General features: G+C 39.8%; 53 protein-coding genes and 2 other annotated features (2 of these 55 running past the window's edge). Of the genes, 5 read left to right on the top strand and 48 right to left on the bottom strand.

Translation table 11 applies throughout. From position 1 onward, the window contains the following. The 11 genes from ACIQAA_RS03625 to zapA form a co-directional block, all read right to left on the bottom strand. Positions 1 to 1,206, bottom strand: the 5' portion of a protein-coding gene (locus tag ACIQAA_RS03625; protein ID WP_402615085.1) for an IucA/IucC family protein. It extends 573 nt beyond the left edge of the window; 1,206 of the gene's 1,779 nt are visible here — the first part of the coding sequence; the start codon lies at positions 1,204 to 1,206; the stop codon falls past the left edge of the window. Between the two features lie 13 nt (positions 1,207 to 1,219). Further along, positions 1,220 to 2,479: a lysine N(6)-hydroxylase/L-ornithine N(5)-oxygenase family protein gene (locus ACIQAA_RS03630; protein ID WP_402615608.1), complete on the bottom strand. Its 1,260-nt coding sequence runs from the start codon at positions 2,477 to 2,479 to the stop codon at positions 1,220 to 1,222. Between the two features lie 37 nt (positions 2,480 to 2,516). After that, positions 2,517 to 3,068 (bottom strand): GNAT family N-acetyltransferase, encoded by a 552-nt coding sequence (locus ACIQAA_RS03635; RefSeq protein ID WP_402615087.1) that lies wholly within the window; start codon positions 3,066 to 3,068, stop codon positions 2,517 to 2,519. Then, positions 3,065 to 4,846, bottom strand: coding sequence for an IucA/IucC family protein (locus tag ACIQAA_RS03640; RefSeq protein WP_402615090.1), 1,782 nt, complete (start codon positions 4,844 to 4,846; stop codon positions 3,065 to 3,067). The genes ACIQAA_RS03635 and ACIQAA_RS03640 overlap by 4 nt, the downstream gene beginning before the upstream one ends. Then, the gene (locus ACIQAA_RS03645; protein WP_402615093.1) at positions 4,827 to 6,347 is read right to left on the bottom strand and encodes a pyridoxal phosphate-dependent decarboxylase family protein; all 1,521 of its coding nucleotides are present in this window, start codon (positions 6,345 to 6,347) and stop codon (positions 4,827 to 4,829) included. The genes ACIQAA_RS03640 and ACIQAA_RS03645 overlap by 20 nt, the downstream gene beginning before the upstream one ends. 12 nt (positions 6,348 to 6,359) lie before the next feature. Beyond that, a complete protein-coding gene (locus tag ACIQAA_RS03650; RefSeq protein WP_402615096.1) occupies positions 6,360 to 7,712 on the bottom strand; it encodes an aspartate aminotransferase family protein in 1,353 nt (450 codons plus the stop codon). A 527-nt stretch (positions 7,713 to 8,239) separates the two neighbouring features. After that, positions 8,240 to 8,647, bottom strand: coding sequence for a DUF350 domain-containing protein (locus ACIQAA_RS03655; RefSeq protein WP_402615098.1), 408 nt, complete (start codon positions 8,645 to 8,647; stop codon positions 8,240 to 8,242). 19 nt (positions 8,648 to 8,666) lie between these two features. After that, positions 8,667 to 11,024 carry an endonuclease MutS2 gene (locus tag ACIQAA_RS03660; RefSeq protein WP_402615100.1) on the bottom strand — a complete coding sequence of 786 codons (2,358 nt, stop codon included), beginning with the start codon at positions 11,022 to 11,024 and terminating at the stop codon, positions 8,667 to 8,669. 13 nt (positions 11,025 to 11,037) lie between these two features. Further along, positions 11,038 to 12,759, bottom strand: a complete 1,722-nt coding sequence (polX, locus tag ACIQAA_RS03665; RefSeq protein ID WP_402615102.1) for a DNA polymerase/3'-5' exonuclease PolX — start codon at positions 12,757 to 12,759, stop codon at positions 11,038 to 11,040. Positions 12,760 to 12,839: 80 nt separating this feature from the next. Beyond that, entirely contained in the window at positions 12,840 to 13,394 is a 555-nt protein-coding gene (locus ACIQAA_RS03670; protein WP_402615103.1) for a CvpA family protein, read from the bottom strand. Between the two features lie 7 nt (positions 13,395 to 13,401). Then, positions 13,402 to 13,662 carry a cell division protein ZapA gene (gene zapA, locus ACIQAA_RS03675; RefSeq protein ID WP_402615105.1) on the bottom strand — a complete coding sequence of 87 codons (261 nt, stop codon included), beginning with the start codon at positions 13,660 to 13,662 and terminating at the stop codon, positions 13,402 to 13,404. A gap of 134 nt (positions 13,663 to 13,796) precedes the next feature. On the opposite strand from zapA, the gene rnhC reads away from it, so the two are divergent. Further along, entirely contained in the window at positions 13,797 to 14,729 is a 933-nt protein-coding gene (gene rnhC, locus ACIQAA_RS03680; protein WP_402615107.1) for a ribonuclease HIII, read from the top strand. A gap of 139 nt (positions 14,730 to 14,868) precedes the next feature. Here rnhC and pheT read toward each other — a convergent pair whose 3' ends face one another. From pheT to ACIQAA_RS03695, 3 genes are all read right to left on the bottom strand, one after another. Further along, positions 14,869 to 17,283 (bottom strand): phenylalanine--tRNA ligase subunit beta, encoded by a 2,415-nt coding sequence (gene pheT / locus ACIQAA_RS03685; protein ID WP_402615110.1) that lies wholly within the window; start codon positions 17,281 to 17,283, stop codon positions 14,869 to 14,871. A gap of 14 nt (positions 17,284 to 17,297) precedes the next feature. Then, entirely contained in the window at positions 17,298 to 18,335 is a 1,038-nt protein-coding gene (gene pheS / locus ACIQAA_RS03690) for a phenylalanine--tRNA ligase subunit alpha (RefSeq protein ID WP_402615112.1), read from the bottom strand. A 73-nt stretch (positions 18,336 to 18,408) separates the two neighbouring features. Beyond that, positions 18,409 to 18,651: a binding site (T-box leader), on the bottom strand. 62 nt (positions 18,652 to 18,713) lie between these two features. Then, entirely contained in the window at positions 18,714 to 19,463 is a 750-nt protein-coding gene (locus ACIQAA_RS03695; RefSeq protein ID WP_402615114.1) for a TrmH family RNA methyltransferase, read from the bottom strand. A gap of 111 nt (positions 19,464 to 19,574) precedes the next feature. Between ACIQAA_RS03695 and sspI the strand changes: the two genes are divergently transcribed. Beyond that, a complete protein-coding gene (gene sspI, locus ACIQAA_RS03700; protein ID WP_402615117.1) occupies positions 19,575 to 19,781 on the top strand; it encodes a small acid-soluble spore protein SspI in 207 nt (68 codons plus the stop codon). Positions 19,782 to 19,938: 157 nt separating this feature from the next. On the opposite strand, the gene ACIQAA_RS03705 is transcribed toward sspI, so the two are convergent. Together ACIQAA_RS03705 and ACIQAA_RS03710 are read right to left on the bottom strand one after the other, a co-directional pair. Continuing rightward, positions 19,939 to 21,024 (bottom strand): M42 family metallopeptidase, encoded by a 1,086-nt coding sequence (locus ACIQAA_RS03705; protein WP_402615120.1) that lies wholly within the window; start codon positions 21,022 to 21,024, stop codon positions 19,939 to 19,941. Positions 21,025 to 21,086: 62 nt separating this feature from the next. After that, positions 21,087 to 21,578, bottom strand: a complete 492-nt coding sequence (locus tag ACIQAA_RS03710) for a dUTP diphosphatase (RefSeq protein WP_402615122.1) — start codon at positions 21,576 to 21,578, stop codon at positions 21,087 to 21,089. A gap of 98 nt (positions 21,579 to 21,676) precedes the next feature. On the opposite strand from ACIQAA_RS03710, the gene ACIQAA_RS03715 reads away from it, so the two are divergent. Beyond that, positions 21,677 to 22,057 carry a sigma-w pathway protein ysdB gene (locus ACIQAA_RS03715; protein WP_402615125.1) on the top strand — a complete coding sequence of 127 codons (381 nt, stop codon included), beginning with the start codon at positions 21,677 to 21,679 and terminating at the stop codon, positions 22,055 to 22,057. 4 nt (positions 22,058 to 22,061) lie between these two features. Here ACIQAA_RS03715 and ACIQAA_RS03720 read toward each other — a convergent pair whose 3' ends face one another. From ACIQAA_RS03720 to ACIQAA_RS03780, 13 genes are all read right to left on the bottom strand, one after another. Then, the gene (locus ACIQAA_RS03720) at positions 22,062 to 22,649 is read right to left on the bottom strand and encodes a TVP38/TMEM64 family protein (RefSeq protein WP_402615128.1); all 588 of its coding nucleotides are present in this window, start codon (positions 22,647 to 22,649) and stop codon (positions 22,062 to 22,064) included. A 68-nt stretch (positions 22,650 to 22,717) separates the two neighbouring features. Then, entirely contained in the window at positions 22,718 to 22,981 is a 264-nt protein-coding gene (locus ACIQAA_RS03725) for a DUF1294 domain-containing protein (RefSeq protein ID WP_402615130.1), read from the bottom strand. Positions 22,982 to 23,040: 59 nt separating this feature from the next. After that, entirely contained in the window at positions 23,041 to 23,400 is a 360-nt protein-coding gene (gene rplT / locus ACIQAA_RS03730; protein WP_283861752.1) for a 50S ribosomal protein L20, read from the bottom strand. A gap of 33 nt (positions 23,401 to 23,433) precedes the next feature. Further along, positions 23,434 to 23,634, bottom strand: a complete 201-nt coding sequence (gene rpmI, locus ACIQAA_RS03735; RefSeq protein ID WP_034676880.1) for a 50S ribosomal protein L35 — start codon at positions 23,632 to 23,634, stop codon at positions 23,434 to 23,436. A gap of 17 nt (positions 23,635 to 23,651) precedes the next feature. Beyond that, the gene (infC, locus tag ACIQAA_RS03740) at positions 23,652 to 24,155 is read right to left on the bottom strand and encodes a translation initiation factor IF-3 (RefSeq protein WP_034676878.1); all 504 of its coding nucleotides are present in this window, start codon (positions 24,153 to 24,155) and stop codon (positions 23,652 to 23,654) included. 118 nt (positions 24,156 to 24,273) lie between these two features. Next, positions 24,274 to 24,406: a sequence feature (ribosomal protein L20 leader region), on the bottom strand. Between the two features lie 168 nt (positions 24,407 to 24,574). After that, entirely contained in the window at positions 24,575 to 26,512 is a 1,938-nt protein-coding gene (thrS, locus tag ACIQAA_RS03745) for a threonine--tRNA ligase (protein WP_402615135.1), read from the bottom strand. A 412-nt stretch (positions 26,513 to 26,924) separates the two neighbouring features. Further along, positions 26,925 to 27,797: a putative sporulation protein YtxC gene (gene ytxC / locus ACIQAA_RS03750; RefSeq protein ID WP_402615136.1), complete on the bottom strand. Its 873-nt coding sequence runs from the start codon at positions 27,795 to 27,797 to the stop codon at positions 26,925 to 26,927. Between the two features lie 148 nt (positions 27,798 to 27,945). Continuing rightward, the gene (gene dnaI, locus ACIQAA_RS03755; RefSeq protein WP_402615139.1) at positions 27,946 to 28,875 is read right to left on the bottom strand and encodes a primosomal protein DnaI; all 930 of its coding nucleotides are present in this window, start codon (positions 28,873 to 28,875) and stop codon (positions 27,946 to 27,948) included. A gap of 13 nt (positions 28,876 to 28,888) precedes the next feature. Beyond that, complete coding sequence (locus ACIQAA_RS03760) at positions 28,889 to 30,277, bottom strand: replication initiation and membrane attachment family protein (protein WP_402615142.1); 1,389 nt, start codon at positions 30,275 to 30,277, stop codon at positions 28,889 to 28,891. 52 nt (positions 30,278 to 30,329) lie between these two features. Then, positions 30,330 to 30,791, bottom strand: coding sequence for a transcriptional regulator NrdR (gene nrdR, locus ACIQAA_RS03765; protein WP_179601879.1), 462 nt, complete (start codon positions 30,789 to 30,791; stop codon positions 30,330 to 30,332). Positions 30,792 to 30,875: 84 nt separating this feature from the next. After that, positions 30,876 to 31,274, bottom strand: a complete 399-nt coding sequence (locus tag ACIQAA_RS03770) for a hypothetical protein (RefSeq protein WP_402615145.1) — start codon at positions 31,272 to 31,274, stop codon at positions 30,876 to 30,878. Between the two features lie 105 nt (positions 31,275 to 31,379). Beyond that, on the bottom strand, positions 31,380 to 31,754 hold the full coding sequence (gene speD, locus ACIQAA_RS03775) for an adenosylmethionine decarboxylase (RefSeq protein WP_402615148.1): 375 nt from the start codon (positions 31,752 to 31,754) through the stop codon (positions 31,380 to 31,382). 324 nt (positions 31,755 to 32,078) lie between these two features. Beyond that, positions 32,079 to 33,110, bottom strand: a complete 1,032-nt coding sequence (locus ACIQAA_RS03780) for a glyceraldehyde-3-phosphate dehydrogenase (RefSeq protein ID WP_402615151.1) — start codon at positions 33,108 to 33,110, stop codon at positions 32,079 to 32,081. Between the two features lie 251 nt (positions 33,111 to 33,361). Here ACIQAA_RS03780 and ACIQAA_RS03785 point away from each other — a divergent pair, with 251 nt between their 5' ends. Then, complete coding sequence (locus tag ACIQAA_RS03785) at positions 33,362 to 34,258, top strand: nuclease-related domain-containing protein (RefSeq protein WP_402615154.1); 897 nt, start codon at positions 33,362 to 33,364, stop codon at positions 34,256 to 34,258. Between the two features lie 856 nt (positions 34,259 to 35,114). Here the strand turns inward: ACIQAA_RS03785 and coaE are convergent. From coaE to ACIQAA_RS03840, 11 genes are all read right to left on the bottom strand, one after another. Continuing rightward, positions 35,115 to 35,717 carry a dephospho-CoA kinase gene (gene coaE / locus ACIQAA_RS03790; protein WP_402615156.1) on the bottom strand — a complete coding sequence of 201 codons (603 nt, stop codon included), beginning with the start codon at positions 35,715 to 35,717 and terminating at the stop codon, positions 35,115 to 35,117. 25 nt (positions 35,718 to 35,742) lie between these two features. Next, positions 35,743 to 36,384, bottom strand: coding sequence for a sporulation membrane protein YtaF (gene ytaF / locus ACIQAA_RS03795; RefSeq protein WP_402615159.1), 642 nt, complete (start codon positions 36,382 to 36,384; stop codon positions 35,743 to 35,745). Positions 36,385 to 36,473: 89 nt separating this feature from the next. After that, positions 36,474 to 37,301 (bottom strand): DNA-formamidopyrimidine glycosylase, encoded by an 828-nt coding sequence (mutM, locus tag ACIQAA_RS03800; RefSeq protein ID WP_402615161.1) that lies wholly within the window; start codon positions 37,299 to 37,301, stop codon positions 36,474 to 36,476. A gap of 15 nt (positions 37,302 to 37,316) precedes the next feature. Further along, positions 37,317 to 39,950 (bottom strand): DNA polymerase I, encoded by a 2,634-nt coding sequence (polA, locus tag ACIQAA_RS03805; protein WP_402615164.1) that lies wholly within the window; start codon positions 39,948 to 39,950, stop codon positions 37,317 to 37,319. 18 nt (positions 39,951 to 39,968) lie between these two features. Beyond that, positions 39,969 to 41,732, bottom strand: coding sequence for a two-component system histidine kinase PnpS (gene pnpS, locus ACIQAA_RS03810; RefSeq protein WP_402615166.1), 1,764 nt, complete (start codon positions 41,730 to 41,732; stop codon positions 39,969 to 39,971). Then, the gene (locus ACIQAA_RS03815) at positions 41,729 to 42,445 is read right to left on the bottom strand and encodes a winged helix-turn-helix domain-containing protein (RefSeq protein WP_402615169.1); all 717 of its coding nucleotides are present in this window, start codon (positions 42,443 to 42,445) and stop codon (positions 41,729 to 41,731) included. The genes pnpS and ACIQAA_RS03815 overlap by 4 nt, the downstream gene beginning before the upstream one ends. Positions 42,446 to 42,568: 123 nt before the next feature. Next, positions 42,569 to 43,045: a MaoC/PaaZ C-terminal domain-containing protein gene (locus ACIQAA_RS03820; RefSeq protein WP_402615172.1), complete on the bottom strand. Its 477-nt coding sequence runs from the start codon at positions 43,043 to 43,045 to the stop codon at positions 42,569 to 42,571. A gap of 76 nt (positions 43,046 to 43,121) precedes the next feature. Beyond that, positions 43,122 to 44,060: a malate dehydrogenase gene (gene mdh, locus ACIQAA_RS03825; protein WP_402615174.1), complete on the bottom strand. Its 939-nt coding sequence runs from the start codon at positions 44,058 to 44,060 to the stop codon at positions 43,122 to 43,124. Between the two features lie 112 nt (positions 44,061 to 44,172). Next, the gene (gene icd / locus ACIQAA_RS03830) at positions 44,173 to 45,441 is read right to left on the bottom strand and encodes an NADP-dependent isocitrate dehydrogenase (protein ID WP_402615177.1); all 1,269 of its coding nucleotides are present in this window, start codon (positions 45,439 to 45,441) and stop codon (positions 44,173 to 44,175) included. Positions 45,442 to 45,589: 148 nt separating this feature from the next. Next, entirely contained in the window at positions 45,590 to 46,708 is a 1,119-nt protein-coding gene (gene citZ, locus ACIQAA_RS03835; protein ID WP_402615180.1) for a citrate synthase, read from the bottom strand. Positions 46,709 to 47,063: 355 nt separating this feature from the next. Then, positions 47,064 to 47,525, bottom strand: a complete 462-nt coding sequence (locus ACIQAA_RS03840) for a DUF441 domain-containing protein (RefSeq protein ID WP_402615183.1) — start codon at positions 47,523 to 47,525, stop codon at positions 47,064 to 47,066. A 104-nt stretch (positions 47,526 to 47,629) separates the two neighbouring features. Between ACIQAA_RS03840 and ytvI the strand changes: the two genes are divergently transcribed. Continuing rightward, the gene (gene ytvI, locus ACIQAA_RS03845; protein WP_402615186.1) at positions 47,630 to 48,745 is read left to right on the top strand and encodes a sporulation integral membrane protein YtvI; all 1,116 of its coding nucleotides are present in this window, start codon (positions 47,630 to 47,632) and stop codon (positions 48,743 to 48,745) included. A gap of 85 nt (positions 48,746 to 48,830) precedes the next feature. Here the strand turns inward: ytvI and ACIQAA_RS03850 are convergent, their stop codons facing one another. From ACIQAA_RS03850 to dnaE, 8 genes are all read right to left on the bottom strand, one after another. Continuing rightward, positions 48,831 to 49,217, bottom strand: a complete 387-nt coding sequence (locus ACIQAA_RS03850; RefSeq protein WP_402615189.1) for an FxsA family protein — start codon at positions 49,215 to 49,217, stop codon at positions 48,831 to 48,833. Between the two features lie 83 nt (positions 49,218 to 49,300). Further along, on the bottom strand, positions 49,301 to 51,061 hold the full coding sequence (gene pyk, locus ACIQAA_RS03855; protein WP_402615612.1) for a pyruvate kinase: 1,761 nt from the start codon (positions 51,059 to 51,061) through the stop codon (positions 49,301 to 49,303). Between the two features lie 37 nt (positions 51,062 to 51,098). Then, a complete protein-coding gene (gene pfkA, locus ACIQAA_RS03860; protein WP_402615192.1) occupies positions 51,099 to 52,058 on the bottom strand; it encodes a 6-phosphofructokinase in 960 nt (319 codons plus the stop codon). 299 nt (positions 52,059 to 52,357) lie between these two features. Continuing rightward, positions 52,358 to 53,332 (bottom strand): acetyl-CoA carboxylase carboxyl transferase subunit alpha, encoded by a 975-nt coding sequence (gene accA / locus ACIQAA_RS03865; protein ID WP_402615195.1) that lies wholly within the window; start codon positions 53,330 to 53,332, stop codon positions 52,358 to 52,360. Continuing rightward, positions 53,326 to 54,201 carry an acetyl-CoA carboxylase, carboxyltransferase subunit beta gene (accD, locus tag ACIQAA_RS03870; RefSeq protein ID WP_402615198.1) on the bottom strand — a complete coding sequence of 292 codons (876 nt, stop codon included), beginning with the start codon at positions 54,199 to 54,201 and terminating at the stop codon, positions 53,326 to 53,328. Before accD ends, accA begins: the two co-directional genes overlap by 7 nt. A 203-nt stretch (positions 54,202 to 54,404) precedes the next feature. Next, a complete protein-coding gene (locus ACIQAA_RS03875) occupies positions 54,405 to 55,028 on the bottom strand; it encodes a FadR/GntR family transcriptional regulator (RefSeq protein ID WP_402615201.1) in 624 nt (207 codons plus the stop codon). 7 nt (positions 55,029 to 55,035) lie between these two features. Continuing rightward, entirely contained in the window at positions 55,036 to 56,274 is a 1,239-nt protein-coding gene (ystJ, locus tag ACIQAA_RS03880) for an NADP-dependent malic enzyme (protein WP_402615204.1), read from the bottom strand. Between the two features lie 129 nt (positions 56,275 to 56,403). Beyond that, positions 56,404 to 57,671: the final stretch of a DNA polymerase III subunit alpha gene (gene dnaE, locus ACIQAA_RS03885; RefSeq protein ID WP_402615206.1), read on the bottom strand. 2,095 nt of this gene lie beyond the right edge of the window; the window shows 1,268 of its 3,363 coding nt (coding positions 2,096-3,363); the start codon falls outside the window, past its right edge; it ends in the stop codon at positions 56,404 to 56,406.

The raw sequence follows: 57,671 nt of genomic DNA on the forward strand, positions 1-57,671 counted from the left end.
GAGGCCAGCCTTTTTGGCAAGTTCAAGCGCATAGGATTTTCCGTCCTCCCCAACATATAAAAGCGCAGCCAGGGTTATCGCCTGCTCTCCTTCATCCAGGAACGAATAAATACTTTCTCTCCAGATGACACCGAGCATTTCAAGGAATTGATAAGGAGCCCCTTGCAGCTTTGTATAATCTGGATGAGCGTAGTTCATGCTTGCTATTTCTCCAGGGAGCACAACTCTGCATGTATCACGCAAAAATGAGTCACGATCCCTGATTCCCTGAATATGCTGCGTGATTTCCGGTGCAAGCACCACCCGCTCAGACGGCAGGCCGCGATAAACGAGTGTATTCAAAATGCTCATCGGAAGCTTCACATGATATTTCATCTTATCTTGCATGTTCACGAACGTTCTGATGGATTGCTGTGGCAGGTACACATCTTCTCCTTTTCCAAGATAAACGATGCGCTTTTCAAACAGCTCTTCTGAAAATAGTGGTACCAATACATGATTCCACTGCCATTCATGAACGGGCATGAAGAAATAGTCCTCAGGCTGAATACCTTCCTCATGCAGAACCTTCTGAAACGTTACCCAAAGGGAATCACCCAGCTCGCTTTTCAGTAAATCTTCATAATCTACTTCTTCAATTGAATGAAAGCTCCCCTTCTCTTTTGAAACAGCTATCCAGTCAAGCTTTACCCCCTTCTTCTGTTCCGGCGCATACTGTAGATAATCCGTATAGGAAAATCCGATTCTTCCTTTGTTATATGTAATCCATGGATGACCGGTCATTTCCCCTTCAAGCTCGGCATAATCGAGTTCAAGGAGGGACTCAGTCCGCTGATTTTCCTGGCTGGCCATAATATGGGCATCTGCGAGCAGCGTCCGTTTATATTCTTCAATCAGATAAGCGGCAGTAAATGGTTTGATGCCTATTTCCTTTTGCAGCTCAAGCAGAAAAGCAACTGCGCTTTTAGCATTTGCCCATTCACCGCCTGTTTTTATCTGAATAGTGTCAGGGTCTATCCAGTAGCTGTCCATAAGCCGTTCTTCCGCCTGGAATCTGTACATCGTCCCTCCGTTTAATAAAAGGTGATAAAGACCATCTGTTTTCTCTGCTGAAATCATGTCTTCATATAAAAACTCTGCAATCATTTTGGCAAGCAGCCGTTTGTTTGCTGTTTCCCAGTGCCTTTTTTTCACGTTCGCTTCCATTTCATTCACTCTCCTATACGGTTTGTTTCTTTCGGGCAAGATGCTGAATCCCAAAGTGCTGAAAGACATTTTTTTCCGGAATCTCAAAAATCGTTTTACCCGCAATCGAATTAATAATAACGGCATTCCGATAAGCGCCAAGCCCCAGATCAGGCGCTCCTACCCCATGGGTATGAAGCTCGCCGTTTTGAATAAATACCTTGTGCTCATCTCTTGTCTCATGCATTTCGGCCTGATAGTTTCTCGAAATAACTGGGCGTCCAGCTTCGTCCCATTTCATCGAATGAGCCAGGCTGCTGAATGCTTTGGGCCAGAGGGTTTTGTATCCTGTTGCAGCGATAACGGTATCTGTTTCAACCGTAAACGATTCACCCTCCTCCCTGTGATAACAGTCGAGCTCCAGACCGCCGCCATATTCAGAGATATCTTTCACCGCCGTTTTGGCAAGGAGCTGTACGTCCGGCTTTTGCCCGGCTATCGTTCTTTCATATAAAAGATCGTAAATGTCAGCAATCGTATCTGCGCTTATTCCCTTATAAAGAGAATCCTGCTTTGGAACAACTTCATCTTTCAGGCTTTGAGGCAAGCGGTAAAAATAATCCGTGTAATCAGGTGAAAAATGTTCAAGTCCGAGCTTGGAATATTCCATCGGAAAGAAACCGTCTGTTCGTGTCAGCCAATTTAGCTTATAGCCCGCGGTTACCTGTTCTTTTAAAAGCTCAAGGAAAACCTCTGCTGCACTTTGCCCTGAGCCGATTACTGTGACTGTCTCTCCCAGTGCTTCATTCCTTCTATGCAAAAACTCAGAAGAGTGATAGAGATTCCGGCTGCCTGCCGCCGTCCATTCCGGCAGATTCGGGGCACTTCCCATTCCCAGAACCACATGCTTCGCGTAATAAGTCTCCACATGTCCTGTCAAAACATCTTCTACACTCACTTCATAGCCATCCGCATGCTCAGCTGCATCAATGACTCTTTTGCTGAACCGGCATGATGACAGCTGCTTTGAGACCCATTGAAGATAATGGTTATATTCTCTGCGGGGTATATGGAACGATTCTAGAAAATAGAAGTGGTACAGCCTATTCTGGTGATGCAAATAATTCAAAAAGCTGTATTTACTCGCAGGATTCACCATTGTAACGGCATCAGCCATAAAAGGAACCTGAAGAGTCGTTCCTTCGATTAATAATCCTTCATGCCAGGCAAATTCCGGTTTTTGATCAAAAAACAAAGCGTCCATTCCGCCAATTTCATCTATAAGGGCAGCCATACCCAGATTAAACGGGCCAAGCCCTACACCAATCACGTCATAAACCACTTGTAAGCCTCCTTTCAAAATCTTCTCTTTTGCTGATCAAAAACAATGCTTGTTTATCAGGAAGGCTAAGCTCCTTTTGCGGAACAAACCCGCACTTTTTAAACACGTGAATCATTTTAGCGTTGCGGATGTCAGGTTCCGCAACAATCCTCGCTGTCCTGCTGTCAGAAAACATCTGCTTCATAATGCTCTGAAGCATAGGCTCTGCCAAACCTTTTCCTAAATAAGAGGGGTCTCCAATGAGCAAATGAACTCCCTGATCGAATGGTTTTGCATCATAATAGCGGCCTATGATATCGTCTTTTGCCCAATATGTTTCCCAGTAGCTCATCTCTTGCCCGTTCAACATGCCGATCCATAAGGTTTGATGCCTGTCGGAAAGTAAACCCTTTAAGTGTTTTGAATACTGGCTGAACGGAAAGTTCTGGTGCCAAAAAGGAATGACGTGCGGCTCATGGTGCCACTGATGAAGCAAGACCGCATCCTTCTCAAAATCAACCTTGCGGAACGTAATCACTGCGTTTGTTTCTTGTTGAATCATAATGAAGCGACTACCTCCTCTTTTAACAGCGGATTTGGAACATCCACATACACAGACTGAGTTTCAAGGGGACCTACAAGCTCATCTAAGTCGTGGAATCGTGTCATGAGATTGGCCTTGCAAGGCAGTTTCTCACGTTCTAGGAAACTTTTTATAAGTTGAGAAGGATGTCCAACTGGAACAGAATAGGCTTCCATTTCTTCCCGGATGATCTTAAGAAGCATGCGTTCATCTGCCAGTCCTGCCGTCCCGAACGCATTCACAATACCGAACAAATGATTGAAAAAGAAATAGTAGCGCAGTCGCTCATCTGCTACTGCATCTGAACAGAAGGTTTCGCTTTTCTGTCCAGCTTCAGGAAGAAATGACTCAAGTAAGCTCTTCTTTGATTCACAGAAGTAAAACCCTTGATTATCACGGTAAAAGAATCGCTCAGGATATCCGTCATTCAACTGAACAATGCTGTTTTGCTGATGAGCCTCAAGTGCAATCCCCTTCTCATAATAAAGCCAGAGAATCGGTTTTAGAGAAATCTCCAAGTAACGCTTTAGCCAGTCCGAACTGATTTCGCTTGTGGAACGGTTTTCTTTATCTGCTATGCCGCGGATTATGCTTGAAAGTCTTGATGTTCCTCTTTTCAGTCCATCTTGGCATAATGAGACGATGGTCGTTGTTTGATCTGCATTTTCTTGATAAAACGGGTTATCGCGAAGGATGACTTCAAACCCGGATTCTTTCCTGCCCTCCAGTTTCAAGGTGAGAAATGCAGGATCGTGAACAAACCTGAAGTGCGGAAACTCATCTGAAATTTCCTTCCCGAGACCGGCCTCCATCAGTTCTTTTACCTCTGCGCCGCGTTCAAGTTCCTTCAGTAAATTAGCCCGCACTGAATTCGTAATTTTTATGTTCAATGAAAACTTCAGCATAAACGGCACATCAGGATGAAATACTGTTCTCAGTGAGGAGGTGGCAAAGAAAGAACGCCCATGCTGTCCAAGGTCCTCAATAGCTCCCGCTTCTGCAAGACTCTTAATCTCATGATCTTGAAGGACATATTTTGCCTGCCAGGGATGCAGCGGAAGCAGCGCGTGACCGTCCTCTTTTGCATACTTGTTTTTGAAGTCATTTGTTATTTCCGGATCATCAAGGACCATTTGCTTGATTTGCTGAATGGCTGAAACCGGAAGCAGGGACTTAGAATAAACAAGGTCAGCAGGAGCTCTGAAATAATGCAGCGGAAAAGAGCCTTTTAATTCAGGTGAATAGGATCTGATTTCCTCTTCATTCATCCCTTCCCTGCTTTTTGGTGCAGGATGAAGCAGGTGTCCGAATAAAAGCGACTGCTCTGCTGCAAGGAAATCAAAGTCTGTGCCATACAGCTCGTCTTCATCACCAGAACGGTTTTCAATAAATGCTGCCATCAGCGTGCAGCTCTGGGAAATGCGGTTAAGCAGCTCATTCTTTTTTACTTCCGGCTGGCCCGCATTCAAGTCTATTAACGTCACATCAATGCAGTCCATGAAATTCAGTTTTTTAGAACCCATATACACTACTGGTCCAACTAAGTGACGTCCTGTTTCTGAATAATAAGCTAAAGGTATATATAATTCAGGTTTATTATTAAGCGAAAGCTGCATCCATTTGCCTGAATGGGTATGTTTAAGCTCTGGTGGAACCTCCTCCGTTATAGAGCCTTTTCCTGTCTCACGGATATAACAATTTAAATAGCTTTGCAGTGTAGCATGCTCTGCACGTTTTTTAGCTTCTTCCCTGTTCATTCTGAAGCCTCCTCCATTCTTTTTGTCCGATTTCTTTTATTCTCTGGATCAGTTTTGACAGATCCTCTGCTTCTGCGAGAGGATTTAATAATGTAAATTTCAGGCAAGCATGTCCTTTTACCTTTGTACGTGCAATGACCGCTTCTCCATTTGCAAGCAACCTGTCACGAATCCGGTAGTTTAGAAGATTGACTGACTCCTCTGGAAGCATGCCGTCCCCTGTATACCTGAAAACAACCGTGCTCAGCTCAGGTTTATGCATAACCGTAAATGAACTGTCATGTTCAAGCATTTTATAGGCATCCTTTGCGAGGGAAAGGGTGCGGCGGATGATTTCTGACCAGTCGCTCCTGCTTATCAGCTGAAAGGATAGAAAGGGTTTTAACGCATCAAATCTTCTTGTTGTCTGCAGGGATTTTCCTACAAGATTCGGTACCTCTTCTTCATCATCTTCCTCTGGGTTGAGGTAATCTGCGTGCCGCTTCATATAGGAAAACGAGCTGCAGTCATTTACCAGAAACGCCCCACAGCTAATTGGCTGGTAAAACATTTTGTGAAAATCAACGGTGATGGAGTCCGCCTTATCAATGCCTTTCAGTTTGTATTTGTGCTGATCTGACATCATGAGGCCACCTCCATACGCCGCATCCACATGGAACCAAAGATCGTATTGCTTAGCGGCCTGACTCATTTTTTCGAGTGGATCTATGGCTCCAAAATCAGTTGTACCTGCTGTGGCAATTAGAGCAAAAGGAATTTTTCCTTCTTTTTTAAGCTGCTTCAGCTTTTCTTCTAAATCGTTCATGCACATCCTGTGGGCAGCATCTGTTTTTACAGGAATGACGGCTTCTTCTCCAAGCCCTAAAACAGAGGCTGCCTGCTGTACGGAAAAATGGGCTGCATCCGAGCAGAGAATTTTCAAAAGGTTGTGTTCTACAGGGAGACCCTGCTTCTTAATATCCCAGTTCCAAAGCTTTAAAGCTGCACGCTCTCTTGCAAGAAGAAGCCCCATCAAGTTGGATTGTGTTCCTCCACTCGTCATGACCCCGTCGCCTTCATTAAGACCGAAAAGTGTGCAAAGCCCATCCATCACCATCTGCTCCACCATGGTTGCAGCGCCGCTTTGGTCCCAAGAGTCCATTGAAAGATTCAATCCTGAAATCAGCACTTCAGCTGCTAAACCAGGCAGCATCGGCGGACAGTGTAGATGTGCCGCACACAACGGATGATGGACAAAGACGGCATGGTCAGCAACCGCAGATGAAAGCTTGTGAAAAACCTCTCGGGGACTGCCGGCAGCTTCAGGGAGGAACTCAGGAAATTGAGCTTCAAGTCTCTCCTTAACAAGCTGAGGAGAAGCACCGCTGAATGGAGCATTTGCAAGAACGGCTGATGTCAGTGTTTCCATCGCCTGGTTCATTAAATGTTGATAGCTTTCCATGCTGCCTTGTGAATTTGTGAGAAAAAAGGCATCGATTTTTGTTTTTACACTGGTTGTCATTTTCTTCACCTCCTACACGAAACTTGGTATCAGCGCTTTTTCCGCTGCCATAGCCGCTTCGAAGAACAGATCGCACACCTTTTCAAGCTGCTCTTTTGTGATAATCAGCGGAGGCAGGAATCTGACGGTACTTCCATAGCGGCCCCCTAGCTCCAGGATCAGTCCTCGTTTAAAGCATTCCTGCTGAATCTTCTTAGCCAGCTGCGGATTTGCAGGGTAACTTCCGAGTGCATCTGCAGGAGCGGTTTTGTCGACGATTTCGGCTCCAACCATTAGACCTAAACCGCGGACATCACCAATGGATTGGACATCTTGTTTCATTTCCTTTAAGCGCTGCATGAGGAAGTCTCCAAGCAGAGCTGCCTGTTCGTCAAGTTTTTCCCGCTTAATAAACTTCATTGTTGCCGTACCTGCTGCAATGGCCAGTTGATTGCCGCGGAAGGTTCCTGCATGAGCGCCAGGATCCCACTGGTCTAAATCCTTGTGATAGACAACGACCGCAAGAGGAAGAGTTCCGCCAATTGCTTTTGATAAAACAACCGCATCAGGAGTAATGCCGGCATGCTCAAATGCAAACATTTTTCCCGTGCGCCCGAATCCTGTCTGCACTTCATCCACAATAAGTGGAATCTGCTGTTCAGAAGTAATCCGGCGGACTTGCTTCACCCATTCATCAGGTGCAGGTATGGCGCCTCCCTCACCCTGAACAACTTCCATTACCATTCCCGCAGGCTTTACAATCCCTGATTCCGGATCATTCAAGGTCCGTTCAATGAATGTCGAACCGACTGCTGCTCCTTCTTTTCCCCCAATGCCAAACGGACAGCGGTATGCATATGGATATGGAAGAAAGTGAACATCAGACATCAGATTCGGAATTTTCGTCTTCGGACCAAGATTGCCCATGAGGCTAAGGGATCCATTAGTCATTCCGTGGTATCCGCCTTGAAACGAGAGCATTCCACCCCTTCCAGTTGCGGTTTTCACAAGCTTCATTGCTGCTTCAATTGCATCTGAACCAGATGGGCCGCAAAATTGAATCTTCGCATTTTCTGCAAATGAGGCAGGCAGTGAATCAAACAATTCTTCCACAAACTCCTCTTTCATTGGCGTCGTAAGATCAAGCGTGTGAAGCGGGCGTTTCCCTCTGATTACATTTTCCATTGCTTCAATCACAACAGGATGGTTATGGCCAAGTGCAAGTGTGCCTGCGCCTGCCAGACAGTCTATGTACGTTTTGTTCTCCACATCTTTTACATAAATCCCTTCTGCTTCACTGATGGCAATTGGAATTCTGCGAGGATAGGATCTTGCATTCGATTCCCGTTTGTTTTGACTGTTTAGGTAGAATTCATTTGTCAGCATATATAATCACCTTTCTTTTTGATAATAATTCTCATTCTCAATTAAAAATAAAAAACGTTCTCTCAGCATCGTTTTTAAAGTTACGGCCAGTTCCATCATTTTTTCACTGATGCGTCCAAGCAAGTCTGATATTCCTTGTCTTGCAAAATTGCTTCTAAATCTTCTTCTCTCTTTATTTCAATCAGCTCCTGTCTGTCAGAACATCGATTACATGAAAATACTAATTGAAAATGATTATCATTGTCAATAAAATTTCAGAAAATTAGTTCATCCTGCCCAGTCACGGTTTTCGAGTATGATCTTTGGTAGAACATTATCCCTATTCTTATCAATAAAAAAAAGGAAACAGCAACAACGCTGTTTCCTTTCTCTCTAAAAAAGTAATATCATTGGTGAATTTTTTAAAATTCACACATCAGCAATGATTTTCGTGTTAAAAAAACAACATGTACCCCAAACCAATTAGTAAGAATAAGGCGCATAAACCAAAAAGTACTTTGGCTAAAGTCTCCACTTTTTTTCTCCCCTTACGATATTCCTGCACCTATCACATAAGATAAGCCGATTGACAAAATCATTGCAATGAATCCAACCGCACGATTATCATTTTGAATTTCTTGATCTATGTTAAATTTAGGTGTTAAGAATTCAAAGATAAAATATCCTACCAGTAATAGCACAAAGCCAAATACTCCCCAGCTGATCATTGTAACCAATGAATCATTTTGTTCAATCGAGTAGCGAAAAATATTAGCAATTCCGAAGATTTTCCCTCCGGTTGCCATTGCCACAGCGATATTGCCCTTTTGGATTTCTTCCCAATTTTTATATCTCGTTACCAACTCAAAAATAGCTAAAAAGACAATGACACATAAGATAACCACACTATAATTGGCAGCACTTTGAACATACACGTTATCCCAAAACTGGTTCATTCCCTATTCTCCCCAGATATTATTTAAATTCGACTACGGTGACACCAGAACCGCCCTCACCAGCTTCTCCAAAACGAATTTTCTTGACTGAACGGTGATTTCGTAAATATTCCTGGACTCCCTGTCTTAATGCTCCCGTGCCTTTTCCGTGAATAATTGAAACACGAGGATAGTTTGATAATAACGCATCATCTATATATTTTTCCACTCTCATGAGTGCAGCCTCATATCTTTCTCCGCGTAAATCCAACTCTAACTTTACATCAGCGTCTCTGCCTTGGACAATCGCCATTGGTCTCGTTTCTACCGGTTTTGGCGTGCTGATATACTCTAAATCCTTTTCTTTTACCTTCATTTTCAGGATGCCGATTTGTACCTGCCATTCGGTATCTGTGACTTTTTCAAGAAGTGTACCCTTTTGACCAAATGTTAGAACTTTCACTTCATCTCCAGGCGTAAAGGTATGCTTCTTCGTTTTCTTATTCGTTTGAGCGGCAGATTTCTTTATTTCAGGAGTTGCATTTTCGAGACGGCGCTTTGCATCAATTAATTCGTGTTCCTTAATATCGGCATGCTTTTCGATTCTCATTTTACGAAGGTCACGAATAACCTTTTCAGCCTCACTCTTTGCTTCTTCTAGAATTTCGCCAGCTTGTTCAGCCGCTTTTTCAAGCATCGAGTCCTTGTTCTCATAAAACTCAATCATTTGCTTTTGCATATCCTGATGGAGCTTTTCTGCCTGTCTTAAATAATCACGTGCTTCCTCATGTTCAATTTCAGCTTGACGTTTACTTGCCTCAAGGGACGCAATCATTTTATCGATTTGATTTGTATCTTCACTAACATGGGATCTTGCTGCCTCAATAACGCGTTCATTTAACCCTAATCGTTTTGAAATTTCAAACGCATTGCTTCGTCCTGGCACGCCAAGGAGAAGCTTGTAGGTTGGGCTTAATGTTTCAACATCAAATTCAACACTGGCATTGAGAACACCTTCGCGATTATATCCATAGGCCTTTAATTCTGGATAATGAGTAGTGGCAATCACTCGTGCCCCTCGATTATGAACCTCATCTAAAATGGAAATGGCAAGGGCAGCACCTTCCTGAGGGTCAGTTCCTGCACCAAGCTCATCAAACAGGACAAGGGAATTAAAATCCACCTTTTTCAAAATGTCCACGATATTTACCATATGGGAAGAAAAGGTACTTAAGCTCTGTTCAATGGATTGCTCATCGCCAATATCCGCATAAATGGCATCGAAAACAGCAAGTTCTGAGCCATCATAGGCAGGAACCTGTAAGCCTGACTGCGCCATTAATGAACATAAACCGAGCGTTTTTAAGGTTACCGTTTTACCGCCCGTGTTTGGTCCGGTAATCACAATCGTCGTATAGTCCTTCCCAAGCAAAATATCATTCGCTACCACTTCGTCAATCGGAATTAACGGGTGTCTAGCTTTGTATAAGGCAATTCGTCCTTCATTATTCATGCGGGGCATACTTGCTTTCATCTTCCGGCCATATCTTGCCTTTGCAAAAATAAAATCAAGATTACCGAGAACCTCAACAATCACCTGCAGCTCCGACTCAAATTCAGCGGTCTTTGCCGAAAGCTCCGTCAATATTCTTTCAATTTCAAGCTGTTCTTTTACTCTAATATCCTGTAATTGATTATTTAATTGAACAATCACTTGTGGTTCAATAAATAGAGTTTGCCCTGATGAGCTCTGGTCATGGATAATACCGCCATAATGTCCTCGATACTCCTGTTTAACCGGAATAACAAAGCGGTCATTTCGGATGGTGATAATCGAATCTGACAGCATTTTGGCTGCATTGGATGAGCGAATCATACTCTCTAATTTTTCACGAACCCGCGCTTCATTCGCACGCAGCTGGTGCCTTAACGTGCGAAGCAGGTCACTCGCACTATCAAGAACTTCACCGCTCTCATCAATGGCATGTCTGATTGATTCCTCCAAATTGGCAAGAGGAATAATACGGTCGACCTGTTCCATTAATAGTGGGATTTCGGTTCTATCTTCTGCAATATCTTCAATAAATCGTTTCATTTGCCGGCTGGCATGGATGGTACTCGCAACCTGAATCAACTCGTGCGAGCTAAGTACTCCCCCAATTACCGAGCGTTTAATATGTGCTCGAATATCATGAATACCTGATAACGGCACATTTCCTTTAATTCGTAGCACGGTCGTTGCCTCATCTGTTTCTGCCTGCAGTTTAACGACCTCTTCATAATCTGTTGATGGTACTAATCTTTTTAACTTATCTATTCCAAGAGACGAAGTTGCATGTTCAATGAGCTGGTCTCTTACTTTGGTAAATTCCAATACCTTTAACGTTCTTTCTTGCATGGAGATGAACCCCCTATTTTCGATTATGCAAAAATTCTAGTAAGTCATTCGGTTCCAGTGCGTTAATCACCGATGATTTTTTTATCCAGCCTTTTTTCGCTGTTGAAACCCCTACACCCATATGTGACAGCGTTTCTTTCTTATGTGCATCAGTATTAATAAATAATTTAACGCCCGCGTCCTGTGCTTTTCGTAAGTATTCAGCTTTAAGATCCAATCGATTAGGATTGGCATTCAACTCTAAAGCGGTATTCGTTTCTTTGGCTAACTCGATCAGCATATTGATATCGACATCATAACCTTCACGTCGGCCAATTTTCCGGCCAGTCGGATGCGCGATTAAATCAACATGTGCGTTTTCTAACGATGTACGTAACCGCTCCATGATTTTCTCTCTAGGCTGTGAAAAAGCAGAGTGAATCGATGCGATGACGAAATCCATTTCAGCAAGCAAATCGTCCTCATAGTCCAACGTGCCATCTGGCAGGATATCCATCTCAACTCCCGATAAAATTAGTATATCATCGTATTTTTCATTTAATTTTTTTATTTCTTCTTTTTGCTGTAATAACCGTTCGCGCGTCAGCCCATTTGCCACTTTTAAGTATTGCGAGTGGTCCGTAATGGCCATGTACTTATAGCCCTTTGCACGGCAAGCTTCCACCATTTCCTCGATGGAATGTGCTCCATCGCTCCAGGTTGAGTGCATGTGAAGATCGCCCTTGATATCACTCAGTTCTATTAATTCACCTTCGTAAGCTGGAAAATCCTCTACTTCTTTACCATCTTCTCTTACTTCTGGCGGAATAAACGGCAGGTCAAAATGCTTGAAAAACTCTTCCTCTGATGAAAAAGTAAGAATTTCGCCAGTCTCCACATTTTCAACACCATACTCACTTATTTTTTCTCCACGTTCTTTAGCCAGCTGTCTCATCCGGACATTATGATCTTTTGAACCCGTAAAATGGTGAAGAGTCGTGATAAATTCTTCTGGTTTAACCAGACGAAAATCTACCGATACATCATAATCAAATCCAAACACAAGTGATACTTTTGTATCTCCTGCGCCAATAACTTCTTTTATATTAGGCAGCTCCAGTAGAAATTGTTTTACTTTTTCTCGTTGTTCACTTGAAATGATAAAATCAAGGTCTTTAACGGTTTCCCGTACCCTTCGCAAGCTTCCCGCACGAGAATATCGATGAATCTCAGGAAGTTCAGCAAGTTTTGCCTCAATAAGGTCGGCTATTGGAAGCATATAGGCAAGCGGAAGACGATCAGGCCTCGAGCCCACATTGGCAATAGCACTTAAAATTTTCTCTTCAGTCTTTTTTCCGAATCCTGCTAATGCTTGGACTTTTCCTGCTTTACAAGCTTCTTCTAAGGTTGTGACATCTTCGATACCTAGTTCTTTATGGAGCTTTGCAATCTTTTTCCCCCCAAGGCCAGGCAATTGTAATAGCGGGATTAACCCTTTCGGAACCTCTTCCTTTAGCTCTTTTAATGCCGTGGAAATGCCTTCATTTATGTATTCTTCAATAACAGCGGCGGTCCCTTTGCCGATTCCTGATATTGACGTAAAATCTTCAATATCAGATAAGCTGCGATCATCAAATTCAAGTGCAGACGCCGCTTTGCGGAAGGCAGATACCTTGAAGGGATTTTCCCCTTTTAACTCCATGTAAACCGCGATGGTTTCTAATAGTCGAATTAAATCTTTTTTATTTACCTCCATTATTTCCACCCACCTTACCAATATTTTAACCTTTTAATAGAAAAACTTCTCTCTTAGAGAGAAGTAAGGGCATTCTCTCCTTAGAGAGAAGTCAATGCAGCTGTATATTCTATCCACATATTCTTAATTTGTTCTGATAGAAATGGCGTATGATTAACAAGAAGATTCGCCATTATGGAATCATCCAATGGTTTTTGTAAAAATTCCATTGGAATTAATGCAGCAATATATAATAAAATAAAGAGAATTAAGTAGACTTCCGCGAAACCAAGCAATCCGCCTGCCCATACATTTAATTGCTTAAGAATAGGCAAATGAGCAATAAAATCAAGCATTGATCCAATGATTTGCAGTAGAATTTTTACCGCAAAAAATATGATAATAAACGCAATGGCGCGGTAAAAAGCCTCCTCCATATTGCCGTTCTCACTTAATAGTTTTAGAGGAGAAGTCGTACCTAAATTCGGATACGGAACCCATAACGTTAATCTGGGTGCCAAATCGCCATAGTATAAATTTGCCACTATGTATGCAATAATAAAACCTGTTAAATGCACCAACTGCAATATGAATCCTCTTTTTAACCCTATAAAAAAACCAAAAATTAATAATACAATAATTGCTAAATCCAGCATGACTTATTCAGTCCTTTTCCTTTTGTAGTTCAGATTGCAGCCGCTCTAATTGTTCCTTCATTTTCATATAATCATTGACCGCATTTACTGCTGTAAGTACAGCGAGCTTATTTACATCTAGCAGCGGATTCCTGGAACCAATTTCGCGCATTTTTTTGTCAACTAAGGAAGCGACATGTCGAACATGACTTTGGGTTTCAGTCCCTAAAATAACGTATTGCTGTCCGTATATATCAACGGTTGTTCTGGTTTTTTCTATATTTGACAAAATACTGCCTCCATTCGATTCGAAGAAATCCCTAATTTATAATATAACACGAACGGATGTGTGTCGAAAAGTAGAACAGTTTGATTTGGTGTTTTTTTACTTTTTTAAGAATAATGTCGAGGAGTGTTTTTGGATTGGGAAATGTCGTGCTAAATCTAAGTATGTCTGAAATTAATAAAATGAAAAGCTACTATGAAGGAAAATTGCTAGATAAAGCACCTCCAGGAAGTGTGTTTGCTGCCAAGACTTCTGGCTCGATGATTACTGCCTATAAGTCTGGGAAAGTTTTATTTCAAGGGAGCGGCTGTGAAGCAGAGGCCAGCAGGTGGGGTGAGGCAGCTGCAAAAGCTCCTGTGAAATCTAGTGGTCCTAAAGGGAGTCTGCCACAAGGTTTTAGCAGCTGGTCCGTTATTGGCTCCGATGAAGTCGGTACCGGCGATTTTTTTGGTCCCATCACAGTTGTCGCTGCTTATGTTAGGAAAGAAGATATCCCTTTATTAAAAGAATTAGGGGTCAGAGATTCGAAGGATTTAAATGATGATAAAATCATTGCCATCGCAAAGGTTATTAAAGATGTGGTCCCGTTTAGTTTAATGACACTCAAAAATGAAAAATACAACCAGCTCCAAAAGGCAGGGATGTCACAGGGGAAAATGAAGGCCATTCTCCATAACCAAGCCATCCTAAATGTACTGGAGAAAATCTCACCGGTTAAACCGGAGGCCATCCTGATTGACCAATTCGTTCAAGAGAGTACCTATTTTCAGCATGTAAAAAATCAAAAGGCTGTCGCGAAGGAAAATGTTTATTTTAGTACAAAGGCGGAGGGGATCCATCTTGCCGTAGCAGCAGCGTCGATTCTCGCACGTTATGCTTTTGTTCAGTATTTTGATAAGCTAAGTGAATCTGCAGGCTTTAAAATCCCAAAAGGAGCAGGATCTCAGGTTGATGAAGCAGCAGCAAAGCTGATTATGAAAAAAGGACGAGAGGTATTGCCTCAATTTGTAAAGCTTCATTTTGCTAATACGGAAAAAGCAATGAAGCTTGTGAATAAAAAGAGAGGCTGATGAATTTCAATAGTCTTGTTGTCTATGGACCTGGCATGAGGTTACTTTTTTCAAAATCTAATTGAGGTTGGGCTTCATAAACCAAAACATAAAAAATGACCTAGTTGATTGCTTCACTAGGTCATTTTTCTATCTATAATTAGCCTCTCAAAACGGCTCCAGCCTTTTCTTTTAAGGCGTCAAGTACTTGAGTATGAACCTTTGTTACTTCTTCGTCAGTCAATGTACGTTCTGGATCCATGTATTTTAGTGAGTAGGCAATTGATTTCTTGCCTTCTTCCATCCGTTCACCTTCATATAGATCAAAAACGCTGACTTCTTTAAGAAGCTTTCCTCCAGCTGTTTCAATGATATCCTTTAACACGCCTGATACCGTTTCTTTATCAACGACAAGAGCGATATCTCTTGTGATGGATGGGAAACGAGGAATCGCTTCGTATCTAAGTGGTGCTGTCGCTTCTTCAAGCACTGCCTTCAATGAAAGCTCGAACACATAAGTATCTTTCAAATCAAGCTCTTTTTGCATGGTTGGGTGTACTTGGCCAACAAAGCCAATCCGCGCACCATTTAAGTGAATTTCGGCCGTTCTTCCTGGGTGCATGTTATCCACTTTTGCCTGCACATATGTCACACTTTCAGTAAGACCAAGTTTAGCAAACAATCCTTCTAAAATGCCTTTTAACACATAGAAGTCACCAGCCTTTTTCTCACCCTGCCAAGAATGGCTGTGCCATAGGCCAGTAATCGCGCCTGCTAAATGTTCTTGTTCTTCAGGTAAGACTTCGTTTCCGTTTGCTAAGAATACTGCGCCTGTCTCATATACAGCAAGGCTGTCGTTTTGGCGCGCACTGTTGTATTTTACTACTTCAAGCAGCTGCGGCATAATGCTTAAGCGCAGGATACTGCGGTCCTCACTCATCGGCATCGCTAAACGGATGAAATCACGTTTCTCTAGGGCGAATTGTGCAGCCTTCTCTTCACTTGTTAAAGAGTAGGTTACCGCTTGGTACAAGCCTGCACCTTCTAAATATTGACGGACAATTCGGCGCTTTTCCTGGTAATCTGATAATTTACCTGGTGTAGCGGAACCGATTGGCAATGTTTTTGGAATGTTATCATAGCCATATAGACGTGCTACTTCTTCAATTAAGTCTTCCTCAATTTTAATGTCACCACGGCGTGTAGGAGCGGTAACCGTAATTACATCTTCCTCTACATTAACCGCAAATTGAAGACGTTCGAAAATTGCTTCAACATCCTGAACAGTCAAGTTTGTGCCGATAACACTATTTATTTTTTCTAAAGTAACCGAAACGACCGCAGGTTCAAGGGTTAGTGTATCAACTTCAGAAGCTCCTTCTAATACTTCGCCGCCAGCGTATTTTGCGATTAAGTAAGCAGCACGCTCACCGGCAGCTCGTACGCGGTTTGGATCGACACCCTTTTCGAAACGAGCGCTAGCTTCACTGCGTAATCCATGGTCTTTTGAAGCTTTTCTTACAGTACCTCCTGTAAAATAAGCTGCCTCCAGCAATACGGTAGTTGTATCAGATGTTACTTCTGAATTTGCACCGCCCATTACCCCAGCTAATGCAACAGGTTCTGTTCCGTTTGTAATCACTAAATGATCAGAAGTTAATGTACGTTCAACGTCATCGAGTGTTACAAATTTTTCACCATCGTGCGCACGACGGACTAGAATTTCTTTTGAACCTAAACGATCATAGTCAAATGCATGCAGCGGCTGACCGTATTCTAATAAAATGTAGTTAGTAATATCGACTACGTTGTTATGTGGACGGATTCCTGCGGACATAAGTCTTGTTTGCATCCATAGTGGTGCAGGACCGATTTTTACATTCTTAATGACTTTAGCAGCATATAAAGGATTATCTTCATTCGCTTCTACTTTTACAGTAATATAATCAGTTGCTTTTTCAGTTACTGGCTGAACATCGATTTCTGGTAGCTTTACTTCTCTGCCTAGAATCGCTGCCACTTCATAAGCCACACCAAGCATGCTCAAGCAATCTGCGCGGTTTGGTGTTAAGCCAAGCTCAAGAACTTCATCATCACGGTTTAATAATGCAATTGCGTCCGTACCGACCTCTGCATCCTGAGGAAAAACAAAGATGCCTTCTGAATATTCCTTTGGTACAACCTTTGCTTCCACACCAAGTTCTGTTAATGAGCAGATCATTCCATTTGATTCTTCACCGCGAAGCTTCGCGCGTTTGATTTTAAAGTTACCAGGTAATACTGCACCCACCGTTGCAACAGCTACCTTTTGTCCTTGTGCGACATTAGGTGCTCCGCAAATAATTTGAACAGGTTCACCTTGACCAATGTCCACCTGGCATTTGCTTAATTTATCAGCGTTAGGATGCTGCACACGTTCAACGACGTGACCCACGACTACACCAGTAATTCCTTCGTTAAGGACGTCTACTCCCTCAACCTCAATCCCGCTTTTTGTGATTTTTTCAGCTAATTCAACAGCTGACACCCCGGATAAATCTACATAATCCTGGAGCCATTTATATGAAACGAACATTTTATGCTCCTCCTCTATTCGTGTTTAGAAAATTGTTTTAAGAACCGTACATCATTTGTATAGAAATGACGTATATCATCGACGCCGTATTTCAACATGGCAATTCGCTCTGGTCCCATACCGAAGGCAAAGCCAGTGTATTTTTTAGAATCATAGCCAGCCATTTCAAGGACGTTTGGATGGACCATACCGGCTCCAAGGATTTCAATCCAGCCTGTTTTCTTACAAACATTACAACCCTGTCCGCCGCAAATCATACAAGAAATGTCCATCTCAACGGAAGGCTCTGTGAATGGGAAGAAACTTGGGCGCAATCTGATTTCACGGTCATCACCGAACATTTTCTTAGCAAAAACTTCTAAAGTACCTTTTAAATCGCTCATTCGAATATTCTCGCCGACAACGAGTCCTTCAATCTGCATGAACTGGTGAGAGTGTGTCGCATCATCATTATCACGGCGATACACTTTACCCGGGCAGATAATTTTGATTGGGCCTTTCCCTTGGTTCTTTTCCAAGGTCCGTGCTTGAACCGGTGATGTATGTGTACGCAGTAAAATCTCATCGGTAATATAGAAAGAATCCTGCATATCACGTGCAGGGTGACCCTTCGGTAAATTTAAAGCTTCGAAATTATAATAATCCTGCTCTACTTCAGGACCTTCTGCCACCTGATAACCCATTCCAATAAACAAATCTTCAATTTCTTCAATGATTCTTGTTAATGGATGGTGGTTACCAACCTTAACAGGTCTTCCAGGTAATGTTACATCGATTGATTCAGAAGCAAGCTTTTCTAAAACTGAAGCTTCTTCTAACTCTTTTTGTTTCGCTTCTAAAACAGTAGCAATAGCTTCACGAACCTCATTTGCGAGTGCTCCCATAATTGGACGCTCTTCTGCTGAAAGTTTACCCATTCCACGAAGCACTTCCGTAATTGGACCTTTTTTTCCTAAATAGGCAACGCGAATGTCATTCAATTCTTTTAAGCCTGAAGACTGTTCAATTTTTTGAATAGCTTCCTGCTGCAATTCCTTTAATCGTTCTTGCATCTTATTTCCTCCTTTTTAATCTTGAATATTCGAGCGGTTCCTTTCACGAAAAAACAAAAAAACCCCATCCCTGGAAAGGGACGAGGTTTATAGTCGCGGTACCACCCTTGTAAACACGGTATGTATAAAACACATGTGTTCGCTTCATTGAGATAACGGCATAGGCCGGTGCACCTTTACATTTCTAATTGAAATGGTCCCGGTGCCAACTCAGGAGGTGAACTTCTCTTAAGCTTCCCATAAAAGTGCTTTCAGTCACGGCACTTTCTCCCTAAATGGTCTGTGATAAGATACTTTTCTCCGTCATCGTTTTTGTGATTTTTTCAATAATGTAGATTATTATATAATACTTTACGGTATGATTCAAACTAGTATCGTCTATTTTTTCAAAAAATATAACAGGATACCTGTTGCCACTGCAACATTTAATGATTCACTTTTTCCGTAAATCGGGATGTAAAGGTTCGCGGTCGTTTTCGCTAGCAGTTCTTTACTAACACCATTCCCCTCATTTCCGACTAATAATGCATAGGATTCGCCTGTTGAAATATCAGTATATGCTGAAGCTCCTTCAAGTGCTGTACCGTAAACAGAAATATTTTTCTCATGCAGCTTATCAACCCAATCATGAAGATCCCCTCTAATTATAGGAAGATGAAAATGACTTCCCTGTGCGGACCTAAGTACCTTAGAGTTGTAGACATCCACGCTTCCCTTACCTACCACAACTGCATCAATGCCTGCTGCGTCGGCTGTACGAATCATCGTTCCTAAATTACCTGGATCCTGTACTGCATCGATTAGCAGATACGTTTTTGCCTCTGGTACTTCTATTTGAACCTGCCGGCAAACTGCATAAATTCCTTGCGGTGCCTCCGTGTCAGATAATGAATTGGAAATCTCCTCGGTAACGATTGTGACTGGTATTTCCCCGGAATCCCAGCGCGGCGGAAGACCTGTCTTATCTGAAACGATAATCTCCATTACACTATCGCTTTGTTTTAATGCTTCTTCTACTAAATGAAAGCCTTCCACTAAAAATGTCCCGGATTTATCCCGTTCCTTTTTCGTTAACAGCTTTTTCCATTGTTTTACCTTTGGATTTTGAATCGATTCAATATGCTTCAAGTTTGTACTCCTTCAGTGTTTTTTCTCATTATATCCCAAAAAAAATACATAATAAAACTAAAATTAGAAAACATATTAGAGTAATACAGGATAAAAAAGGAGTGAATTCATATGAACTTAAATTTACGAAATGCCATTATTCACAATGTTTCTGGTAACTCACAAGAAGAATTAGAAGATACAATCGTTGACGCTATCCAAAATGGAGAAGAAAAAATGCTCCCGGGATTAGGGGTATTATTTGAAGTCATTTGGAAAAATTCTTCTGAGGAAGAAAAGAAAGAAATGCTTGCAACCCTTGAAAGTGGATTAAAGTAATTTAGATGAAGCTGCCGATATGAATCGGCAGCTATTTTTTTTGCTTATCCGCCAGCATTTATCCGCCAGTATTTCTTGCCATCCGCCGGTATTTCCCGCTATCTGCCAGTATTGTAATAAAAAAAATCCCCGACATAATATCGAGGACATCAAATGCTTATTCATACGTAATTTTATCAACGGTTTCACGGTCTAAACGCTTGATTACTTCAACCAGGAGTTTAACTGCATTTTCGTAGTCATCACGGTGCAACATGGCAGCGTGAGTATGAATATAACGTGTTGCGATAGTAATAGCTATTGAAGGAACACCATTATGCGTAGTATGAATAGGTCCTGCGTCTGTTCCACCCCCAGGAATAACATCGAATTGATAAGGGATATTTAACTCATCCGCAACATTGATAATTAAATCACGCAAGCCTTTATGCGCTACAAGGGTGGCGTCGTAAAGGATGATTTGCGGTCCTTTCCCCATTTTGCTCATGGCTTCTTTTTCCGAAATCCCAGGAGTATCGCCAGCAATGCCAACATCTACAGCAAAACCGATATCAGGGTTAATTTTAGCAGCAGAGGTTCTTGCACCGCGTGCACCGATTTCTTCCTGGGTTGTTCCAAGACCGTAAACCTCATTTGGATGTTCCGTATCTTTTAATTGCTTTAAAACATCAATCGCAATGGCACAGCCAATTCGGTTATCCCATGCTTTTGCTAAAAGCAATTTTTCATTATTCATGACGGTGAATTCAAAATATGGTACGACCATATCACCAGGCAGGACGCCCCATTCCATTGCTTCTTCACGGCTTGAGGCACCGATATCAATAAACATATCTTTTATTTCTACTGGTTTCTTTCGAGCTTCCGCCGGTAAAATGTGCGGCGGTTTGGATCCGATGACACCAATGATATCACCTTTATTGGTAACCACGGTGACGCGCTGTGCGAGCATAACTTGTGACCACCAGCCTCCTACTGTTTGGAAACGCAGGAAACCCTTATCATCAATTTGCGTAACCATGAAGCCAACTTCGTCTAAGTGGCCTGCTACGATAATTCGCGGACCACCCTCTTTTCCAACCTTCTTGGCAATTAAACTGCCAAGTCCATCAGTTGTGACTTCATCTGCGTATGGTGCTATGTACCTTCTCATTACTTCGCGAACTTCCCGCTCGTTGCCGGGAATGCCATTTGCATCTGTTAGATCCTTAAACATGGTCAAGGTTTCATCCATTTTAGCCATTGCTTCGCTCCCTTTTATGTATGTTCGAAATTCATTATACAGAAAATCATGTATATCTACAGCTAATAGTTATTCTGCTGTCTTTGATAATTTACTTCATTTTTTGTAAAATATGCTTTTTCCATTTCCTCATAGGTTATTCCGAGCAGTGCACCAAGGTGTAAATAAGACGTCAGCAAAGTTTTGAAATCAGAATCGCTCTTGCTGTCCCTAAATTTATTTACTAGTTGATAAATCAAAAGAAATTGCTCTGTAGTGCTCAGTGTGGATGGTTCCAATTCAAGTTTGTAATCGAGGTTCTGAAATCCACATTCAATTCCTAGCGATAATATAAAATGTATACCATCAACATACTCCTCTAAAATAACATCCTTTTCTGATGAAGGCTTGATACTCCAAAACTTGAAACAGCGTGTTTCATTTGCCAATTCTCCGAGTTCCACCAGCAAGGCAAGAACCTTTCTATCGAATAAATCTTCGTTTTGTAATCCATGCTTTTCTTCAATATGCTGGTCCAATCCACGCTGCATTCTAAATAATTTTTCTAGTTGCATTTTATCACTCCCTCTGCAAATTATATCAAACTGTGGGCAGAATGAAACTTTTCTCATTCCAATTCGTATAGTAGGAAAAAGGTCTAGGAGGCAAAACCATGGTTTGGCTGCTGCGCTTACTGTTAGTAATCTTGTTCATCTTCTTGATGTTTGGCACGATTAAATTCCTCCTCAAACCAACCCGTAAATTAGAAGCCGCCCGAAAACACAAACGCTTTTTACTGCTAGATAATGAGGAGGTAATTAAGAATTTTCAACTTACCTACAATGGTGCTGTGTTTACGGGAGAAAAATACTTAGGGGCCGCGAAAAACAGTATAGATGTTGTTTCTATTTCACTTTCACCGGATCATTCCACTTCCATTCAAGGGATGGCTAAGGAAGACTTTTATTTTATCGAAAAAAAGATACATGAAAAATATCCGGCTGCTCAGATCAATTGGAAAAGCCCAATACATGAATTTTTGCATCAAAAATAGCCGCTTAACCAGCGGCTTTTTCTGTTTTTCTTTTAAAAAAATCCTTCCACTTAATGACGTTTTGTTTCTCTCGCAACAGATAAACAAGACAAGTTAAACCGATAAGAATCATTAAAATAACAGAAGGGGTAAAAGTGCTGATATACTCTCCAAAGATTGTGAAGAAAAAAGCGATGGGAATATTCGTTAGTAAAGAAGCCTTCATATACTCTTTAAATTTAGGTTTTCTTTGTTTTAAACAAAAGCTTAATAGATGGTAATGTACAAATGGAATAAGTCTTAAAATAGCAATTTGACCAACGGTAAGATTCCGATATTCTCCGAACCAACGATTTTTTATTTTTAACATACGCTCCTGTGTTTTCGGCATTCTATCAATGAATGCAAAGAAGAAAATGCTTACCCCCATTAAACCGATAACCGAATAAATGGTTCCCCACAAAGTTCCAAACAGAACACCACCAGCAATGATGACAACTGATACAGGAATAAATAAGAACGATCTGAGCAGATGAAATACAACGAAAGTAAGTGGAGCAAAAATGCCGCCAGCTTCCACCATGATTAACAGCAAAGACAAGTCCTCATTCATTTACATGCCCCCTGGGTGTTAATCTCTCTTGATAGTTTTAGCATATAGAATGGGCCATGCTGTTATGTCTATAAACTATAAAAATAGACTAAAAGAATGATTTCTGCTAAGGCTAGGATTGGAAAACCAAATTTAAAGGATAAATGCTTCGTCTTATGGCGATAAAGCTGCATTCCTGCTGTAGTACCTACTGCTCCGCCAAATACAGCAATTAGCCATAACGTTTTTTCACTGATCCGGTATTGATGTTTTTTTGCCCGGTCTTTATCTATTTTCATCACAATCAAACCAATAAGGTTCATAATGATATAGGCACTTAGAATAGTACTCATTTTCTTGTCTCCCTTATAGAAAAAACCATCCTCATTATGAGAATGGCTTTTATCGTATATTATTTCGCTTGTTGTTGTTTTGCAACAGTTGCTAATTCAGCAAATGCGTTTGCATCACTTACTGCTAATTCAGCAAGCATTTTGCGGTTTACTTCGATACCAGCAAGCTTTAAGCCATGCATTAAACGGCTGTAAGAAAGACCGTTCATACGAGCTGCTGCGTTGATACGAGTAATCCAAAGTTTGCGGAAGTCGCGCTTCTTCTGGCGACGATCGCGGAATGCATACATTAAAGATTTCATAACCTGTTGGTTAGCTACCTTATATAATGTATGTTTTGAACCATAATAACCTTTTGCTAATTTAATAACTTTTTTACGACGCTTACGCGTTACAGTACCGCCTTTTACACGTGGCATTGAATTTCCCTCCTATATATCAATCGTTCGAGATTACTTAAGATTTGTTAATAAGAAACGAATGCGTTTGAAATCGCCTTTAGAAACAAGGGACGCTTTACGAAGCTTACGCTTAGCTTTTGTAGATTTGTTTGCAAATAAGTGGCTAGTATATGCGTGTGAACGCTTCAGTTTACCAGAACCAGTTTTCTTGAAACGCTTTGCAGCGCCACGGTGAGTTTTCATTTTTGGCATTGGGATAGTCCTCCTTATTACTTTTCAGTTTTAGGTGCTAGAACGAGGAACATGCTTCGTCCATCCATTTTTGGATGAGACTCGATTGTTGCAACTTCCTTGCACTCAGTAGCAAAACGGTCTAAAACACGTTGACCGATTTCTTTATGGGTAATCGCCCGGCCCTTGAAGCGGATAGAAGCTTTTACCTTGTCGCCTTTTTCCAAAAACTTAATCGCATTGCGAAGTTTTGTATTAAAGTCATGCTCATCAATTGTTGGGCTGAGACGAACTTCTTTTGTAACAATAATCTTTTGATTCTTTCGAGCTTCTTTTTCTTTCTTTTGATTCTCGAATTTAAATTTGCCATAGTCCATAATTCGGGCTACCGGAGGCTTTGCGTTTGGTGCAACTAGTACCAAATCAAGATTCACTCGTCCGGCAATCTCCAGCGCTTCAAATTTGGTTTTAATACCTAATTGTTCACCGTTCTGATCAATCAAGCGAACTTCGCGAGCGCGAATACCCTCATTTAACAACATGTCTTTGCTAATAATTAGCCACCTCCAAGGTTTTAACGAATACAACATTGGGTCAAGGATCATCTGTGACGTTAGTTGCATCGGCAAGTAATGAACAACTTTAGATTCTTTGTTTTACACAAATAAAAAAGTGCGGATGAATACACCCACACTTTACGAAACAAAAGTAAATAAACTAAAAAGTTCACGTAAAACCTGCCAACTGCCAATTGCGTCAATCAGGTGAGAAGCGGGTGCTTCTTCTTTTCCCAAAACTAGTATTCAATTTTCCTTAGTTACTATAACATAAGCAAAGACGTGATGTCAAACATGCATTTCATATGACAACGAAATTCATTTTATCAAGAAACGAAAAATTATTCAATAGAAATTTTTTCTTTTCAAAAAAACAAAGGGAGAAAACCTCCCTCTGTAATCATTTATCCTCGTTTTACTTCTGCCAGTATTGATTCAAGGAACTGTGCGAATGGCTGTGTTTCTGATTTTTGTTCGCCGTATTTACGGACGTTTACGGCAGTTTCTTCTACTTCTTTGTCGCCGACAACGAGCATGTATGGAATTTTTTGCATTTGTGCTTCACGGATCTTGTAGCCGATTTTTTCATTACGGGCATCTAATTCAACACGGAAGCCTTGGTTTTGAAGCTGCTCCTGTACCTGCTTGGCAAAGTCAAAATGCACATCAGGTGAAACAGGAATCACTTGTACCTGTACGGGTGCAAGCCAAGTTGGGAATGCACCTTTGTATTCTTCAATTAAGAATGCGACAAAGCGTTCCATTGTTGAAACGACTCCACGGTGGATGACCACTGGGCGGTGCTGCTTGCCGTCTTCCCCAACATAATTGAGATCAAATCGTTCAGGAAGCAAGAAGTCTAATTGTACTGTAGACAGTGTTTCTTCTTTTCCTAAAGCTGTTTTAACTTGAACATCCAGTTTAGGACCGTAGAAAGCTGCTTCTCCTTCTGCCTCATAATAATCAAGGCCAAGGTCATCCATTGCTTCCTTCAGCATACTTTGTGCTTTTTCCCACATGGCATCATCATTGAAATACTTTTCAGTATCTTGTGGATCACGGTAAGACAGACGGAAGGAATAATCATTAATGTTGAAATCTTTGTATACTTCTAACACAAGATTCACAACCCGCTTAAATTCATCTTTGATTTGGTCTGGTCGAACAAAAATATGAGCATCATTTAATGTCATTCCGCGAACACGCTGTAAACCTGATAAAGCACCAGACATTTCATAACGGTGCATCGTTCCAAGCTCAGCAATCCGGATTGGAAGTTCACGATAGCTGTGAATCGCATTTTTGTACACCATCATATGGTGTGGGCAGTTCATTGGACGAAGAACCAATTGCTCATTATCCATATCCATGATCGGGAACATATCTTCTTGGTAATGATCCCAGTGACCTGAAGTTTTGTATAAATCCACGCTTCCCATGATTGGAGTATAAACATGGTCATAGCCAAGACGCTGCTCTTTATCAACGATATATCGTTCCACAACGCGACGGATTGTTGCACCTTTTGGAAGCCATAATGGCAGCCCTTGTCCAACTAATTGAGAGCTAGTAAATAGGTTTAACTCTTTTCCAATCTTTCGATGATCGCGTTCTTTCGCTTCTTCAAGTAAGCGAAGGTGCTCTTTCAAATCCTCTTTCTTGAAGAAAGCAGTACCATATATACGCTGAAGCATTTTGTTTTTGCTGTCACCGCGCCAGTATGCTCCGGCAATACTCAACAATTTAAATTCTTTAATTTTTCCAGTTGAAGGTACGTGGACACCACGGCAAAGATCAGCGAAATCACCCTGCTCATAAATTGTCACTGTCTCATCATCCGGAATTGCTTCGATTAGTTCAAGCTTGTATGGGTCGCCCTCTGCTTTGAAGTGCTGAACGGCCTCGGCACGGCTGACTTCTTTACGAACGATCTCGATATTTTCATTCACGATTTTCGCCATTTCTTTTTCAATCCTTGGCAGGTCTTCTGGCGTAATCGATTCTTCAAGGTCGATGTCATAATAGAATCCACCTTCGATTACTGGTCCTACACCAAGGTTTACTTCTTTACCATACAGTCTTTTAATCGCTTGAGCCATTAAGTGAGCTGTACTATGACGCAAAATTTCCAAAGCTTCTTTGGATTCAGGTACAACGATTTCTATTGAACCGTCTTCTACGATTGGACGGCGTAGATCAAATAATTGTCCATTCCATTTCCCAGCGATTGCCTTTTTCTTCAGTCCCGGGCTGATGGAAGCGGCAATATCTTCCGTTGTTGTTCCACGAGGGAACTCCTTCAATGCTCCATCTGGAAACGAAATCTTAACAACGTCTGACATGGTAACTCCTCCTTTGATTTGAGCGCTCGGGACAAATTTTGTCCTTAAAACGCTTTTTAAAAAATAAAAAAACCCGTCCCTGGAAAAGGGACGAGTTTAATAAACACGTGGTTCCACCCAATTTTTCATTTTTAAAAAATAGTCTTTAAAAATGACTTTAGGACAGGGTAACGGGCTGTTTCCCGTCAGGCGATTACTCACTTCAAAGAAGCGTTCACCGCTGAAGTTTAAAGGTGGTAAGCATTCAATCCGTGCTAGGAGGCTTTCAGCCCTGTCCTCCCTCTCTGGTAACCGTGAATAAATACTGTTGTCCTTATCATTACTTTTGCTTGATATATTAACTATGTACTGTATTATAATGATTCTAATTTTAAAAATCAATACACCAAGCATACAATTTTTTCAATATTTTTCAAGCACCATTTCCATTTGCAGAGTTTTTCTGCTGAATCGATTCTTTCGTATGCCGTAAACCTTTATATGACTTTATCAATACTCTTTCTTCAAAGATGTTTTTAATGGTCCTGACAAGCGGTTCCTCGGGATTTTTTGTATAGAGGTGAATGTTCTTTGGTGCGATTGATAATAAAGGTGCAATGGAAGCAGAATCTACATAAACCGGATGGTTAAACAAAAGCTTCCGGTCAATCATTTTCATCAATTCTCCCCGTTTTATCTCTTCAAACTGCTGATCAAAAAAGGTGATTTCCTCATCAAACAAAAGATGCAGTGTGTCCATTTTAGGTTCACGGCTCGCTAAAAAATCCCTTAATGTTTGAATAAACATTTGATATTCCTGCTCCATTTTATATTCATCAATGGAGATTTCTACGTAACTCTCTAACAATTTAAAATAGGGACGTAATCGAAATTTAAAAAAGGAGTCAAACGAGAAGGAGACATGATCCTGAAAGATTTCCTCCACTGCTTCTCTAATTTGAGGTTCTTCCCTATTACCCTTAATGAAAACAGCCAGGTCTTCCCGCTGACCTTCAAGAACAGAATAAATAATCTCCATGATATGTTCCTGCTCTTCTGGATCCTCGAAAAAATATTGTTCTTGTAAAATAGCCCTAAACCAGTCATCACGCTTTATTTTTATGATAAATTCATAGAATGCTTCTTTGACCTCTCCAAACCTAACAATGCTTTCCGAAATTTTCACTATATGTCGATCTTCTATAAGAAGAATATCTTCATTATTTGGATGATACCGTAAGCACTTCAGCAAGTGATCATAACATCTCTTCGCATCCATCTTGCTTCGGAAGATGATTTCTGCCAACCAAATCCCCCCTCTATCCCATACTCTGTTTTACATTTATATGGGGGACTTGGCCAAAATAGAAGTTCAGACAGCATGGATGCACCAATATTGTGAAAAAAAATAAGGACTACCGAAAATGTATCGGTAATCCACTTGCATTTATCATTTAATCACGGCGATTTGGACCATCAACAAGAACAGGATCACTTAAACTACGAATTCTCTCCATGATTCTCCGCGCTTTCATCTTCTCCTCTTCACCACGCTGGCTGTAGGTTAAATGGTGCTCCAGCCCTTGGAAGTCAAAATTAGAGGTAAAGAAGGTTGAAAGCTTTTCAAGCATCCTAAACTGCAAGATAGGCCCTATTACTTCATCCCTTGTCCAGCTGGATACAGCTTCTGCACCAATATCATCAAGCATTAAAATGGGTTCTTTTTTCAATGCTTCAATTTTTTCATTTAACGTAGAATCACCAATGGCACTTTTCATTTCGCGCAGCAGCTCTGGAACATAAACTATCATCGTTGGAATTTGCTTTTTAGCCAGTTCGTTAGCTATCGCTCCTAACAAATAGGATTTTCCTACTCCAAATTTGCCATATAGATACAATCCCTTAGGCTTTAATCCCGCCTCATAATTCATTAAAAAAGTTGCTGCACGGTCCCCGGCATCAAGACGGCCGAGGTCACCTTCAAACTCCTCAAAGGTAGCTTCCAATATATCTCTAGGTACATATAAACTTTTAATAAGCTTTTGATTTTTCTTTTGCTCATCCGCCATTACTTTTCTTGGACAGCGTTTATATACGACATCAATCGAGTTTCGAACCAGCACTAAATCAGGGTGATACCCTTTCATGAAATTGATACAGCCATCAAGACTCTCACAGCGATTACATTCTTTACTTTGCTGCGTGTATTCATAAAGCTTACTCATGCTTTTTTCAATCGTATTCTGATTGAGCTCATTTTCATGTTCTGTTAGAAATGCATGAATATCCGGATGACTTAACACTTGCTTTCGCTGCTCTTCATAGCGCTTCAGAAAGTTTTCATTAGAGGCTAACCGCTTAATTGTTCGATTGATCCTTTCCAATTCCCTTCACCACCTATTTGCGAAATGCTTTTAGCTTCTCTTCAATCGCACGCTTTTTCGCTTCAAGCTCTGTATTCTGGTCTTTCGTTTCTGCCTTAACACTAGCTTTTCCACTATCATCAAACCAATCAGGTAATACTTCTGTCCGAATCGGTTTTTGTTTCGTTGATCTTCCGGTCTTTTTGCTCTCTTGAAATCCTCGCTCGTCTTTCCTAGCAGCTTCCATTGCTTCTTTAACAGTCTTTATTTTAAGCCGAGCCCAATGGCTTGCAATCGATTCAACAAATCCCTTTGTAAATTTCATATCTGTTTTTCTAAGAACAACCTCGATTAACACATTTACAACACCAGGAGGAAGTTTATATTTAATCATGACTTCCTCTAATATTTTTAAATTGGCAGCAGAAGGCTCCACTCCACCTGAGAGTTCTTTAAAAATAACAATGGGAGGTGTGGTTTCATAATAACGAATTAACTTTTCTTCCTGTGTTTTCGGTTCCGTTAATTGGACTTGGTGGACAGCAGGCTGTGTTCTATTAATAAGACTCGGAAGTTGATCATAATTTTCGAATTGATACCAATCTCGTGCACCTTTTCTAAGGTCCTCGATATCAATTTCATCCTTTTCATTGATGGCCCCTAAAATAAAGTTTTTCATTTCGATTGGGCTGATTCCGTAAAGAAATGCAAGATTACTGATAACCTCTTTCACCTTTTTGGTCAGTGCTTTTTGTGGGACCAGTGATTCATTAAGACCCGCCATTAACAAATCAAAATCAAAGGTACTCGTATCAATTTGAATTGGTTTTTGATCCTGACGGCCAATAAATTCTTGATTGGATTCCGCCTCCAAGTCTTCTGCATGGTCTTGCATATACTGAAGACTTCCTGGAATTGCCGATGCAAACACATCCTGAAAAGCTCTAGTTACTTCTAAATAATCCTCATCCAATGGCTTTTTTGGAATGCTAAAAAAACGTTTTAACCGCGCAAAGTGATTTTTACCGATTTTACGATATAGATAAATATTTAACATTCCATCTAGAAAAAATTGCTCTGGATTCAACGGCGGATAAAGTTCATAGATAAACGAACGTCCACTTTCATCACTTTTTACGTATGTTTTTAACAGTCCAATACCCTCTAATTGTAACCTAGCTTCGTAGATATCCTTTAAGTTAACACTTAACAAATTCATTAACAAATGATGAGTCGAGGATTCAGACCATAGTTTATTTTCTTCAAGCTCTGCCCAAAGCGTCATATATAAACTTAAACAGGTAGAGCCGATTAAGGGCTGATACAAAAAAGTCAGCACTTTGCGGTCGTATTCATGCAGCAATCCATTTGACGTAACAAGATAACGGTCAATCGGAATCAATTCCTGCCAATGCTGCGCCATATCATTCACCCTTTAAAAAAGTAATAAAGAGCCAAAGACGTTCTTTAGCTCCCTAGGATTTCTCCTTGTTTATCAGTTCTTTTAATTCTTGAATAAAAACATTTATATCCTTAAATTGACGGTAAACAGAAGCAAAGCGAACATAAGCTACTTCATCAACATGTGCAAGCCTGTCCATGACCATTTCACCAATCAATTCACTTTTAATTTCTGATATTCCTTGATTGCGTAATTCTTTTTCTACCCCTTGAGTTATATCTTCTAATTCTTTTAACGCGACAGGGCGCTTTTCACAAGCTTTAATCAAGCCTCGCAGGATTTTATCCCGGCTGAATTCTTCCCTCGTACCTTCCTTTTTTACCACAATAAGTGGAATCTCTTCAATTTTCTCAAATGTCGTAAAACGATATCCACATTCTTCACACTCACGTCTTCTTCGAGTTGCACGTCCCTCATCAACCGGCCGGGAATCAAGCACACGTGTACCATAATTTTGACATGAAGGGCACTTCATTTGATCAACTCCCAAATCAATCCATTCATAAGTATTTTATCTATTCTTTATCTTATTAGAAAGAAAACGGTAAAACAAGAAGTATTATGAGCTTTTTCCGACTCTAACAAGAGTATGTAATTTGTCGATTTTCTCGTAATAGGAAATGAGCCTTTTTCTTAAAATTGGATACAATCCGATTGGTGAAAATTTTTCCGAAGAGATACTGAAGTCTACAGCCGTTTCCATTCCTCTCACAGATACTACCGTCACGATTAGAAAACAAGGTATCGGTTTGTTGATTTCCACAGCAATTTCCCCATGGTCTTTGGAAACCGTAACGATTCTGCAGTCTGCATCCTGGCGAAATAATTCTTCAACAGATTGAAAAAGCTGGTTGAAAGTTGCTTTATAATAACGGGTAGCCAGGGAACTATCTTTTTGATGATCTGAGGTTTCGATTTGCTTTCTAAAACGAATAAATAAATTACCAAATATAGCCATAGGAGCCTCCAAATATAGTCTTTTATCTAATTTTACAATACTTTACGAAAAAAATAAAAAGAGGTGTACTATAAATACACCTCTCGTCGCATTTTTATTTAAAAATTATCGCGCTTTTGCCTGTTTTACTTGAACAGGACCCATACCGCGTGGAATTTCAATATTCTCGCGTGTTTGCGCATTTAAGCTTTGAGCTATATAATCTGCTGCTACATTTGGATTTAAATCACCACAAGTATATACATCAATGCTGGCATATCCATGTTCAGGGAAGCTGTGAATGGTTAAGTGAGACTCAGAAATAATGACCACACCGCTTACGCCTTGTGGTGCAAACTTATGAAATGCTACTTCACGGATTTCCGCACCTGATTTAAGAGCTGCTTCAACAAAAGTTTGTTCAATAAAATTCATATCATTCAATTTTTCAAAATCGCAACCCCATAATTCAGAGATTACGTGACGTCCCATTGTTTCCATATTCATTTTTCCCCCTCTAAACATTTTTGCTTCATTCTTGAAATCTTTTATTGACAGTATCTTGTAATTACCACGGGGGAAAGTTAGTCCAGAGAGGTCCTAACCCTTTAAGTAATTAATCGGTACCAAATTTCAAGAAGTTCACGATGACTAGTATACTAAGTTTATATTTGTTTTGCAACCTATCAATCTAAAATTTTACAGTGTCTGTGTTTAAAGGGCTTATCTCCTCAAAGCAAAAAACAAATTTCAAACTATATTATTCACAAATGCTTTAGAAAGCTACAAAAAAAATACTGTCAATCGACAGTATTTTTTAGAGAATTATCCCACTTTCACTTGATTTGAATTCGCCATTAGATGTGCGACATATAAGGTAAGATCGACGACTCTGGAAGAATAGCCCCATTCGTTATCATACCAAGCAAGCACTTTCACTTTTCTGTTCCCCATAACCATCGTCGATAATCCATCAATGATCGCAGAGTAAGGATTTGTATTGAAATCGACGGATACAAGCGGTTCCATCGTAAAGTCGATGATACCCTTTAATGGACCATTTTTTGCTTCCGAAAAGGCCTGATTGATATCATCAACTGTGACATCTTGTTTCAAATCAACTACCAAATCCACTAATGAAACATTTGGTGTAGGTACACGAAGTGACATTCCATGCAGCTTCCCCTTTAACTGAGGTAATACCAGCGATAATGCTTTTGCTGCCCCAGTGGTGGTTGGGATGATAGATTGTCCACATGCTCTAGCTCTTCGCAAATCTTTATGTGGGTTGTCAATGTTTCGTTGATCATTTGTGTACGAGTGAATCGTTGTCATTAAACCATTTTCAATTCCGAACTTTTCATCCAACACTTTCGCCACAGGTGCTAAACAGTTTGTGGTACAAGACGCATTAGAAATAACATCATGTTGAGTGATGTCGAGTTTGTCTTCGTTTACACCCATAACAATGGTAATATCCTCATTTTTCCCAGGTGCAGTAATAATGACCTTTTTTGCTCCTGCGTCTAAGTGCAGACCTGCCTTGTCTCGTGAGTTAAATTTACCAGTCGCTTCAATAACGACATCAATATTTAACTCTTTCCATGGAAGCTGCTCAGGATTCCGATTATTTAATAATTTAACTCGTTTACCGTTTACAATTAGCTCTTCATCCAGCGCAATGATATCCCCTTGAAATGGTCCATGAACCGTATCATATTTAATTAAATGAGCTAACGTTTCCGCAGGATAACTCGCATTTATAGCAATAATATCCAGCGTATTTTCAAGGATCGCTTTTCTAAAAACCATCCTACCAATTCTCCCAAAACCGTTTATTGCAATTCTCGTCTTCATTTCACGGCCCCTTCCGTAATATGTTATACTTATTAACTTGTTTTGATGTAATTAGTATAACATATTTAATTCAATATGTGATATATAAAGTGCGGAATTTTAAAAATGTTTTATAATTCCGATAACTTGTTTAATAAATACGCTACATTAATTTTTATTGGGGATTTTATTTGGATAGTAGATTTAACAAAACATTCATTTTTTGACCTATGAATTTCGGATAGAATAAGAGATAAGAAAGGAAGTGGGATATGTTTAAAAAAGAACGGTCTATACCTGCAGAATTGGTTATATTGAGAATTTTGGATTATAGAATTAACTTATCGGAAAAAGAAAAGCTGCGACTCTCTAACAAAGAGAAGGGTTATGCAGGGGAATTGAAGTTTGACAGTTTAATACGTGACTTAGATACTTTGGTTATTAATGATTTGTTGCTTGAAGTAGGTGATACAGTTTTCCAAATTGACACTTTAATTATCTTCTATGGACGAATTTATCTTATTGATGTCAAAAATTATGAAGGAGAATTTTGTTATGAAGATGGCCTGTTTAAAACAATAGCTGGTAGTGAAAAGAAGGATCCTATGCTACAGTTAAATAGATGTCATTCCGAACTCCGGCAATTACTCCATAAATATGGATATAATTATCCCATTGATGCTTTTCTCGTATTCATTAACCCCGAATTTACCTTGTTTCAATCATCACCAAATCCACAGATTATCTTACCAACACAAGTTAATTCTTTTATTAAAAAGCTATATAAAATGCCTTCTAAATTAAGTGATAAACACCATAAACTTGCAGACCTGTTAGTTTCTCTGCATAAAACGGAAAACCCTTATGTGCGATTACCAAAATATGACTTTGATAGTTTACACAAGGGGTTAAGCTGTGGAATATGCCACTCATTTTCCCTTTCAGTTTCTCGAACGATCCTAACCTGTAAATGCGGGTTTAAAGAGCGAGTAGAACCAGCAGTCATGCGCAGTGTGAATGAATTGCAAATTCTGATTCCAGAGATTAAGATAACAAATAATCTTGTTCATGAATGGTGTGATGCAGTTGCTTCTAAAAAAACAATCAGGCGAATTCTCAAAGAAAATTTTAAAGCAATAGGGAATACAAAGGAAAGCTATTATGAATAATGAGCTAAATTAGGATTTTCCATTGTATCCGAACTACGTCTTGGGTCACATCACCGAATAAATGTTAAGGGCTCGTTTTAGGGGGATATCCTGGTCTGATTGTTACCGTAATAGGGAGCCTAGGTTTATCGGCACTATCCCGGTCTGATTGTTACCTTAATTTAGGGAGCATAGGTTTATCGGCACTATCCTGGTCTGATTGTTACCGTAATCTGGATAGCCTAGGTTTATCGGCACTATCCCGGTCTGATTGTTACTGTAATCTGGATAGCCTAGGTTTATCGGCACTATCCCGGTCTGATTGTTACCTTAATTTAGGGAGCATAGGTTTATCGGCACTATCCCGGTCTGATTGTTACCGTAATCTGGATAGCCTAGGTTTATCGGCGCTATCCCGGTCTGATTGTTACCGTAATTTGGATAGCCTAGGTTTATCGGCGCTATCCCGGTCTGATTGTTACCGTAATTTGGATAGCCTAGGTTTATCGGCACTATCCCGGACTGATTGTTACCGTAATTTGGATAGCCTAGGTTTATCGGCACTATCCCGGTCTGATTGTTACCTTAATTTAGGGAGCCTAGGTTTATCGGCACTATCTTGGCCAGATTGTTACCGTAATTTGGATAGCCTAGGTTTATCGGCACTATCCCGGTCTGATTGTTACCTTAATTTAGGGAGCATAGGTTTATCGGCACTATCCCGGTCTGATTGTTACCTTAATTTAGGGAGCCTAGGTTTATCGGCACTATCTTGGCCAGATTCTTACCGTAATTGGTAAACACTTGGTTTATCGGCACTATCCCACTGGTATGTAATTTTATAGGCATTAAAAAAGAAGGGGATCCCCCTTCTTTTTTACGTTGCTATTCCCCAGCCCTTTAAAACCTCAATTACTTGTTTTTCGGTTTCGGCGATGGTGCCGTTGTTATTAATGACGGCGTCGGCTAATGCGACTTTTTCTGAAAGAGGCATTTGTGATTTAATTCTCGCCTCTGCGTCCTCCATGGATAAATCATTTCGTTCCATCAGTCTTTTTAGCTGGATATCTCGATCAACGTAAACGAGGATTGTTTTTTCGACCATATGCGTTAGTTTACTTTCAAACAGCAGTGGAATATCGAGGACAATGACTTGTTCTCCGCGTACCCTGGCTGCTTCTACTTGATCGTTCATCCTTTTTCTTACCTCAGGATGAACGATGCTATTTAAGAGCTGTCGTTTTTCAGCGTTGTGAAAAATGATTGAACCGAGTTTTACCCTATCGATTTCCTCAGTATCTAATAAAATATCATCGCCGAATTCAGCAACAATTTTTTGATAGGCCGGTTCACCTTTCTCGACGGCTAGGCGGGCTTCTACGTCTGCGTCAATAACAGTGATGTTCATTTCTTTTAACATACTGGAAACTGTACTTTTTCCACTGGCTATTCCGCCTGTTAGTCCGATTACTAGTGACATACTCTGTTCCTTTCTACATGAACGTTCATAATTTCAAAATTCCAATGATGATTAATAAAATCCCTGGTATAAAGGTAAACTTTTGGACCAAGTTAAATTTATGAAAAAAAGCACCGCTTTTTATTCCTAAAACTAGAAATAAAGAACTCATAACAGCAACGCTGGCGGCTAGATAAAAAGGAGAAAATCCAAGCATCGCGGCACCAATTCCAGCACCAAACGCGTCGATGGATAAGGCAAAGCCGAGCATGAATGCCTCAATTCCAGTGATCGTACCCGAACGGTCAAAGTCAGCTGACATTGGTTTCCTTAAGATATTTATGGCAATTCCTAAGGAGCGGATTTCAAAATTAATGATCAGCTTTTCATGTTCGAGCAGTTCTGAGTCCTTTTCTTTCGCTGGCCTGAAAAATTGATATAATACCCAGGCGCCGAGACCGATTAAAATAATACCCCCAAGGCTTGCAGTGATATCCGGAGATAAGATTTTTTCAAGGCCATGTCCGATTGACACCGCAATCATTAAAGAAATGGCTGAACAGGTGGCAATGATGAGCACTGATTTAAGCGGCAATACCATTTTTCTTAGTCCATACGTAAACCCTACGCTAAAGCTATCAAGACTGAGAGCAAAAGCCAGCAGGAGAAGTGAGAACATTTGAAACATGATGTCTAGGGCTCCTTCCGTCAATCACTACGATAGTATATGGGAGGAGCCTATCCTATGTTATTAAATTGTCATCTCACTTCTAACACTTAAAGTTTTTGGCATTTAGGACAAAAATGTGTTCCTCGGCCGCCTACTGTTGTTTTTTCTAACGGGGTACCACACCTTTTGCATTCTTCCCCTTTACGGCCGTAGGCATATAATTCAAGCTGAAACATTCCAATTTCTCCTTGTGAGTTAACGTAGGAGCGAATCGTACTTCCTCCTTTTTCAACTGCTTCATCTAATGTCTTAACAATTTCTTGATGCAGCAACGTTACTTCTTTATCACTCAGAGAATTGGCAATCCTTTCAGGATGAATTCCAGAACGGAACAGGGCTTCATCCACGTAAATGTTTCCAAGGCCGACAAAGACTTTTTGATCAAGGAGTGCAGGCTTTATCTTTCGGTTTGTCTTTTTCAGCTTGTCCCATAAATATTCCTTCGTGAAGTCTTCTGAAAAAGGCTCTGGTCCAAGATCAATAAGTGGAGGTTTTTGAAATTCCTCACCCTTTATATATAAGTGCATGGTTCCAAATTTACGAACATCCCGATAGCGCAATTCAGTTCCATCGGTAAAATGAAAAATAACATGCGTATGTTTATCATACGGTTCATCTTTTGGATAAAGACCGTATTTCCCTTCCATCCTTAAATGGGAAACAAGGGCAAACGTAGTCGTATAGATGATTAAAAACTTTCCTCTTCTGCCGACATCCTCAATTGTTTCCCCCTTAAGGGCGTCAATAAATTGTTCCACCTCAACTGGGTTTTTAATGATTTTCGGCCAGTGAACGGTAATGTTCTCAATCTGTTTATGCGAGACAAGATTTTTTAACGTTTTTCTTACGGTTTCAACTTCTGGAAGTTCCGGCATTCAATAAGCCCCTCCTTACTTCGCGTCAAACCATGTTGGGCCATAGGAATAGTCTACTTTTAATGGCACTTTTAATTCGAGGGCATTTTCCATAACATCGGGAACGAGTTTTTTCAGGGTTTCGATTTCTTCTTCCGGTGCTTCGAAGATAAGTTCATCGTGCACTTGAAGCAGCAGTCTCGTTTTTAACCCATAATCCTTCAACGCTTCCGCCATATCGATCATGGCTTTTTTAATGATATCAGCAGCGCTTCCCTGGATCGGGGTGTTCATTGCCGTTCTTTCAGCAAAACTTCTGATGTTAAAATTACGATGTGTAATTTCTGGGATATATCTTCTTCTTTGAAGGAGGGTAGATACATAGCCCTTTTGTTTGGCTGAATGAATAATGTCGTCCATATAATCCTTTACCCCAGGATAGCTGGCAAGATAGCGGTCAATGAACATCCCTGCTTCTTTCCGAGTGATTCCTAAACTCTGTGAAAGACCATAGTCACTTATTCCATAGACTATACCGAAGTTAACCGCCTTCGCCTGCCTCCTCATATTGGATGTCACCTCGTCTGCGTCCACGTGGAATACATCCATCGCTGTTTTTGTGTGAATATCGAGGTCATCCTTAAAGGCTTGAATTAGTTTTTCATCACCAGCAATGTCTGCTAAAACTCTAAGCTCGATTTGCGAATAATCGGCCGCAAAAATGATCCATCCTGGTTCCGATGGTACAAATGCTTGACGAATCTTCCGGCCCTCTTCTAAACGAATCGGAATGTTCTGCAGGTTCGGGTCTATGGAGCTTAATCTGCCTGTTGCGGTTAATGTCTGTTGATATCGTGTATGAACTTTACCCGTTTTAGGATTAATTACTTTGAGCAAACCTTCAATATATGTTGACTGAAGCTTGCCTAGTTGTCTGTAATTAAGAATATGCTCAATGATTTCATGGTCATTTGCTAATTTTTCTAAAACATCTGCTGACGTTGAATAGCCTGTTTTTGTTTTCTTAAAGGTTGGCAGGTTTAATTTTTCAAATAAAATTACACCTAATTGTTTGGTTGAATTAATATTGAACTTTTCACCAGCCAGCTCATAAATAATTCCTTCAATTTCAATCAGCCTGTCATGAATTTCGCCGCCCATTCTTTGTAGACGGTCCCTATCCACCTTGATTCCGCAAGATTCCATATCAGCTAAAATGAGAGATAATGGCATTTCAAGATCAGTAAACAATTCATATTGTTCATTTGTTTTTAATTCATCTTCTAGTTTTAGTTTTAAATCAAACATAGCAAGACTTTTTCGAACAAGGTGATCAGCTACTAGTGGTGCTTCAGGTATTTTCCGCTTAGCCCCTTTTCCATAAAACGACTCATCTGATTGGATATTAATCCCATATTTTTTCCCAATCGTTGAAAGGTCATCAATCGATTCAGAAGGATTAATAATATAAGAAGCCATTAACGTATCGAAATTAACCCCTTTTAAATGAATATCATACCTTCTTAACGAAACTTCGGAACGCTTCGCATCATAGACTGTTTTCTTTTTTGTATCATCTTCAGCCCATTTTTTAAAGCTATCGGACTTTAAGGCTAATTCAGTTGGTAAATAATAATATCCCTTTTCATTAACTAGCGAAAAACCAATGATATCCGCGTAATGATAATTATCATCGAGCATTTCAACATAGAAATAATTATCATCCGCAAACAAATCATCACTAATCACATCAGGGGTTACATACTCTATGTCTTCAAGTTCAAGCTGTTCAGTGCTTGCAGTGTCTCCACCTAATTTTTCTAATAAGGAATGAAAGCCAAGCTCTTTATAAAGTTCAACAAGTTTTTCTCTTTCAAAGCCTTCATAAGCGACCTTTTCTACGGATACCTCGACTGGTGCATGTCTTTCTATGGTGGCAAGCTGCTTGCTCATCACTGCTTGATCCTTAAATTCCTCAAGCTTTTCCTTTAACTTACTTCCAGTCACTTGATCAACCGACTCTAGTAAATTTTCTAATGTTGAAAATTCCTTCAGCAGTTTAATCGCTGTTTTTTCACCGACTCCTGGTACACCTGGAATATTATCTGAAGGGTCACCCATTAGCCCCTTCATATCAATAATTTGCTCAGGCGTTAAACCATACTTCTCCATAACATGTTCTGGAGTATATTCCTCTATGTCGGTAATTCCTTTACGAGTGATAGCTACGGTAGTATGTTCGGAGGAAAGCTGCGTTAAGTCTTTATCTCCTGATATTACCTTGATTTCATAACCTTCTTTTTCAGCCGTTAATGACAGCGTCCCAATAATGTCATCTGCCTCATAATTCTCAAGCTCATATCGCTGGATACCATATGCGTCAAGAAGATCACGAATAAAAGGGAATTGTTCCGATAATTCAGGCGGTGTTTTCTGCCTGCCGCCCTTATATTCTCCAAAAGTAGCGTGACGAAATGTCGTCTTCCCAGCGTCAAATGCCACTAGTATATGCGTTGGCTTTTCGTCTTCTATAATCTTATTTAACATCATGGTAAAACCGTAAACTGCATTTGTGTGTACGCCTTTATCGTTATTAAGCAGGGGCAGTGCAAAGAATGCACGGTAAGCGATGCTATTCCCGTCTATTAATACTAACTTCTTCTTTTCCATCCATTTACCCCTTTCAGGTTAATTCATATATTTATGTAGTTCGATGATAAACTCACTGCCCTTACCCAGGGTACTTCTCACTGAGATGTTTCCGTGATGTGCTTCAACTAAATGTTTTACGATTGCTAATCCAAGACCTGTCCCGCCAGAATCCCGGCTTCTTGCACGGTCAACCCGATAAAACCGTTCAAAAATACGGGGAATTTCTTCTTGTTTAATTCCTACCCCTGAGTCTTTTACATGGATTTTTACTGTTTTCTCGTAATCGAACAGTGAAACTTTTACATATCCTCTTGGCGGGGTATATAAAATTGCGTTGCTCATCAGATTAATAAATACCTGTTTTAAGCGGTCATGGTCTCCTTGTATATATAATTCTTCCCTCTGAAACTCAAGTTCAAGACGAATATCTTTTGATTCTGCTTTTTTAGTAAGCATGGTGATTACGTCGTTTATTAATTCATAGAGGTCAAAGTCCTGGATGTTTAACTTAAATTCCTGCTGCTCAATTTTCGAAAAATCGAGCAAATCTTGAATGAGCGATTGCATTCGCTCACTTTCTTTATTAATAATCGATAAAAATGCTTCAAGCGTATCTTGATTGTTCATCGCACCATCCAACAGCGTTTCAGAAAAACCTTTAATAGAGGTAACGGGCGTCTTCAATTCATGTGACACATTGGCAACAAAATCTTTTCTCATTACCTCAAGTTTTTTTATCTCGGTAATATCATGGAAAACAAGTAAAACCCCTTTCCATACATTATTTATCCCAATAATCGGTATCCCATAAACATCAAAGTATCTTCTCTCGATCCCCAATGGGAGAAGAAGATGTTTTCTGATTTTTTGTTCAGTCCTGAACACATCTGCTATGATATTGCAAATTTCCTCTTGCTCAATCACTTCATAATATAGTTTGTCTAAGTAATTAGTAGAGTTCACATGAAAGATATCGATGTAGCCCTTATTGATGAGATTAACGAACCCACGGCTGTCCATTAGAAGCAGTCCTGCACCCATATTTTCAATTAGTGCACTTAAGCGATCTTGCTGTATTTCTTGAGCTTTACTCATTTCTTGAAGGTTTTGGGCTAGTACATTGATAGAATTGCTCAACATACTCGTCTCATTTAATTTGTTACTTTCGATTCTAGCCCGGTAATTTCCTTTGGCCAGCTCAATGGCCACACTCGTTGCAGCTTCTATTGGCTTCGTATATCTTGCCGTTATTCTGTATCCAAGATAAATAAAAACAATAAACACCATCAGTAAGCAAGTTGATAGAATCCACCAAATTTGCCCGTAGGCTTGTTTCAGTTCACTGGTTTTAGTAAAGATGAACAAATAACCTTCATTTTCATTTGCTTGTAAAATGGGTTTCCAGGAATAGTGTAAGTCGTATTCCTCACGTTCAACAAGCTTCGTCTGATTTTTTTGCTTTTCCTTTAAAACCTCATTAATAATTTCTTTTATCCCTTTTATATTAGAAGGACTCATTTCGTCGCTGTCAAAAAGTATCTTCCCTTTGGTATCTGTAATGGCAAGTCTCACATTAAGGATATTGCTTATTTCCATTATTTTTTGTTGATTAAATGAGTTGACGCCACCGTTATTTTCAATATGCAAGCTAAGAAGATTACTCTCTTTATCCAGACGTTCATTATATGTATCAAGGTAGTAGCCTTTAAAAAGTTGTCCAAGTAGTATTTCCAGTCCGATTAAACCGATTATTAGTAAAGAAATGAGTGCAAGTAAAAGCTTTGTACGGAATTTGGTCATTCACCTTTCGGCTCCTCGAGCTTATACCCTAGTCCACGGACGGTTTTGATATAAGCAGGTTTCTTCGTATCCTCTTCAATTTTTTCCCTCAGGTGTGAAATGTGAACATCTACAATACGAGTATCGCCAGCAAATTCATAATTCCAAACAGCACTTAATAATTGGTCACGAGTTAAAACGCGATTTTTATTCTGAGCCAAATAATAAAGTAATTCGTATTCCTTGAGGGTCAGTTCCAATTGTTGATTTTTAAAATAGGCTTCATATTTTTCCGGGATAATTTGAAGGTTTCCAATAACAATATCAGAACTATCCTGTTGGTCAGCCTCATTACTGTTGGATTGTATTTGAATTCTTCTTAAAATTGCTTTTACTCGTGCAACCACTTCTCTTGGGCTAAATGGTTTAATCATGTAGTCATCTGCACCAAGCTCCAGCCCCAATATTTTATCAAACTCATCGTCTTTGGCTGTTAACATCAGGATTGGTGTCATAATTTTTTGCTGCCGAAGCTGCTTACATACTTCGATTCCATCCATTTTAGGAAGCATAAGATCTAAAACAATAATATCAGGTGCCATACTTTCAGCTAATTGTTTGCCCGCTAAGCCATCCATTGCCGTTACTACTTCAAAACCGGCTTGTTCCAAATTATATTGAAGCAAAGTTACAATTGATTGTTCATCGTCTACAACTAGTACCTTGTTTTTCATAAAAACCTCCGATTGATTTATCTATTTCGCCACCTTTCTCCATTATAATATAGAAATAAAAAGAATACCTACTTTCGACCTTGAGACAAAAAAAAGGAATGTGAAATACATTCCTTTAAGATACTAAAAATTATCTAATACATTGGCATCCATTCTTCCTAGACGATGAGGAGGACAGACTTTCATTTTCCCGGTAATGACTACTTCTTCTTTTTCGTTTGTTCCAACAACTGTCATCAGCACGGTGTGATCATCATGATTGACTTCGACAACCTCTAACAACAGCTGGACTGTTGCATAATGGTAAACAGGCTTCGGAAATTGGATATCTTGACTTAATATATGGCTTCCAGGTCCAGGTAAATACTTTGAAACAGCTGAGGTAATCATGCCTGTCAGCATGATACTTGGTACAATCGGCTTTTCATAAGGTGTTTGGGAAGCATAATCATGCTGAATAAAGAGTGGATTCGCATCATCGGTTAACCCTAAATACAGAAGAATATCCTTATCTTCCACTTTTTCGGTTAACGCTAGTTTTTCTCCGACTGACATTTCTTTAATTTCTCTGCCTAACTTTCTCTTTTTTCCTAAAAGCATTTCGTCACGCTCCTTTGTAAACGGTTTCATGTGTAGCAGAAAAAATTCGGGGAATATTTCCCCCGAATTTTTTCACTTACACTAATACTTTCATTACATTTTGAACGGACTCAACTGATTTGTCTAACGCCGATTTTTCTTCAGGAGTTAGTTCAAGCTCAATTACCTTCTCAATTCCGTTTGCACCGAGGATTGTTGGTACTCCAAGATAAATACCCTCATATCCAAATTCTCCTTCAAGGTAAGCAATGGAAGGAAGAACCCGGCGCTGGTCTTTTAAGATTGCTTCACACATTTCAACAAGTGATGCTGCTGGGGCATAATAAGCACTGCCGTTGCCTAGAAGATTGACGATTTCACCGCCGCCTTTTCTAGTGCGCTCAACAATCGCTTCTAAACGCTCTTTCGGCATTAATGTTTCTAATGGAATACCGCCAGCATAGGAATAACGAACAAGCGGAACCATATCATCACCGTGACCGCCTAAAACAAAGCCAGTAATATCTTTAACAGAAAGATTTAATTCCTGAGCTACGAATGTACGGAAACGCGCCGTATCAAGAACACCTGATTGACCGATTACGCGGTTTTTAGGGAATCCTGATTCTTTAAATACTGTATACGTCATTGCATCAACTGGATTTGTTAATACAAGGATTGTACAGTTTGGAGAATACTTTACGATTTCCTGTGTAACACTTTTCATTACCTTTTGGTTTGTTTGAACTAGATCGTCACGGCTCATTCCAGGTTTACGTGCAATACCAGCAGTAATTACAACGATGTCAGAATCACGTGTATCTTCGTAATTGGAAGTACCAGTAATGTTTGAATCAAACCCTTGAACTGGACTAGCTTCAAGCATATCTAATGCTTTTCCTTTAGTAGGGTTTTCCATTTGAGGGATATCAACCAGAACGACATCGCCTAATTCTTTTTGTGCAAGTAAGAATGCAGTTGTAGCACCAGTGAAACCGCCGCCAATTACGGAAACCTTTTTACGCTTTAAAGACATTTTAAACTCTCCCCTTTGAAAGTATTATTGTCGTTATTCGAAAAGGGGCTGTTCGAAAACAGCCCTGATTTTCCATGTCAAGTTTCGTACTCTCGGTGCACTAGCTTTCCAATTATTCCATGTTCTTAATTAGTTCATCACCAAATTCAGATGTTTTAACTTCTGTTGCTCCATCCATTAAACGAGCGAAGTCATAAGTTACTACTTTAGAAGCAATTGTTTTTTCTACTGATTTAATGACCATTTTTGCAGCTTCATTCCAGCCTAAATGTTCAAGTAGTAATACACCTGATAGGATAACAGATGAAGGATTTACTTTATCAAGACCAGCATATTTAGGTGCTGTTCCGTGTGTAGCTTCAAAGATTGCATGGCCAGTTTCATAATTGATGTTTGCTCCTGGAGCAATACCAATTCCGCCAACTTGTGCTGCAAGAGCGTCAGAAATATAGTCACCGTTTAAGTTCATTGTTGCAACAACATCAAACTCACGTGGACGAGTAAGGATTTGCTGTAAGAAGATATCCGCAATTGCATCTTTTACGATGATTTTGCCAGCTGCTTCAGCATCAGCTTGAGCTTTGTTTGCTGCTTCAGTACCTTGCTCCGCTTTAATACGGTCATATTGAGCCCAAGTAAATACTTTATCGCCGAATTCTTTTTCAGCAAGCTCATAACCCCAGTTTTTGAATGCACCTTCAGTAAATTTCATGATATTACCTTTGTGCACTAACGTTAATGATTTACGGCCTTCTTTAATTGCGTAATTAAGGGCAGCACGTACGAGGCGTGTTGTTCCTTCTTCAGAAACAGGCTTAATTCCGATACCAGAAGTCTCTGGGAATCTGATTTTGTTTACACCCATTTCAGTTTGTAAGAAATTAATTAGTTTATTAGCAGCTTCTGAGCCTTTTTCATACTCAATTCCTGCATAAATATCTTCAGTGTTTTCACGGAAGATTACCATATCCGTATCTTGCGGACGCTTAACAGGAGAAGGAACACCTTCAAACCATCTTACTGGACGCAAGCATACAAATAGATCTAACACTTGACGAAGCGCAACGTTCAGTGAACGGATACCGCCGCCGACAGGAGTTGTAAGTGGACCTTTAATCGCAATCAAATATTCATTGATTAAATCAAGAGTTTCTTGTGGAAGCCATTCACCAGTTTGGTTAAAAGCTTTTTCTCCAGCTAGAACTTCTTTCCAAACGATTTTACGCTCGCCTTTATATGCCTTTTCTACTGCTGCATTTAATACTCTCTCGGAAGCTGCCCAGATATCAGGCCCGATACCGTCACCTTCGATAAATGGGATAATTGGATTGTTTGGTACATTTAATACTCCGTTTGTTACTGTGATTTTTTCGCCTTGCATAGTTGTTCTCCCTCCTAGGTATGTATCAATGGTAATGATCAATTGTCCCTTGTGTATTAAGAGATTGCGTCCAAGGTTAAAGATTTTGCTCTTTAACCTTTTCCCACAATCCTATTAGAACAATTTTTTTGAAAAAAGTAAATATTTATTAACCTCTTTGATTAATTGGTACATATGTCTGCATGCCAGGACCTGTATATTCAGCACGTGGACGAATTAATCGATTGTTATCATATTGTTCTAGTATGTGAGCAAGCCATCCGGAAACCCTGCTTACTGCAAAGATTGGTGTAAATAAATCATGGTCAATGCCTAAGCTGTGGTACATGGACGCGGAGTAGAAATCTACGTTTGGCGGTAATTTCTTTTCGCCGGTTACGATGCTTTCAATTTTTTCAGACATTGCATACCAATGAGGCTCGCCTGTCAGCTCCGTTAATTTTTTGGACATAGCTCTCAAATGTTTTGCACGAGGATCGCCTGCGCGGTAAACGCGGTGTCCAAAGCCCATGATTTTTTCTTTCTTCTCAAGTTTTCCACGAACATATGGCTCAACGTTTTCAATTGTACCGATTTCTTTAAGCATTTTCATTACTGCTTCATTTGCACCGCCGTGCAGTGGTCCTTTAAGCGCTCCGATTGCGGCCGTTACACCAGAGTATACATCTGATAAAGTAGCTACACAAACTCTAGCTGTAAATGTTGACGCATTAAGTTCATGATCAGCATGCAGTACAAGAGCTTTGTCCATAGCATTAACTGCGATTTCATCAGGCTCATTCCCAGACAACATGTAAAGGAAGTTAGCAGCAAAGCTTAAATCAGTTCTAGGTGCAATTGGTTCAAGACCTTTTCTAACGCGTGCAAAAGTTGTCACAATTGCAGGCATTTTTGCTTGAAGACGAATCGCCTTTTGATAGTTAGACTCTGGATCCATAGAGTCTGCTTCTTCGTCATAAAGACCTAGTAAGGAAACAGCAGAACGCAGTGCAGCCATTGGATGAACCTTTTCAATAGGATACATCTTAAAATGCTCAATCACTTGTTGTGGAAGTGCCGCATTTTCAGATAGCTGTTTTTTTAATTCTGCTAATTCAGGCTCAGTTGGTAATCTGCGGTGCCACAATAAATAAATTACTTCTTCAAAGCTTGCATTCACAGCTAAATCATCAATGTCATACCCAACATACGTTAACGTATCATCAATAATTGAGCTGATGGAAGAAGTTGTTGCCACTACCCCTTCAAGACCTCGAGTTACTGTCATAGAAAATCTCTCCTTCTCATTCTAATTTCCCCATTACCCATTTGTTAAAAGAAGTATTTTTATCAGCTGAAACTGTTAATTGGTCACAGCTATGTTGAAAGAAAATCTTCATTTCAAATATGAATGACTAGCGCCCTTTTTATACGAATATCTAGATTGAGCGCTTGCTCAGAAAAAAGCCAACAAGCGGAATAACTTTTAATTAATAAAAAAGTTACTTTACAAGTAATCTAGCATATTTATGTGACTTATGTAAAAAAGGATGCGCTTTCAAGTCCTATTATAAACAATTATCAGATTTTTGTGAATGAAAAGGGGCTGAAAAGTTCAAAAAAAATATTATTTTACAAAAAAGCTAATTAAAAAAATCAATTATTTTCATCGCTGTATAGGCTATTCCAGCGCCAATAAGAGGGCCAACCGCCACACCTTTGAAAATGGAAACGGATAGAATGGTCCCTAAAACAAGTGCAGTTGTAATATGCGGATCATTTTGTAATAAAGATACTCCACCCTTTGCTAATAAGGCAACAGCCATACCTGAAATAAGAGCTACCCAGGCAAGAGGTGATTTAAAGGCGCTAGTCAAATCTTTAAAACCTATTTCACCCGAGGCAATGGGAGCTAACACTGCTATAGTGATCACCGTAACTCCCCAATTAATCCCTTTACTCTGAATAAAGGTAAAGGATTTTGTTTCAAGTCCGCTTACTTTTAATATGAGTAAAACCACGATCGCAATTAACAATGAGTTATTTTTTGCGATAAGTCCAATGACTAAAAGCAGTAATAGGAACAATAATGGCTGATTAAACATCTATTTCACCCTTCCTTTTCTTCTTACAATATGGAAAATCATGCAGATTTGTACAAAAAATGTTAAACTAGAACTACCTAAATGACGATTAAGGAGGCATGTTATTGGATAAAAAGTACTTATATCGAACCTTGAGGTTCTTTTTCGTGATTGGCATTGTGGTTCTCTCACTTCTATCATTTTATTATTTGTCAAAAGTGACCTATCCATTTCTTATCGCCTTAGTAATTGCCTTTTTTATCAACCCAATTGTTAACCTTTTTGAAAAAAAACTTCGAATGCCCCGTGGATTAGCTGTTTTTGTTGCATTAATCATCATTTTTGCCTTTGTGGCAGGCTTAGTTACACTTTTAGTTGCTGAATTGGTTTCCGGTGCAAATTATCTTGCCCGCGTTGTTCCTGAGCATTTGGATACCTTAATTGGCTATATCGAGGAGTATATAACTGCTCAAATTATCCCTCTTTATAATCAATTAACAAGTATGTTTAACCAATTAGAGGATGGGCAGCAAAACACAATCATTTCTAATATTAAAAATGTTGGTACTACCATTGGAACAAACGTTGGGAACTTTATCCAAAATCTATTTGGCAACATTCCAGTCATCTTATCATGGTTCCCAAACGCCGCAACCGTATTAATCTTCTCCTTCTTAGCAACATTTTTTATTAGTAAGGATTGGCACAGACTTTCACGTATTAGCAGTACCATTTTACCTGAGAGGGCTAAAACAAGTGGTAAAACTGTGTTTGCGGATTTGCAGAAGGCTTTATTTGGTTTTCTAAAGGCTCAATTAACCCTTATCTCTATTACAACCGTTATTATTTTAATTGGACTGCTCGTTCTCCGCGTTGATTATGCCATTACGATCGCTTTGATAACAGGTATCGTGGACATTATTCCCTACCTAGGCACCGGAGCCGTTTTTGTACCATGGATTATATATGAGGTCATTGCAGGGGATATAAGCCTTGCAATAGGCTTAGGAGTTCTGTATTTGCTCGTAATCGTGCAGAGACAAATTATGGAGCCAAAAATTCTATCGTCTAATATTGGTCTTGATCCATTAGCCACCCTAATAGCCTTGTTCGTCGGATTCAAATTAGTCGGCTTTTTGGGATTGATTCTAGGTCCAGTCACCCTCGTCATTATTAACACACTCTACCGTGCAAATGTTTTCCACGACCTATGGACATTTATAAAAGGGAAAGAAGAATAATACATAAAAACGTCAACCTCCATTTGGAAGTTGACGTTTTTATTTAAGCTCTTTTCTTAAACTTTGGATCATTACGAAAACAGCCTTATTTGATAATTTTTATATTTCCATTTTGAATTCTCTTTCTTAAAGCATTAATCATCAAAAACTTAAAAGGCTTTCTAGATGGAGGAAATAATAATAAAAATCCAAATAAATCGGTAAAAAATCCAGGAGTTACTAACAGGGTAGCTCCAATTAGAATACATATTCCATCCAGGACAGATTCACCTGGAATTTGACCATAAGCAAGCTGTTCCTGAGCTCTTTTTATGGTCTGTAATCCTTCTCGCTTGGCCAAATAGGCACCCACTACTCCTGTTAGGATGATAAGGGCAATGGTGGGCAGAAATCCTATTGTTTTGCCTGATAACAGCAGAAATCCGATATCTATTGCGGGTATGATAATAATTAATAAAGCTAAATAGCGCATTGTTTTATCTCCTTCAAACAAGCTTTAATTTATTATATACCAAGTCATAAAAAAAAGAAGGGAATATCCCTTCTTTCCTGATTTTATAGTACACTAGCGTGCCCGTTATAAATGACACCTCTTGTCGCGTCTACAGTGATTTCTTGACCATCTCTAAATAACTCAAGTGCATCTTCTACACCAACAATTACAGGAATACCTAAGTTAAGGCCGACTACCGCTGCGTGGCTGGTTAACCCGCCCTCTTGAGTTATGAGAGCAGCACATTTTTCAATCGCTGGTACCATATCACGGTCAGAACCAAGCGTAACTAAAATGGAACCTGGCTTAACCTTCTCGATTGCTTCCCCTGCATTATGGGCAATTACCACTTTACCGAAAGCAGACTTTCGACCGATTCCTTGTGCTCTAGCAAGAATATCTCCGACTACATGAATTTTCATTAAGTTCGTTGTACCAGCTTCGCCAACTGGAACACCAGCAGTGATGACAACTAAATCACCATGTCTGACAATTCCGCTGTTCACACTTTCCTCAATGGCGCTGTCGAGCATTTCGTCCGTAGAGCTGCACATTCTTCCAAGCTGAGGATATACACCCCATACAAGCGCTAAACGGCGGCAAATTTGCTCATTGGCTGTAACTGCCACGATTGGTGCCTTTGTACGGTATTTTGAAATCATTCGAGCAGTATGACCGCTTTCCGTTGGTGTAATAATCGCATTTACATTAAGATTTAAAGCGGTATGAGCAACAGACTGACCAATGGCATCAGTAAGATTGTGTTCTGTATCTTTACTGCGTGCTGATAAAATTTCTTTATGATCTAACGCTTGTTCTGCTCTAGAAGCAATATTATGCATAGTCTGCACTGCTTCAACAGGATAAATTCCTGCCGCAGTTTCACCAGATAACATGATCGCATCTGTACCATCAAAAATGGCATTGGCAACATCACTTGCCTCAGCACGTGTTGGACGTGGATTACGCTGCATTGAATCAAGCATTTGTGTAGCGGTAATAACAGGTTTACCATGCGCATTACACTTTTTGATTAACATTTTTTGCACAAGAGGTACTTCTTCAGCCGGTATTTCTACACCTAAATCACCACGTGCCACCATTAAACCGTCAGAAATTTCAAGGATTTCATCAATGTTATCGACGCCTTCTTGGTTTTCAATCTTAGGGATTATATGGATATGTGTAGCCTGCTTTTCCTCTAATAGCTGACGAATTTCCATCACGTCACTGGCACGGCGTACAAAGGAAGCAGCAATAAAATCAACACCTTGTTCGATTCCAAAAATGATATCATTTGTGTCTTTTTCTGTGATCCCTGGAAGTTTTACTGATACCCCTGGAACGTTAACACCTTTTTTATTCTTCAATGTTCCACTGTTTAGGATTTTTGTCTGAATTTCATTTTGTGCCTTATCAATATTAAGGACCTCTAATCCAATTAATCCATCATCTAATAATATTTTAGAGCCCACATGAACATCATCAATTAATCCTGGGTATGTAATTGAAAACTTTTCTGTGGTACCTTCGACTTCAGTCATGGAAACTGTAATGTTGTCGCCAGATTTAAGTTCAATTGCTCCATTTACCATATTATTCGTGCGGATTTCTGGACCTTTTGTGTCGAGTAGAATGGCAACAGTCTTACCTGTTAGTTTTGAGGCTTCACGGATATTTTGGATACGCTGTCCATGCTCTTCAAAGTCACCGTGGGAAAAATTTAATCGGGCAACATTCATCCCGGATTCGATTAATTGGGTTAACTTTTCTACACTTTCACTTGCAGGACCAATTGTACAAACGATTTTTGTTTTACGCAACATCTTTTGTTTCCTCCTATAATTCAACTAGTACTGGTTAGATAGATAGTTCTTTTGAAAGTTTAACAAGGTCTAGGTCCAGCGCGTGCTTTCTTTCTAACGCTTCAACGATATCGTAATCTACAACACGATTACTTTCCATCCCTACAGCACGTCCGCCTTTACCTTCGATTAACAATTCTACTGCTCTTGCACCTAAACGGCTTGCGAGCACCCTGTCGGCTGCGGTTGGAGAACCACCGCGTTGAATATGCCCTAATACAGATACTCTAGTGTCAAAGTTAGTAGCTTCTTTTAACTGTTTTGCAAATTCATTGCCGCCGCAAACTCCCTCAGCCACAATGATGATACTATGCTTCTTACCGCGTTCCTGACCTTTTCGAAGCCTTTCAGCAATTTCAACCATATCAAAGTTTTCTTCAGGGATAAGGATGGTCTCTGCACCGCCTGCAAGACCAGCATACAAAGCGATGTCACCAGCGTCCCTCCCCATTACTTCAATCACAAAGGTTCTTTCATGTGATGTAGCCGTATCACGAATTTTGTCCAAGGCGTCAATAACTGTATTTAATGCTGTATCAAAACCAATTGTTAGTTCGGTTCCTGGAATATCATTATCAATCGTACCAGGTACACCTACACATGGATATCCTTGCTGAGTCAAAGCTTTTGCACCACGATAAGAACCATCGCCGCCAATGACAACAAGCCCTTCAATTCCATGTGCTTTTAACTGCTCAATTCCTTTTTGCTGTCCCTCTGGTGTTATAAATTCTGGGCATCGTGCCGTATGCAGCATGGTGCCTCCACGATGAATAATATCACCTACAGAGCCGAGCTCGAGTTTTTTTATATTTCCAGAAATTAAACCAGTATACCCGCCATAAATTCCATAAACCTCTACATTGTGATATATTGCTTTTCGAACTACAGCCCGAATTGCTGGATTCATACCAGGTGAATCTCCGCCGCTTGTTAGAACGCCAATTTTTTTCATTTCTACCACCTCATGTGATTTACTAAAATATTTATGTATATCTAAATAGGAGTTTTCATTTTACAAGTACTTCATTTATTATCTACAGAAAATCCGGGAATATTTATAAAATACCATTAAAGAGGCCCCTATAACAACTCAATCATATTAGTAAATTTAATAGACGGAATTATCGGTTAACTGGAAACGCTTAACTAAAAAATGGAAACGCCATCATTTACACAAAATGGATATTTGTTGACATAATTGTGAAATGGAAAATAATCTCCAAAAATTAAAACGTGCCCAAAGAGCACGTTTTAGATACTTATATAATCCTTTAAAAAAGAGTATTCGCCAATCGTTCTGAATCGATTATAGCGATCAGCAACAAGCTCCTCTTCGGAAAGTTCTAAAAGTTCCTTTATGGATTTCTTCAAGAAATTGTCAATCGCTTCTGCCTGCCCCTTAACGTCTTTATGTGCACCGCCCTTAATTTCTGGAATGATATCATCGATAATGCCTAGTTCCTTTAAGTCAGGTGCTGTTATTTTCATAGACTCTGCTGCCTTCTTTGCAAGGGCTGAATCCTTCCATAAAATTGCCGCTGCACCTTCTGGTGATATAACAGAGTAAGTGGAATTTTCAAGCATGTACATGCGGTTACCTACTCCTAAAGCAAGGGCACCACCACTTCCTCCTTCACCAATAACGATGCAAATAACTGGCACCTTAAGTCCGGCCATTTCAAATAGGTTACGCGCAATGGCTTCACTTTGTCCCCGTTCTTCTGCAGCTTTCCCTGGATAAGCACCTTTTGTATCAATAAAACAAATAATTGGACGCTTAAATTTATCCGCCTGTTTCATTAGACGAAGTGCTTTTCTATAGCCTTCCGGATGAGGCATACCAAAGTTCCTGCGGATATTTTCTTTGGTATCTTTCCCTCTTTGATGGCCAATGACGGTAACAGGAAGCCCGCGAAACTTCGCAACACCGCCGACAATGGCTTCATCGTCACCAAATGATCTGTCTCCATGACATTCAAAGAAACCGTCAAATAGATTAGAAATATAATCTAATGTAGTGGGTCTATTTGGATGTCTGGCGATTTGAACACGACCCCATGGCTTGATGTTGTTATAAATATCTTTTTCAAGTTTTTCAAGTCGTAATTCTAATTTATCAATTTCGGCTGATAAATCAACATCTGCAGTTTTTGTAAACTCTTTGATTTCGGCAATTTTATTTCTTAATTGCACGATCGGGCGTTCAAATTCTAATTCCCCTACCATTCGAGCTCACCTCCTGGTTGATGAATTTCAAGTAAGTTTGTGATTTTATCGATTAACTCAGGACGAGAAATAATCGCGTCCAGCTGGCCATGCTTTAATAGAAACTCCGCTGTTTGAAAGTCTTCAGGCAGTTCCTCACGAATGGATTGTTCGATAACTCTGCGCCCTGCAAAACCGATTAATGCACCTGGTTCTGCAAAGTTATAGTCACCCAATGAGGCGAAGCTGGCAGAAACACCGCCAGTTGTTGGGTGAGTCATAATCGAAATAATAAGTCCGCCGTTATCACTAAATCTCTTTAATGCTACACTAGTTTTTGCCATTTGCATTAAGCTAAGGACGCCTTCTTGCATTCTAGCACCGCCAGAGGCAGTGAAAATAATAAATGGCACTGACATTTCATCCGCTTTTTCAATTGCACGGGTTATTTTTTCACCTACAACTGAACCCATACTGCCCATTCTAAAAGTAGAATCCATAATGGCTGTCACAATTTTATTTCCGTTGACACTTCCGGAGCCAGTTACGACGGCCTCATTAATCTTCGTTTTTTGACGGTCTTTTTCTACTTTTTCCAAGTAATCAGGGAAGTTCAATGGGTTCTCAGAAACCATGTTTTCGTCGATTTCATTGAAGCTGTCTTCATCTAAAAAGCTGATAATACGTTCTTTTGCGTTCATTGCAAAGTGATACCCACAATGTAAACAAACCTTCAAATTTTTATTAAGTTCCTTTGTATACATGATTGTTTTACATGACGGACATTTTGTCATGATTCCTTCAGGTACATCATTTTTCGCTGCCTCGGTAGGAATCGTTGCATATTTTTTCTTTTTAGTCGTGTTTTTTGTAAAAAGCTCTTTAAGCAATTTGTCCAACCTCCTTTGTTCGAAAAAATCTGCCAATCGGCAAAGTTTTTTATCATTCTTTATTTGAAGTCTTTCCTTAAATAATGACAATTCAAACCTACCCTTTAAAATTGGTCAGACCACCCAAAACATTAAAAATGCCCACATCCAATTGGGCTTGATTGCTTGTCTATCATCATAAAGGAAAAATACTTCAAAATCTGTTAGTATTTGTCGGTTAAAATAGACAAATTTCTTAATTGGCGATAAGCAGATAATGTTTTTTCCTCATCTTTTTCAACCAAGGCTTCGATTAACATTAAATAGCTATCACGATTATACTCAACGTTTTTTAAACTTAATGAATGGTGATAGTCCTTTAATATTAACCATATCCTTGAAAACAAATAATTGTCTGCCAGTTCAATCAGTTGATAAAAAAATTGATCATCATTTAATTGATCGGCTTCAACCAAGCTCTTAAGCTTCCCGAACTGCTTTTCATCAGCTCGAATAAGAACTAACCGGAGAAAATCCATCTCTATTAGGTTCTTTGTTTCAATTACATCTAACTTTGCTTTCTTATCTTGAAGAATAAAGGTCCCAAGCAGTTGTACAAGCTGATTTCCCCGAAAATCTCGGATAAAGGTGCCTTCACCACGTCTCGTTTCGATTAAACCTAACAGTTCTAAAGCTCTTAAAGCTTCCCGAACGGAAGAGCGCCCGACATTCAGGCGCTCTGATAATTCCCGTTCAGATGGGATTTTATCTCCAGATTTCAAATCATCTGCAGCTATCATCTCTCTTAGCTGTTTAACAATCTCAAGATATACTTTAGTATTTGTCACTAAGCAATCACTCACTTTTACCTATAATAGCGAGCCTTTTTGTTTTTTCCTTTACATCTTCAGGGTCAACTTTTAATCGTGCAACACCCGTTTCCATTGCTGCTTTTGCTACTGCGGCAGCAACTGCAGGCGCAACACGCGGATCAAATGGTGCAGGGATGACATAATCCTCATTCAGTTCAGATTCATTTATTAAGCTGGCTATTGCCTCAACAGCTGCCACTTTCATTTCCTCGTTTATGTGTGTAGCCCGTACATCTAGTGCCCCACGGAAAATGCCAGGGAAGGCTAATACATTATTTACCTGGTTTGGAAAGTCTGATCTGCCCGTTCCTACCACTCTTGCTCCCGCTTCTTTTGCCTCATGCGGCATAATTTCTGGAGTAGGGTTTGCCATAGCAAATATGATTGCGTCTTTATTCATTGAAGCAACCATTTCTTTCGTTAGAGCACCTTCAACGGATACGCCAATAAACACATCGGCACCTTTTATTACATCTTCAAGGCTTCCAGAAAGATTATCACGATTTGTGAATTTTGCTACTTCTGCCTTGACGTCATTCATTCCTTGCGGGCGTCCTTCGTAAATGGCACCCTTCGTATCACACATAATAATATCTCGTACACCATAACTGTGTAATAATTTTATAATTGCAATTCCAGCTGCTCCAGCACCATTCGCAACCACTTTGATTTCAGACATCTTTTTGTCAATCAGCTTTAATGCATTAACAAGACCTGCTGCTGTAACAATAGCAGTACCATGTTGATCATCATGGAAAACAGGAATATTTGCTTCTTTTTTCAAACGTTCCTCAATGACAAAGCAATTTGGTGCAGCGATATCTTCAAGATTCACGCCGCCAAATGTTGGCTCGAGCAACTTAACAGTTTCAATAATTTTTTCGACATCAGTTGTGTTTAAGCAAATTGGGAAGGCATCGACGCCGGCAAAGCTTTTGAATAATACTGCTTTCCCTTCCATTACTGGAAGTGCAGCTTCCGGTCCAATGTTTCCGAGACCTAAGACTGCTGTACCATCAGTCACTACAGCAACCATATTGCCCTTCATTGTGTAATCGTAAACCGTTTCAGGCTTTTCATAAATATCTTTACACGGTTCGGCAACGCCCGGAGAATACGCTAAACTTAAATCCTTGGCATTTCTTACTGGTACTTTTGATTTTGACTCAAGCTTTCCCTTATTAATTCGATGCATATGTAGTGCTTCTTCCCGTAATGTCAAGATATGTCACCCCTTAAATTAGTACAAAAAGATATCGTTAAATACAATGAATCCTAGTCTGTTTTTTAGTGGTCAGACCACACCCATCTTCATTTACCACTATAACACATCTGCAAGAGTTGTAAAGAATTATTCTTTTAAAACTACATTGTCTGTTCCTAGAAACTCCCGTAATATTCTCATAAGATTACCGCTAGGGTTAATCATAAACTCACTGCCCAGTCGAATCGTTTTCTTGCTGGTTTCATAATGTAAAACGACTTTTGTTTTTCCAGAATTAGCCTTAAATAATTGTTTTAAATGATTTAAGGAGTGCTCATCTTGTTTTTCACTGGCTATTTTTAGATATAAAATCGACTCCTGCTTAGGTTTCGAGCTTAACCACGTATCCATTTCAACTGCTTGCTGGATAATAAATTGAAGCTCCCCATCTCGTTCTTCCACTTTCCCTTCTATCACAGCAAATTGCCCCTGTTCAAGCAGGTGATAATATTTTTTGTACACAACTGGAAAAGCGACAGCTTCCATTTCCCCGCTGGAATCACTAACATTCAAGAAGGCCATCGAATCCCCTTTTTTTGTTCGGATTTTTCGTAAAGATGTGATATAAACACCAGCAGCTGCTCGTTTATGGTCCGCGGATAATTCAAGCAATGCATTTGCTCCAGCTTGTTTAAGTCTTTTTTCAAAAATGGAGACTGGGTGATCTGACAGGTAAAAGCCAAGAGCCTCTTTTTCAAAAGCAAGCTTATCCTCTAGTCTAATAGGATCAACTTGCACATATTTCGGTTTAAGCTGAAATTCCTCCAGAAACAACTCTACTTGACTTGTTTCATCCACCTTAAATAATTGCGCGTGTTCCAGGGCAACATCCAAACTTGCAAGCATGACTGCACGATCTTCTTTAAATTCATCAAAGCTTCCAGAATGAACGAGAACCTCCAGTGCTTTTCGATTAATCGCTTTTGAAGATACCCTTGTGCAGAAATCGAATAAATCCTCAAATTTTTTACTTTTCCTTGCTTGAAAAATTTCTCTTAATGCTGCCGCACCTACACTTTTAATCGCAGCAAGGCTGTATCTAATACCAGACCTCTCTACTTGAAAGGAAAACCCGCTGTAATTAATGGAAGGAGGCAGGATTTCAATATCCTTTTGTTTTGTTTCCAAAATATATTGGGCTATTTTGGTTTCATTCCCAATTGCTGATGTTAACAGCCCAGCCATAAAATAAAGGGGGTAATTGGCTTTTAAATAGGCAAGCTGGTATGCAATCAAACTGTATGCCACTGCATGACTGCGATTAAAACCATAATTTGCAAATCGAACAATTAAATCATAAATATCATTAGCAAGTGCGACATTATAACCTTTCTTCAGGGCACCCTCGACAAAAT

Source organism: Neobacillus sp. NPDC093182 (genome assembly GCF_044754045.1).

Coding starts and splice junctions, on each gene's coding strand:
- ACIQAA_RS03645 (WP_402615093.1), bottom strand. CDS start 6,347: ATGACAACCAGTGTAAAAACAAAAATCGATGCCTTTTTTCTCACAAAT.
- ACIQAA_RS03760 (WP_402615142.1), bottom strand. CDS start 30,277: ATGGCGCAGCATTGGCAGGAATTGATTCCGATTGACCGTTATCTTGTT.
- ACIQAA_RS03815 (WP_402615169.1), bottom strand. CDS start 42,445: ATGAAAAACAAGGTACTAGTTGTAGACGATGAACAATCAATTGTAACT.
- ACIQAA_RS03660 (WP_402615100.1), bottom strand. CDS start 11,024: ATGCAAGAAAGAACGTTAAAGGTATTGGAATTTACCAAAGTAAGAGAC.
- polX (WP_402615102.1), bottom strand. CDS start 12,759: ATGGAGGTAAATAAAAAAGATTTAATTCGACTATTAGAAACCATCGCG.
- ACIQAA_RS03770 (WP_402615145.1), bottom strand. CDS start 31,274: ATGGCTATATTTGGTAATTTATTTATTCGTTTTAGAAAGCAAATCGAA.
- ACIQAA_RS03840 (WP_402615183.1), bottom strand. CDS start 47,525: ATGTTTAATCAGCCATTATTGTTCCTATTACTGCTTTTAGTCATTGGA.
- ytaF (WP_402615159.1), bottom strand. CDS start 36,384: ATGTTTCAAATGTTCTCACTTCTCCTGCTGGCTTTTGCTCTCAGTCTT.
- ACIQAA_RS03715 (WP_402615125.1), top strand. CDS start 21,677: ATGGTTTGGCTGCTGCGCTTACTGTTAGTAATCTTGTTCATCTTCTTG.
- mdh (WP_402615174.1), bottom strand. CDS start 44,060: ATGTCTTTAAAGCGTAAAAAGGTTTCCGTAATTGGCGGCGGTTTCACT.
- ACIQAA_RS03780 (WP_402615151.1), bottom strand. CDS start 33,110: ATGAAGACGAGAATTGCAATAAACGGTTTTGGGAGAATTGGTAGGATG.
- sspI (WP_402615117.1), top strand. CDS start 19,575: ATGAACTTAAATTTACGAAATGCCATTATTCACAATGTTTCTGGTAAC.
- citZ (WP_402615180.1), bottom strand. CDS start 46,708: ATGACAGTAACTCGAGGTCTTGAAGGGGTAGTGGCAACAACTTCTTCC.
- thrS (WP_402615135.1), bottom strand. CDS start 26,512: ATGTCAGACGTTGTTAAGATTTCGTTTCCAGATGGAGCATTGAAGGAG.
- infC (WP_034676878.1), bottom strand. CDS start 24,155: ATGTTGTTAAATGAGGGTATTCGCGCTCGCGAAGTTCGCTTGATTGAT.
- ACIQAA_RS03820 (WP_402615172.1), bottom strand. CDS start 43,045: ATGCTTTTAGGAAAAAAGAGAAAGTTAGGCAGAGAAATTAAAGAAATG.
- ACIQAA_RS03650 (WP_402615096.1), bottom strand. CDS start 7,712: ATGCTGACAAATGAATTCTACCTAAACAGTCAAAACAAACGGGAATCG.
- ACIQAA_RS03670 (WP_402615103.1), bottom strand. CDS start 13,394: ATGCTGGATTTAGCAATTATTGTATTATTAATTTTTGGTTTTTTTATA.
- ACIQAA_RS03630 (WP_402615608.1), bottom strand. CDS start 2,479: ATGGCTGCCCTTATAGATGAAATTGGCGGAATGGACGCTTTGTTTTTT.
- ACIQAA_RS03705 (WP_402615120.1), bottom strand. CDS start 21,024: ATGGCTAAAATGGATGAAACCTTGACCATGTTTAAGGATCTAACAGAT.
- coaE (WP_402615156.1), bottom strand. CDS start 35,717: ATGTCACTAGTAATCGGACTAACAGGCGGAATAGCCAGTGGAAAAAGT.
- ACIQAA_RS03655 (WP_402615098.1), bottom strand. CDS start 8,647: ATGAACCAGTTTTGGGATAACGTGTATGTTCAAAGTGCTGCCAATTAT.
- rplT (WP_283861752.1), bottom strand. CDS start 23,400: ATGCCACGTGTAAAAGGCGGTACTGTAACGCGTAAGCGTCGTAAAAAA.
- rpmI (WP_034676880.1), bottom strand. CDS start 23,634: ATGCCAAAAATGAAAACTCACCGTGGCGCTGCAAAGCGTTTCAAGAAA.
- ACIQAA_RS03635 (WP_402615087.1), bottom strand. CDS start 3,068: ATGATTCAACAAGAAACAAACGCAGTGATTACGTTCCGCAAGGTTGAT.
- speD (WP_402615148.1), bottom strand. CDS start 31,754: ATGGAAACAATGGGACGTCACGTAATCTCTGAATTATGGGGTTGCGAT.
- ACIQAA_RS03725 (WP_402615130.1), bottom strand. CDS start 22,981: ATGAGTACTATTCTAAGTGCCTATATCATTATGAACCTTATTGGTTTG.
- icd (WP_402615177.1), bottom strand. CDS start 45,441: ATGCAAGGCGAAAAAATCACAGTAACAAACGGAGTATTAAATGTACCA.
- ACIQAA_RS03850 (WP_402615189.1), bottom strand. CDS start 49,217: ATGCGCTATTTAGCTTTATTAATTATTATCATACCCGCAATAGATATC.
- ACIQAA_RS03720 (WP_402615128.1), bottom strand. CDS start 22,649: ATGAATGAGGACTTGTCTTTGCTGTTAATCATGGTGGAAGCTGGCGGC.
- accA (WP_402615195.1), bottom strand. CDS start 53,332: ATGGTAGGGGAATTAGAATTTGAACGCCCGATCGTGCAATTAAGAAAT.
- ACIQAA_RS03785 (WP_402615154.1), top strand. CDS start 33,362: ATGTTTAAAAAAGAACGGTCTATACCTGCAGAATTGGTTATATTGAGA.
- mutM (WP_402615161.1), bottom strand. CDS start 37,301: ATGCCGGAACTTCCAGAAGTTGAAACCGTAAGAAAAACGTTAAAAAAT.
- nrdR (WP_179601879.1), bottom strand. CDS start 30,791: ATGAAGTGCCCTTCATGTCAAAATTATGGTACACGTGTGCTTGATTCC.
- pheT (WP_402615110.1), bottom strand. CDS start 17,283: ATGTTCGTTTCATATAAATGGCTCCAGGATTATGTAGATTTATCCGGG.
- pheS (WP_402615112.1), bottom strand. CDS start 18,335: ATGCAAGAACGATTAAAGGAATTGCAGCAGGAAGCTATTCAAAAAATT.
- pnpS (WP_402615166.1), bottom strand. CDS start 41,732: ATGACCAAATTCCGTACAAAGCTTTTACTTGCACTCATTTCTTTACTA.
- pfkA (WP_402615192.1), bottom strand. CDS start 52,058: ATGAAAAAAATTGGCGTTCTAACAAGCGGCGGAGATTCACCTGGTATG.
- ACIQAA_RS03710 (WP_402615122.1), bottom strand. CDS start 21,578: ATGCAACTAGAAAAATTATTTAGAATGCAGCGTGGATTGGACCAGCAT.
- polA (WP_402615164.1), bottom strand. CDS start 39,950: ATGGAAAAGAAGAAGTTAGTATTAATAGACGGGAATAGCATCGCTTAC.
- ACIQAA_RS03640 (WP_402615090.1), bottom strand. CDS start 4,846: ATGAACAGGGAAGAAGCTAAAAAACGTGCAGAGCATGCTACACTGCAA.